We start from the raw sequence: 52,651 nt of genomic DNA on the forward strand, positions 1-52,651 counted from the left end.
ACCGCTGATAATGCAGGCAACGCAGGTTACTACCTGTTTGATAACCTGACACCAGGCGACTACAGCGTTGAGTTCGTAGCACCAAACGGCTACAACTTCACACAGCAGGATCAGGGCAACGATGCGTCTGACTCTGATGCCAACGTGACGACTGGTCGTACCGTGACAACGACACTGACCTCTGGCGAGAACGATCTAAGCTGGGATGCAGGGCTCGTTGCTGAAGTGCAGAATGCTTCTTTGGGCGATAAGGTATGGCTCGATAAAAATTGTGATGGTATTCAAGATGCAGATGAAGCAGGTGTAGCAGGCGTAGCTGTTAACTTGTTGGATGCATCAGGTGCTACTGTAGCTACAACGTCTACAGACGCTGCTGGTGAATATTTGTTCACTGATTTAGTGCCAGGCACTTACAGTGTTTCCTTTACTGCACCGAGTGGTTACATTTTCACAGACCAGGATGCAGCGGCTGATGATGTTGACTCAGATGCAAACTCAAGCGGTGTAACTGGGCAGTACGTTTTAGCAGCAGGTGATAATAACCTAACTGTTGATGCGGGCTTAGTTGAGTACACCACTACGGATGTTTCTTTTAACTTTAACGGTAGTTCTTCTGGTTCTGGTACTTATGGAAACATTCGTAGCTATACAGAGAATGGCGTGACTGTTAATGCGAGTGCTTTCAGTCGATGTGATGCAACTAATACTTGGGATACTGCATACCTTGGTGCATTCTCTGGTGGTTTAGGTGTTACTAACCGTGGAGAGAGCGGTTCTGGTAGAAGTCATACAGTTGATAACAGTGGTAATGATGATTACGTACTGTTCGAGTTTAGCGATATTGTAACTATCGATAGTGCTTTCTTGGGCTATGTTTACAACGACAGTGACATGAGTGTTTGGGTTGGCACCGTTGATGGCGCATTTGATAACCATTTAACACTAAGCGACTCTGTTCTAGCTGATATGGGCTTTAGTGAAGTTAGCAACGGTAGCAGCAGCACACGCTTAGCTGACCTTAATGCTGGCGAACTTGCGGGTAATGTACTGATTATTGCAGCTAAAACTACTAGCTCTAATGACTACTTTAAAATCGAGCATTTGAACGTACAGGTGAAAGAAGCTGCTTGTGATACAGGTGCTTGCGCCCCTATCGTTATCGAAGCGGAAGATATGCAGCGCTGTGACTATAGAATTGAGTCTAATAGTGATGCATCTGGCGGGGCTGTTGTTAAATTGACTGACTACGACGGCTATGTGAAAACTACCTTCGATGGCCCAAGTGGTAACTATGACTTCACGTTGAACTATATCGACGAGAATGATGGTTGTGGCATGCTGAAGATTAAGATTAACGGCACGACTGTTAAGACGATCAACCTTGATCAGCAAGTGGGTGATCATACGAATGGCTTCACATCAGTGACAATTGATGACCTCCAATTGAATAAAGGTGATGTGATTAAAGTTGTTGGTTGGAAAGAAGGAAGTGAGTATGCACGTATCGATAGTATTGTATTGGAGAACTGCGATACAGCACCTACTAATGAAGCTCCAGTAGACGGCGACGAGTGTGTGACTGTTTCTGAAAGTGATGGTCGTCAGACATTAGCAACTAACGCGCTGGCAAATGCTACGGATGCTGATGGTGATTCTGTCTTTGTTAAATCTCTGGAAGGTGAAGACTTAACAAACGGTGGTGATGATTGGGCTGTGGCTGTTGGTGACAATGGTGGACTACTTTACATCTATGCTGATGGTACGGTTGAATTTGATACAAACGGCGAGTTTGACGCGCTAAATGCGGGTGAAACAGCGGCTACTTCTTTCACATATGTAGTAAGTGACGGAAAAGGCGGTGAGAACGAATCGACGTATAAAGTTATCGTGAACGGTGAAAGTGTACCGGGTGCTTCTTTGGGCGATAAAGTATGGCTCGATAAAGATTGTGATGGTGTTCAAGATGCAGATGAAGCCGGTGTAGCCGGTGTAGCTGTTAACTTGTTGGATGCATCAGGTGCTACTGTAGCGACAACGTCTACTGACGCTGCTGGTGAATACTTGTTTACTGATTTAGTGCCAGGAACTTACAGTGTTTCCTTCACAGCACCGAGTGGTTACATTTTCACAGACCAAGACGCAGCGGCTGATGATGTCGACTCTGATGCAAACTCAAGTGGTGTAACGGGTCAGTACGTATTAGCAGCAGGTGATAATAACCTAACTGTTGATGCTGGTTTAGTTGAGTACACCACTACGGATGTTTCGTTTAACTTTAACGGTAGCTCTTCTGGTTCAGGTACTTACGGAAACATCCGTAGCTACACAGAAAATGGCGTGACTGTTAATGCCAGTGCGTTCAGTCGCAGCGATGAAACTAATACATGGGAAACAGCATATCTAGGAACTTTCTCTGGCGGTTTAGGTGTTACTAACCGTGGTGAAAGCGGTTCTGGCAGCAGTCACACGGTTGATAATAATGGTCGTGATGATTACGTACTGTTTGAGTTTAGCGACACAGTAACTATCGATAGTGCTTTCTTGGGCTATGTTTACAACGATAGCGACATGAGTGTTTGGGTTGGAACCGTTGATGGTGCATTTGATAGTCACCTGACACTGAGTGACTCTGTTCTTGCTGATATGGGCTTTAGCGAAGTAAGTAACGGTAGCAGCAGCACACGCTTAGCTGATCTTAACTCTGATGAGCTTGCGGGTAATGTGCTGATCATTGCTGCTAAGACTACAAGCTCTAATGACTACTTTAAAATTCAGCATTTAAACGTGCAGGTTAAAGAGTCTGTTTGTGAAAGCGGCGAATGTGCACCAATCATCATCGAAGCAGAAGACATGCAGCGTGTTGATTACACGATTGAATCCAACTCAGCAGCGTCAGGCGGCGCAGTGGTTAAGCTTTCTGATCATGATGGCTATGTTAAAACCACCTTTAACGGCGACAGCGGTAGCTATGACTTCACGTTGAACTACATCGACGAGAATGATGGTGCCGGTATGCTGAAAATTAAGATAAATGGTACAACCGTTAAGACGATCAACCTTGATCAGCAAGTGGGAGACCATACCAATGGGTTCACATCGGTTACTATTGATGACTTACAGCTGAACACTGGCGACACCATTAAAATTGTGGGTTGGTGTGAAGGATCTGAATACGCTCGTATTGACAGCATCGTACTGAAAAACTGTGATACGGCTCCTCTGAACGTAGCTCCAGAAGACGGTGATGAATGCGTTACTGTTTCTGAAAGTGATGGTCGCCAGACATTGGCAACCAACGCGCTGACAAACGCAACGGATGCTGACGGTGACTCTGTCTTCGTTAAATCGTTGGAAGGTGAAGACCTTACCAATGGTGGCGATGATTGGCATGTAGCTGCGGGCGACAATGGTGGACTACTCTATATCTACGCTGATGGTACGGTTGAGTTTGATACAAACGGTGAGTTTGACGCTCTGAACACTGGCGAAACTGCGGCGACTTCTTTCACATATGTAGTAAGTGACGGGAACGGCGGTGAGAACCAATCAACGTATAAAGTTGTAGTAAATGGTGAAGGAGCTCAGAAAGCATCATTAGGCGATCGTGTTTGGCATGATAAAGACCAAGATGGCTATCAAGATTCTTCTGAAAGTGGGATTGATGATGTTCGTTTAGATCTTTATAAGTGGACTGGAAGCACAACAGTTTGGGCTGCTAAAACTTATACCGATGCTAATGGTGATTACTCATTCAACAATCTAGATGAAGGTTACTATTATATTCGCGCTGATAAGAGCACATTGCCGTATGGCTATGAGTTTACCGGCAAGGATAGAGCAAGCGATAGTTCTGACTCTGATGTGAATAACAGCGGTAATACTTCTTGGATCTGGTTGGATGAAGGCGAACAGGATAACAACTGGGATGTTGGTGCTTATTACTGTCCTATCGTAGTTGACTTGGATGGTAACGGTGTACAAACACTGAGTGTTGAAGCCGGTACTCGTTTCGATATGGATAATGATGGGTCAGCTGATAGCACGGGTTGGATTTCTGGTTCGGATGCTTTCATTGTTCATGATGTAAACGGTAACGGTGTAGTAGATAACCGTAGTGAGATGTTTGGTGGCGATAATACCGGTGACGGATTCCGTAAGTTAGCTGGATTTGATACTAACGGTGATGGTGTCATTGACCTTTCGGATGATGCGTTTGCTCAACTACAAGTTTGGCAGGATGCAAACGAGAACGGTATTACTGATGCGGGTGAATTAAGCTCACTGACTGATGCTGGTTTAGCTGAATTGGATGTGCAGTTTGAAACACGTACTGAAGGTGCTGAAACAGAGCAAAATGGTAACCGTTTGCTAGATTGGTCTACTGCTGAGCAGACTGATGGTTCGAAAGTTGATCTTGTTGATGTGTACTTCGCTAAAGGCGATGGCATTGATTTGAGCAATGTAGAAAGCCTTGAGTCTTCTGTTACAAGTCAGACTAGCCTAAGCTCGCTGGATCTTGGAATGGATCAGAATGATTTTGCCTATGACGGTGCTGTATCGAATGCATTTGATGCCCTGGATATTCCAGATATGGCTATCTTAGGCACTGCTGATGAGCATCAAATAGTGTAATTATCGACGAGTAAGTTAAAAAGGCTCAGCGTTCTCGCTGAGCCTTTTTTGTTTCTGGGGCTGAAAATTTAGATTTGGTAGCGCAGGCTTTTGGTTGTTCGCCGCTAAGTCGGTGGAGTTACTGACGAGAGTTGTTTGATTTGTTGTAACAACATACGGTTTTCAGGCGCATGGCACTCAAATTTATCCGCTTGTTGGCATAAAAATCCGGTAATTTGTTCAATCTCTGTCGGTCTGTTCTGTTTAATGTCCTGCAACATAGAAGAGTAGTTTTCTGCGGTTGTGCTGGCTATTAACCTAGCCATTTCATATAAAGGTTTATCAAATAAATCTTGTCCACAGGCGGCAGCGATTTTTTCGACCTCCTCACATATTTTCTGCATTTTATTAGCAAGGGTAGTGTCTGACACTAGTATTCCATTTTTGCAGTTATTTAATGCAGTCAAAGGATTAATCGCCGCGTTAATAGCAACCTTACACCACAGCTTGTGTTCTATATTTTCGCTAGTAGTTATCTTTAAATCGCCGCAAGGAGTGGGGATTATATTATCCAAAGATGGCTGCGCTTTCATTGAAATAGCTCCAATGAGCGTTTCTCCATGGCCAGCTCTTACAACATGATAAGGGGCACTGAGGTAGGCACCGTCGGTTGTTGTTGCTGCCCAGATAGACAACTCTGGGAAAAGCTTAACGGCTTCCTGTTGAGGCCCTAGACCGTTTTGCAGTAATACCACATTAGTATCACTGCTTAGTCGATCTGCGACTGACTGTAATGCGCTAATGGTGGAGTAGGCTTTGGTGCAGATCAGCAAGTTTTTGATGGGGGTATTGTTTTCCGCAAGCTCTGCACCAACATTGAATGTACTGGTTTCGCCATTAGTAGACTGATAAATGATGCCTTGGCTTTCACTTAATTGCTGGAGGCGTTCTTTACTGCGAAGAATTAAAGTAACATCGTGTTCGGATTTATAAAGCTGTGCAGCCCAGATACAGCCGATGGCGCCAGCGCCTAGAATATGCCAATGCATAAATATCCATTAAGTAGCGCATCATAATAACGAGAATTGCTTTTCAGCTTGATGCATAAGGTGAAAAGCCTCGCTTGCTTGGTTAAAATAACGCAGCTAATACTGTAATAAAAGTCATTGAGGAAAACGAGTATGCCATCATTCGATATTGTTTCTGAGCTGGATAAACACGAAGTCACCAATGCGGTGGATCAAGCTAGCCGAGAACTACAGACACGTTTTGATTTTAAAGGTGTTGCCGCCAGATTTGAATTGAATGGTGACAATGTAAACATGGAAGCAGAAGTCGATTTTCAGCTTCACCAAATGCTGGACATGTTACGCTCTAAGCTGATAGCTCGTGGAATTGATACTAAATGCTTGGAAGTAAAAGACCCTGATACATCGGGTGTTAAAGCACGCCAAGAGTTAGCGATTAAGCAGGGGCTTGACCAGCCAGTAGCTAAGAAAATTATTAAAGTAATAAAAGACGCTAAATTGAAAGTTCAAACGCAGATTCAAGGAGAGAAGGTGCGTGTGACGGGGAAGAAACGAGATGATCTTCAGCAAGCGATGGCATTATTGAAGGACTCAGATATTGAGATGCCGCTACAGTACAATAATTTTCGAGACTAGTAGTCAGTACACAAGGGGTCGGCATTAGAATAAGCCGCCCCTTGAGCAGTCGCTAAAAAGCAGTATTACTTGCTTTTTTTAAGCTGCTTTTTCAGCTTCTTGATTTTGCCTTCTTGCTTCTCGATTTTTGCTGCACGTGCTTTGATTTCGCTTTTAACTTCTTTTGTAGTTACTTTAGACATTTGAACTTCTCCATTTAATTTCCATGAGTATTGCTTTGCTGGTTAAACAGCCTTAGTTTTTAGGCTCTTGTCCTTGCTCCGCAATAAAACTACGTATAAACCGGCGTAACTCTCGAGCTGCACTCGTATCCAGTTCATCACATAATGATACAAAATCATTACGCTCATCTTCATTGATACGAATCACAAGCTGGCTATTTTTTGGTTTCTTTTTTGTACCCATCTCCTAGGACCTCAGTAGGTAATGTGAGAAAAATACATCAGAAAAGCGTGCTTGTATGCATATTTAAAGTACATCTTATGTATATACGTTGTGATGCATAATCTAGTTTAAGTGACATGAAGTCAACAATGTCATAAAAAGTTCATATTGCGTTGTCTTCAACTAGGAACGATAAAAGAAATAGCTCTTTAATAAGTTCTTGTTCATTCGTTCTTGGATCAGAGAAGTCGGCAGGGCAAAGAGATCCAGTGGCTATCATCTCTTTTACTTGATCACCATTCCATTGAATGACCGGTATCTTACGAGCTTTATGGATAACTTTGATGTATGGATCAGCTCGTTCCAACCAGGCGTTTATTTGATAGGTCATGATTTATCCTCCGTGTGGTATAGAGGAAGAATAGAGTAATCATTCAGTAATGTAAATAGAAATCATTATCATTCGTGTTTGGTGTTAATGTATTTGATTTGTCACAACTTGGTGTTAATAGGAGTAACGCGTGCCGCCATCCATACCAGAATTAATACAGGAAGCCCAAGTATGGCTGTCCCGGTAAAAAACCAGGTGTAATCGAAACTATCAACAATACCACCTGAAAAACCACCTAAAAATTTAGGGAAAAGCAGCATGACAGAACTAAATAGTGCATATTGAGTTGCTGAATACTGGATATTAGTAAGGCTTGATAGGTAAGCAACAAAAGCGGCTGTTGCAATACCTCCGCTGAGGTTATCTAAGGAGATGACGATAGTTAGCATCGTAGTGTTGTGGCCTACCATGGCTAACCAAGCAAACAGAAAGTTCGTGCCGGCTGCCAGTAATGCCCCTGCGAAAAGAATCTTCATTACGCCAAAACGGCTGACTAAAATTCCACCTAAGCCAGCGCCAACAATTGTCATAATAACGCCATAAATCTTAATAATTTTAGCCACTTCTTGCTTACTGAATCCCATGTCGACATAGAATACATTAGCGATAATTCCAAGAATGACATCTGATATACGGTAAGTTCCGATGAGGGCCAAAATGATAATGGCTTGTTTTCCGTAACGCTTAATGAAATCTGAAAATGGGCAAAGTATGGCAATATAGCTCCAACCCAAAAAGCGTGATAACCACAAAGGTAAATGCGCCATTTTTTCCGCTTTCTCAGTGATGTCTCGTTGCTGTTGTAGTGTTTCTCGGTCCATCTCAACTGCAGGAGGTTCAGCAATCACTAGAGTAGTAATTAGCCCTGTTCCCATGAGCGCCGCCATGCAAAGGTAGGCTACTTGCCAAGAATGTTGAGAGTAGATGCTAGGGTCTATCTCTATCCATGCTGCGAGTGCTAAGACGCCGGCTCCAGCAACGATCATAGCTAATCGGTAACCTGCCATATAGGTCGCTGCCATTGCCGCTTGCAAGCGCTCACCGGCTGATTCAATGCGGTATGCGTCAATGACAATATCTTGAGTAGCTGAACTAAAAGCAACCGCGATAGCCAGTAGTGCCATGTATTCCAAGTGCAGTAGTGGGTCAGAGAAGGCCAGTCCTGACAAGCTAGCAATTAATAAGCACTGTGAAAGGAGTAGCCAGCTTCTACGCCTGCCTAGCCAGTGAGAAAGAAAGGGAAGGGATAGACGGTCAATAAGGGGAGCCCAGAGCCATTTAAATCCATAAGCAAGCCCAACCCAAGAGAAGTAGGTTATAACACTGCGCTCAACCCCTGCTTCTCGTAACCAGAAAGACAGTGTTCCAAAAACCAGTAATATTGGTAACCCTGAAGAAAAACCAAGAAACAATAACGCAATAGCACGCGGGTGAAGGTAAATTTTTAGTGAGTCTAGCCAGGTATTGGGTAGCGAATCTACTGATGACATGGAGAAAACCTTGGTAATCGATGCGCGCTATTGTGTCCGGCTTAGGGGAATATGTAAACGCCATCAAAAAAGCCGACATGAAGTCGGCTTTTTTAAAACAATGGCTGGCATTAGATGCGCAGTGCACCATCTACTTCGATGCAACGACCGTTAACATAGTCATTCTCAAGAATGAATGTCACTGTTTTTGCGATCTCTTCTGGTGTTCCCAGACGTTTTGCAGGGATACCTGCAGCAATTTTTTCTAGCGCTTCTGGCTTCATGCTAAGTACCATCTCAGTACCGATGTAACCTGGAGCAATAGACGCTGCACGTACGCCGTAACGTGCTAGTTCTTTGGCCCATGTAACAGCCATGGCTTGAACACCTGCTTTGGTAGCAGTGTAGTTAGTCTGGCCCATGTTGCCTGAACGTGAAACAGAAGAGATGTTAACGATACATCCTTGTGAGCCTGTTTCGATCATTTTAATAGCAGCTTCACGGCCACAAAGGAAAGTACCTGTTAGGTTTACATCCATAACCAAGTTCCATTGGTCCATAGACATTTTCTTAACGACTTTGCCGTCTTTTACTTTAATAAACAGGCCGTCACGTGTGATACCTGCATTATTCACTAATCCGTGCAGTGTACCAAAGTCAGCTACGACGTCATCGAAAAGCTTTTCAACGCTTGCTTCGTCAGCAACGTTAGCGATGTATCCGCGAGCTTCAACGCCTTTTTCCATGCAAAGACCAACAGTAACATCCAAGTCTTCTGCGTTTAGGTCGGCCAGTGCTAATTTAGCACCGTGTCCTGCTAGTTCTAAAGCCATTGAACGACCTAGTCCGCGGCCGCCACCAGTAATAACGATAACTTTATCTTTCAATTCCATCGTAGGGTGCCCTGTTCTATGATTGCTACTTATCTAATTTGTTATTGTGCACTGCAAAATATTGCAGTGCAACAAACATAGTGGGTGGTTTCTAAAAAGTCTATCAGTAATTTGTCGTTGATACGGGAATGTATGTATTTGGTATGAAAGTTTTAAGACAGGTAATACCTTATAAGTATTTGATTATTAAGTTTTTAAAAAAATTATGTAATAAACTCTTTGCTATAAAAAACAATATTCTTAGACTATGGTCTAATTATTGAATATTTTTCTATCATCTGGTCTGATAAACGAAATTATGTAGGTTCTTACTATGCCAGTTCTTTTTTTGCTTTTTATTTTGATACCCATTGTAGAAATTACAGTTCTCATTAATGTCGGACAAACCATTGGTACCTGGTACACCGTTGGTTTAGTTTTATTGTCGGCTTTTATTGGTGTCAATATGTTGAGGTACCAAGGCTTGTCTACCTTAGCCCGTGCACAGCAACGGATTAGCTCTGGTGAAATGCCTGCGCAAGAAATGGTTGAAGGGCTGGTGCTTGCAGTTGGTGGTGCATTATTAATAACGCCAGGCTTTGTTACTGATTTCATAGGCTTTTGCTGTTTAATACCTATTACTCGGCAGGCATTTGTTAAAGGGTTGATGAAGCGCTTTAAGGTCGTGTCTATGTCAAAGCAACAGCCGTTTGGTCAAAACGATGCATTTGATGAGTCTAAGTTTGATCAGAAACCTCCCTTTAAAGATCCTTCAAAGCCGCCTCGTCAAGGCGATATCATCGATGGTGAATTTCGTCGTGATGATTAATCTGTAAATTTATCTAAAAATATTCCTGGCGGGTGTTGAAATGTACCCGTGTGCCCCCACTTAAGATAACAACCGGTAACCAGATGGTTACGGTCTTTGACTTATCAATAGCCTTATCGCGTTTTGATTAAACCATCAGGAGAGAAATTAGATGAAAATTCGTCCGCTTCACGATCGTGTAGTAGTTCGTCGCAGTGAAGAAGAAAAAACAACAGCTGGCGGTATCTTGCTACCAGGTTCTGCTGCAGAAAAGCCGAATGAAGGTGAAGTTCTTGCTGTTGGTGAAGGTCGTGTACTTAAGAATGGTGAAGTACAGCCTTTGTCTGTAAAAGTAGGTGACAAGATCCTATTTGGACAGTATGCAGGTTCTAACATGGTTAAGATCGACGGTGAAGAGCTGTTGATTATGAACGAAAGCGAAATTTACGGTGTTTTGGAAAACTAATTCCAACACTTTTACTGCTATCGTCATTTTATTATTAACGAATTAATAAGAAACAGGATTTAGAAACAATGGCTGCTAAAGACGTACGTTTTGGTAATGATGCTCGCCAGCGAATGCTGGAAGGTGTAAATGTTCTAGCTAACGCTGTTAAAACAACACTGGGCCCTAAAGGTCGTAATGTTGTATTGGATAAAGCGTTTGGCGCACCTACTGTCACTAAAGATGGTGTATCTGTAGCTAAAGAGATCGAACTAGAAGATAAGTTCGAGAACATGGGCGCGCAGATGGTTAAAGAAGTTGCTTCACAAGCTAACGACGTAGCGGGTGACGGAACAACGACTGCAACTGTACTAGCTCAGGCTATCGTATGTGAAGGTCTAAAATCAGTTGCTGCGGGTATGAACCCAATGGATCTGAAACGCGGTATTGATAAAGCTTCAGCAGCCGTTGTTGCACAGCTTAAAGAAATGGCTGTTCCTTGCGCTGATACTAAAGCGATTGCTCAAGTAGGTACTATCTCTGCAAACTCTGATGACGTTGTTGGTCAGCTAATTGCTGAAGCAATGGAAAAGGTAGGCAAAGAAGGCGTTATTACTGTTGAAGAAGGCACTGGCTTAGACAATGAGCTAAATGTTGTTGAAGGTATGCAGTTTGACCGTGGTTACCTGTCTCCTTACTTCATTAATAACCAAGAGAGCATGACGGTTGAACTAGAACAGCCTTATATCCTATTGGTTGATAAGAAAATCTCTAGCATCCGTGATCTACTTCCTACACTAGAGCAAGTAGCTAAGTCTTCACGCCCATTGTTGATCGTTTCAGAAGATGTTGAAGGCGAAGCGTTAGCAACTTTGGTTGTTAACAACATGCGCGGAATCGTTAAAGTAGCTGCTGTTAAAGCTCCTGGTTTTGGTGATCGTCGTAAAGCAATGCTTGAAGATATCGCTGTATTGACTGGCGGTACTGTTATTTCTGAAGAAGTAGGTCTGAGCCTGGAAACAGCGACTCTAGAGCACTTGGGTCAGGCTAAGCGCGTTACTGTTACTAAAGAAAATACTATTGTTGTTGATGGTGCAGGTAATGCTGACGCTATCGAAGCACGTGTTAACCAGATTCGTGCTCAGATCGAAGATACTTCTTCAGATTACGACCGTGAAAAGCTGCAAGAGCGTGTTGCTAAGCTAGCTGGCGGTGTTGCTGTTATTAAGGTAGGCGCAGCAACTGAAGTTGAAATGAAAGAGAAAAAAGCGCGTGTTGAAGATGCATTGAATGCAACACGTGCAGCTGTAGAAGAAGGCGTTGTTCCTGGCGGTGGTGTTGCCTTGGTTCGTGCTCTACAGGCTATCGAAGGTATGGAAGGTGAGAATCACGACCAGACTATCGGTATTCAGTTGGCTTGTCGTGCAATGGAAGCTCCTTTGCGCCAAATCGTTAGCAATGCTGGCGGTGAAGGTTCAGTTGTTGTTTCTAAAGTACGTGAAGGTAAAGGTTCTTTCGGTTATAACGCGGGTAACGATACTTACGGCGATATGCTTGAAATGGGTATCCTTGACCCAGCTAAAGTTACACGTTCTGCTTTGCAGGCCGCCTCTTCTGTTGCGGGTCTAATGATCACAACTGAAGCAATGGTTGCTGATAAGCCTCAGGAAGCTGGCGCAGCTGCTGGCATGCCTGACATGGGCGGCATGGGTGGAATGGGAGGCATGGGCGGAATGATGTGATTTAGCTCATAGCTTTTAAAAAAACCCGACCTTTGGTCGGGTTTTTTGTTTTTATCTTATTGTAAAATAAGCACTTATTTTGTTATTTAGATTCTGTATAGGCTCACTCGTAATCTCGATTGGTATGTTGGCAGCGTTCCGGTAGTCTGGTTTTAGTCCTCATGACTACAAAATACCCTAACAAAAAAATTAAAAAGGGATACCGAGATGAAAAAGACCGCTTTGCTATTCGCAGGTGCAGCACTTGCGTTGAATATAGCCAGTGCACAAGCTGCCACCTTAAGAATGGCTTATGACGCCGACCCTGTTTCTCTTGACCCATATGAGCAGCTTTCCGGCGGTACATTGCAGTTATCTCATATGACCTATGACCCACTAGTTCGATGGGATAGGAATTTAGGTTTTGAGCCCCGTTTGGCTGAAAAGTGGGAACGTATTGACGATAACACTATGCGTTTTCATTTGCGCAAAGGCGTAAAGTTCCACAGTGGTAATGAACTCTCTACAAAAGATGTTGCTTTTACCTTTAAGCGCTTGCAGGACTCGCCTGACTTTAAAGGTGTATTTGCTCCGTTCAAGGCATTAAATGTTATCGATGATCACACTTTTGATTTAGTCACGGCTGAGCCGTTTCCTCTGATCCTTAATAACATGACTTACCTTTTCCCGATGGATAGCGCTTTCTTTTCAGGAGAAGACGCGAACGGTAAGCCAAAAGACATGCTAGTAAAGCATGGTGATTCTTTTGCATCACGTACCATTTCTGGTACAGGACCTTACACTGTTTCTTATCGTGAGCAGGGCGTTAAAGTTGAGTTTTCTCGTAACGCGGACTACTGGGATAAAAATTCTCCAGGTAATGTTGATAAGATCGTTTTCACACCGATCAAAGAAGCACCTACGCGTGTAGCGGCATTGTTGGCAGGTGATGTGGACTTTATTGCTCCGGTTCCACCAACGGATCATAAGCGTATTAAAAGCAGTGATAATGTTGAATTGGTAACCATGAGTGGTACCCGCATTATTACATTCCAGATGAACCAGGAACGTAATGAAGCCTTTAAAGATGCGCGCGTACGTACAGCGATTAACTATGCGATAAACCAAGAAGGTATCGTTAAGAAAATCATGAAAGGCTTTGCGACACCTGGTGCTCAGTTCTCACCAAAAGGCTATTTAGGCCATAACCCAGCATTAACACCACGTTATGACCTGAAAAAAGCTAAAGAGCTAATGAAAGAAGCTGGGTACAGCGAAGGTTTCACCGTCACAATGATGGCGCCTAATAACCGTTATGTGAATGATGAAAAAATTGCTCAGGCAGTTGTTTCTATGTTGGCAAAAATCAAAATTAAAGTTGATTTGAAAACTATGCCAAAAGCTCAATACTGGCCTGCATTTGATGAGCGTGCGGCTGATATGATGATGATTGGTTGGCATTCAGATACTGAAGATACCAACAACTTCTTCGAGTTTTTATCAGCATGCGCCAATAAAGATACCGGTGCCGGGCAATACAACAGTGGTAACTACTGTAACCCTACGGTTGATGCCATGATGATCGAAGCAAATTCAACGACTGATCCTGAAAAGCGTGCCAGCATTATGCAGGCGATGGAAAAAACTGTGTATGACGATGCTGGGTTTGTCCCACTTCACTGGCAGAACCTAAGCTGGGGAGCACGTAAAGGTGTTGAAATTGCACCGATTGTTAACGGTATGAACTTCCCATATATCGGTGACCTTATTATCAAAGAGTAGACCTCTTTGAATTAAGCCTCGCGTTTTGTAATGCCTGGATACGCCATTATGTATTCAGGTGTTACACATAGCCTTTGGGGAGTATTGCTCCCCACCTAGAATAAAAAGCAGATAACCCCTGGCTTTGTGAATCACATCGCCAAACCCTAAGGCTGATAATCATGATTGCGTTTTTTGTAAAACGATTTTTTCAAGCGGTTGTAGTGATGTTTGTCATCAGCCTTATTAGCTTCTCTATTCAGGATAACTTAGGTGATCCTCTAAGAGAGCTAGTAGGGCAAGCAGTGTCAGAAGAGGAGCGTCAGGCATTACGTGAAGAGATGGGATTAAATGACCCGTTTCTTGTGCAATATGTGCGCTTTGCCAAAAAAGCAGTGCAGGGTGATCTTGGTGACTCCTATTTTTTCAAAAAACCTGCTTTTGAAGTTATTATGAAAAAATTGCCAGCAACATTGGAACTGGTGTTTGGCGCTACCATTATTATCATTCTTTTTTCAGTACCTATCGGTGTTTACTCCGCGATTAATCCTCAGAGTTGGTTTTCAAAAACCGTAATGGGATTAAGTATTGTCGGAATATCTATCCCCGTATTTTTGACGGCGATAGGGCTTATTTACCTATTCGCGATTGAGTTGAACTGGCTGCCTTCTTATGGCCGCGGAGAAACCTCTAATGTGATGGGCTTCTGGGAGACAGGCTTGCTGTCGGCAGATGGGTTGAAACATCTAATATTACCTAGCTTTACACTCGCATCTATTATGTTGCCGTTGTTTATTCGACTGATTCGGGCTGAAATGATGGAAGTACTGCAGTCTGAGTATGTGAAGTTCGCTTGGGCAAAAGGTATCTCCCCACGACGTATTTACTTTGTACACGCACTCAAAAATACCATGTTGCCAGTGATTACCGTGGGCGGTGTGCAGATAGGCACCATGGTGGCTTACACCATTTTGACAGAAACCGTTTTCCAATGGCCTGGTATGGGTTTTCTGTTTCTTGAAGCTGTGAATCGAGTCGATACGCCATTGATTGTGGCTTACCTGATTGTGGTGGGTGCAATCTTTGTTGTTACCAATACCTTAGTTGATCTGATCTATGGTTTGGTTAATCCGACAGTAAATCTGGCAGGTAAAAAATAATGTCTGAACCTACTCTAAATATGGAACAGCCCCCTACGGCTTTACAGCGTTTTAAAGCATCACACTTTTGGCATAGCTTTAAAATTGATCGTGTCGCACAACTTAGTTTTTTGATTTTTTTGACATATGCAGTGCTGGCTATATCGGCTTCATTTATCGCACCGTTTGATCCGTACGATGCATCACAAATTGATATTATGAACTCTGAAATCCCCCCTAGCTGGCAGGAGGAGGGTGAAGAAGGATTTCTATTGGGCACTGATGCACAAGGTCGCGATATGCTGTCGACGATCCTCTATGGCACGCGAGTATCTTTGATGATCGGTCTGTGTGCAGTGGCTTTACAGGCGCTGCTGGGTATCGTCATTGGTTTAACGGCGGGCTATATCGGTGGGCGAGTCGATAGCTTTTTGATGCGTATAGCGGATATTCAGTTGTCTTTCTCGACGCTAATGGTCGCTATTATTGTGTTGGCTGTGTTTCAAGCAACCTTTGGAACCGAACTGTATCAACAGCTTGCCATGATTATGTTGATTCTGGTGATTGGAATCGCTGAATGGCCACAATATGCACGTACTATTCGTGCCTCAGTGTTGGCTGAAAAAAAGAAAGAGTATGTTGATGCTGCTAGGGTTATGGGCTTTGGGCGATTAAGAATCATGTTCCGCCATATCTTACCTAATACGCTGTCACCCATTCTTGTTATCTCTACGGTACAGATCGCGAATGCGATTATATCTGAAGCGTCCTTGTCCTTTTTGGGGCTAGGTATGCCGGTTTCACAACCATCGCTTGGGTCACTGATTTCTAGTGGATTTGAGTATATTTTTTCTGGCGCATGGTGGATTACGGTTATACCTGGCGTTGTTCTTATCGTACTGGTCCTTGTGATGAATTTACTCGGTGACTGGATGCGCGATGTTCTTAACCCAAAACTGTATAAGGGGTAATGCATGCCTTTGTTAGAAGTTAACAACTTAGAAGTGTGCTTTGGCCTTCGCAGTGGCGCGGTTAAAGCATTACGAGATGTCAGTTTTACATTGGAACGCGGTGAGCGCCTTGGCGTTGTTGGTGAATCAGGTGCAGGTAAGTCAGTATTAGGTTTCTCGATTATTAATCTATTATCACGCCCCGGCCAGATTTCATCAGGGAGTGTTCATTTTGAAGGGAATGATCTGGCAAGCTTAGCGCCTGGTGAGCTGCGCTCGATTCGCGGTAATCGTATTTCGATGATTTTCCAAGACCCGATGATGACTTTGAATCCTGTGCTAACGATCGGCGTACAGATGGTGGAATGTCTATTGGCGCATCGCAAGATTTCTAAAGCAGATGCAAAACGTATTTCCTTGAAAAAATTGCAGCAAGTACAGATCCCATCGCCTGAGAAACGTTTGGATCAATATCCGCATGAGCTCTCTGGTGGTATGCGCCAGCGTATTGTTATTGCTATCGGCCTGCTACTTGACCCGGACATCATTATTGCAGATGAGCCAACAACGGCACTGGATGTGACCATTCAAGCTGAAATCATGGATTTAATGCTCAATCTTTGTGAACAAAATAATGTGGCATTGATCCTGATTACCCACGATTTAGGGGTTGTTTCACAGGTAACGCAGCGTATGTTGGTGATGTATGCAGGGCGTATTATTGAGCAAGGGCCGACTAAGGAGGTCATTAATGATGCTCAGCACCCGTATACCCAAGGGTTAATGAATGCCTTGCCGCAGATGGCAATTCCAGGCCAGAAACTGAATCAAATTAAAGGCACTATGCCGCCTTTACAGCGCATTCCTAAGGGTTGTTCGTTTAACCCGCGTTGTGAATATGTCATGGATGTATGTAAACAGAAACTGCCGTCTTTCACTGAGTCGGGTAACTGTCAGGTTGCTTGTCATATGGTGGCTGAATCAAAGCAAGATAAATTGCTGGTCAAAGAGGTGTAAGATGGCAGAGCAAAATAATTCACTGGTACAAGTGAGAGACTTGTATAAACGTTTTTCTATCTCCGGCGATTTGCTAGATCAGCTGCAGTTTAAAGGCGGAAAACTAACGCGCCATCAAGAGTATGTGCACGCCATTAATGGTGTATCTCTGGATGTGAAGAAGGGAGAGGCGCTGTGCGTGGTAGGTGAGTCTGGTTGTGGTAAATCAACCGTGGCTAGAACAGTGATGGGGTTATTAACTCCAACCGCTGGGCAAATCTCTTATCGTGGTGAGCGAATTGATAATTTGAGCGATAAGCAGATGCTGCCTTATCGTAAAAAAATGCAGATGATTTTTCAGAACCCCTATGCATCATTAAATCCACGTATGACCATTATGGAAACGTTGAAAGAACCCATTCGTTTTCATAACCCGTCGATGGCATCGGCGGAGGTAAACGACATAATAGCAGAGGTCATGTTGTCGGTAGGTGTTGATCCCAGTTGGGGGGAGCGCTACTCGCATGAGTTTTCTGGTGGGCAGAGGCAGCGTATTAGTATTGCGCGTGCACTAGCGGTTGATCCTGAGTTCATCGTGGCCGATGAGCCTATCTCAGCGCTAGATGTGTCAATTCAGGCGCAAGTGCTGAATTTAATGATGGATGCGCAAGAGCAGCGTAATTTGACTTACCTGTTTATTACACACGACCTTTCTGTTGTTGAACACTTTGGTACACGTGTCGCTGTTATGTACTTGGGTACCTTGTGCGAATTGGCGCCAACTAAGCAGCTGTTTTCTAGTCCTCGCCATCCTTATACACAGGCGCTGATGTCGGCTATTCCTCGTTTAGAAGATGATCGACCCGACTACATCAAGCTTAGCGGTGAAGTACCCACACCCGTTAACCTGCCTTCTGGTTGTGTGTTTCATGGCCGTTGCCCTCATGCTAACGAGCGTTGTAAGCAAGAGATCCCTGTGCTGACTCTTCTCGATGATGGTACTCAGGTTGCTTGTCACGGTGTTGAAGAGAATCGCCTGTAATTTAGATTGATAGCTTAGGTCTATGGCTTGGGTCTATAGTTTAGGCCTACAGCTTAGACGCAGTGATGTCTAAATTTATATAGCTACTTTTACATAGCGCTTTTTATATGGGTACTAGCATGCTTAAGATTAGCAGTCAGTTTGATGCTGGCAATATCGAGGTTGTTGAATCTTCCTCGGTACAAGATATTCAGTTAAAGATTCGTAAAGACCAAAGTTCAGATTTTTTTCAATGGTTCTACTTTCGTGTTCAAGGTGGTGCTGGCGAAGCACTGCGTATGCGTTTGCTTAATGCAGAGGATGCGGCTTACCCTGATGGTTGGGATAATTATAAGGCTGTTGCCTCTTATGACCGACAAGAGTGGTTTAGAGTACCGACATGCTATGAAAATGGAGAGTTGATTGTTGAGCATACGCCTGATCAAGGCAGCATTTATTATGCTTATTTTGCGCCGTATAGCTTTGAGCAACATCTGGACTTAGTTGCCTCTGTTCAGCAGTCTGAGCTATGTGAGGTTCAAGATGTTGGTAGCTCATTAGATGGCCGAGATATTAACCTCTTGCGTATTGCTTCTGATGAGGCGGATGTTGCAGGCAGAATTAATGTGTGGGTAACGGCGCGCCAGCATCCGGGAGAAACCATGGCAGAATGGTTTGTTGAAGGAATGTTAGAGCGCTTGCTTGATGAAGAAGATGCATTAGCTAGTTCGCTTTTAGAACGTTGCGTGTTTTGGATCGTACCTAATATGAACCCTGATGGTTCAGTCCGTGGGCATCTTCGTACCAATGCTGTTGGCACTAATCTTAATCGTGAATGGCAAACACCGACATTAGAAAAAAGTCCTGAAGTTTTATATGTTAGAGATCAGATGATAGCTAATGGTGTTGATCTGTTCCTTGATATCCATGGAGATGAAGCGTTACCGTGTAATTTCATTGCCGGGCAAGCGGGCGCGCCAGATGTTACCGATAAGATTCTGGCTGAAGAAGCGCAGTTTGAAGAAGACCTTCGCCGTGTTAATCCTGACTTTCAGCTGGAAAGAGGGTATGAACCCGGTAAATTTGGGCCAGAGACCCTAACCGTAGGTTCGTTTTGGGTGGGTGATCATTTTAAGTGCCCCGCAATGACCTTAGAGATGCCGTTTAAGGATCATGATGAACGTCCTGATCCTGTTTATGGTTGGTCGCCAGAGCGCTCCCGAAAACTTGGGGCGTCTATTCTGAATCCAATCAAAGATTGGTTGTCGACTCGCTAATTTTCAGTTTTGAGGCTTGTATGGAGCTTATAACATGCGGAGCATATAGCGTATGGAGTTGAGGTGGTTAGATGATTTTATCGCCTTGGCTGGTACTCGTCATTTCTCTCGAGCAGCGGAAGAGCGTAATGTTACTCAGCCTACGTTGAGTCGTCGCATTAAATTACTCGAAGATGAGATGGGGGTGACGCTGATTGACCGAAATACTCTGCCGTTGAGCTTAACCCCCGCCGGAGAGATTTTTCTTTCTGGGGCAGAGAACATGTCGCGCATCGCTCGTGATACAAAATCTCAATGTCGTGAGATACGTAAGCAAGTAGAAAGTCGTTTACGTTTTGCCACCACGCAAACACTTTACTTGTTGTTTTATAGGAACTGGTTGATGCCAGCTTCTGAGCGACATAATATTCCAATTGACTTAAATCTGAACTCAACATCGTGGGCTGCCAGCGACTTTGTTGCCGCGTTAACACAAGGGCAGTGCGACCTAGTGCTGTGTTATTGGCATCCCTTGATAAATTTCATACAAGAGCTTGAAGGCCCCGAGTTTGAATACTTAGTGGTATGCGATGAAGAGCTAGTTCCCGTTACGGCGTTAGGGGAAGATAACCAGCCTCTCTTTCAGCTTCCTGGGAGTCCTCGTAACCCTCTTCCTTATATTAGCTATCACGCGAGCTCATTCTTAAGGCCGTTGGTTGATCATTCCCTACTTAAAGTAGCTCAGCCCCCAGATCTGGTTACTATCAATGAAAATATGCACTCGGTAAGTGTGAAGGCCATGATTAAAGAGGGTTTTGGTGTAGGTTGGTTACCAAAGCGTTTGGTGAGCGAAAGCCTTACATATAACAGCCTTTCGCTGGCGGGGAATGAGCAATGGAATATTCCACTACAAATTCGTTTATACCGTTTGAAAGATAGCCACCGTGCAACGCTTGATCCTTTTTGGGAAAAAATGCGTGAAGAACTACAAACAGACGGACTCATAGAGGTGCAGACTTAATTATGGAAGCTCTATTTAGAGATCACCTAGCTATCCTTGTGCAACGCTGCGCTGCTTTGTTTGAGCAAGAGCAATTGGATGCCATGTTAATTCACTCCGGAAGTACTAAAAATTACTTTCTTGATGACTATGCACCGGCATTTAAGCCCAATCCACACTTTGTACAATGGATGCCGTTTCTAACAGAGCACCCAGAATGCTGGGTACTTATCAAGCCTGGCTGTAAACCGAGCTTATATATCTACTCGCCTGATGATTTTTGGCATATGACAGCGACAGAGCCCGCTGATTTTTGGAGTGAACTATTTGATGTTCACTTATACACAGATCAAGCAGCTCAGCTAAAACAGATCAGTATTAATGGTGATGTAGCATTGATATCTGAAAATAATATTGAGCTCTCGCATTTAAAACTGAAGCATAATCCAGAGTCGTTGATGCATGCTTTGCATTACCAGCGTGCAGAAAAAACGGCATGGGAGCAACGCTGCATTCGTGAAGCTAACCGCATTGCGATTAAAGGCCATCGCTTTACACGACGTGGGTTTTTTGAAGGCTTAAGTGAGTTTGAATTACATCAAGGTTACCTGAGTGCCACGACTCATCTTGAACGTGAATTGCCTTACAGCAATATTGTTGGCCTTAATGAGCATGCCGCTGTACTGCATTACCAGTATAAAGATCGTATTGCTCCTTCGCAGCACCATACTTTACTGGTGGATGCTGGGGCTGTATGCCATGGCTATGTAGCGGATATTACACGTACGGTAAGCCAAGGTAGTCAGGATTTTCAGGCCTTGTTGACTGCGATGGACCAAGCGCAACTAGCACTGGTTGAAACAATTAAACCGGGCACCTCTTTTATTACTCTTCATGAAGAGATGCACCAGAAATTGTTTTCTATATTGTCCAATGCAGGAATCATTGAGCGTGCAGCACTGCTCGATCCTTTAGATAAATTATCGATTACACGCACTTTTTACCCGCATGGGCTAGGGCATTTATTGGGAATACAGGTACATGATATTGGTGGTTGGCAGCAAGACAGCGAAGGGCTAATACAAGCGCCACCGGTGCAGCATCCATTTTTACGTTTAACACGTACGTTGACAGAAAATATGGTGGTTACTATTGAGCCAGGTTTGTATTTTATTCCGTTACTACTGGATCAATTGAAGTCTACACCACTTGCTCGCCATATTAACTGGGAGTTAGTGAACGAACTAACACCATGGGGAGGCATTCGTATTGAAGATAATGTGTGTGTTACCTCTACAGGTGTTCAGAACTATACTCGCGATGCACTTAATGGATTGAATTAGCAGACAATCTACAGAGCAGGACTTTTGTTGCTTGTTTAAAGCTGGTAATTTGTGGACAGTGTTTTTAAATAAGGCAAAAAGTCCTGATGAGTCATGATAATAACGATCTACAGGTGCCAAATTTAGGGCCTGCAGATCGAAGCCCCGCACCTCTTAACGTCGATCAATCTGGCAAGAAAGTACATTCTGAACACCCTGCTGCTGCCGGAAACAATAATGGCGGTTGGACGACGACATTAATTCTGGTGTTATTGACGGCTGCGTGCAGTGGTTTAGGTTATGTCGGGTTTGGTATACAGCAAGCGATGGTTCAGCAACAGCAATCATTAAATAGTGCATCGGATCGTATTAATGAACTCGAAAAGCTGCTCAATGTTGCTAATGATAGTGCCGTGCAGACAGGTGAAACTTTAGAGCAGAAACTAGTCGCGGTGAATCAAGATGCTATAGAAAAATATACCCACTACGATACTGAAATAGCTAAGTTATGGGATGTTGCTAATAAACGCAATAAAGCGAGTTTAGATGCATTAACGGCTGACCTGAAAAGCTTGTCCACTCGTGTTGATAAGTCAGAGAAGTCTGGTAGTAAATTAACTAAAAGCCAGGCAGAGCAAGCAAAACAAGTCAGCGGTCTTGCTAAAGAGATTGCTCAAGCTAGCTTGTTAACGACGAAAGTGACGGCTGTTGATAAGCAGTTAAATGAGTTAGTAAAAATAAATGGCCAATTATCTAAAGACCAAGAGTCAGTAGGTAAAGAACAAACAAAATTAAGTGCCAGCACTGCTCAAACTCTTGCCGCATCAAAGAAGAATCTTGTCTCGCTGAAGCAGAGCCTGGCAACGTTACAGACACACATTGCTATTGTTGAAGAAACATTAGGTGACGAGCAATCACGCCAACTATCCTCTCTTAAAAAGCTAACCAGTCGATTAAGTACGCTAGAAAAACGACCTCGCAGCTCTGCAGGAAATGTTGCATCGAGGGTGCGCGTAAATGAGCAGGCAATTAGCGCCATTGATGGCACGCGTCGTCAAATGAACAGAGATATGATGTCGTTACAGCGAAAAGTAAACGCGTTGAGTGTGCGTATTAATAAGCTTTAAAGGCTTGTATGTTTTAAAGCGAATTTAATGTTCTTTTTATGAAAACAGCTTGGTTAGGAAGTTCTCTATGTTGAAAGTATATGGCAGTGCGTTATCTCGGGCGGGCATGGTTATGGTCACACTTGAGACGCTAGGGTTAGAGTATGAGCTTATTAACATAGGTACACGTAGTGAGGCTTCCCAGTCACCTGAGTATCGACAGATAAACCCAACAGGTAAGGTGCCTACCTTGCAGGATGGGGACTTTGTCTTATTCGAGACACAGGCTATCTTGTATTACTTAGTCAGGAAGCATGGCAAAGGGCGTTTATGGGCTGACTCGCCAGAAGCTGAAGCAAATATTTTGCGTTGGTCATTGTTTATCAGCAATCAATTGGAAGCTTCGGCACTGGATATGCTGTTGCAGTTCAAAGGTGTACTACAGGATTCTAGTGGGCTTGATAAAGCGAATGCCACTTTAGAGCGCTTCTTGCCTGTTTTAGAAGAGCAGCTTGTAGGGAAAGACTATTTAGTCGGGAATAAAACCATCGCTGATATTCATGGGGCTATGGTCCTTAGTTGGCCAAAGCTTGCTGGCTTTGATTATGCTCCTTACCCTAATGTTGCGGCTTGGATTCGCAGGATTCTTTCATCACCTGAAAATAAAAAAGTAGCTACTGCTGCAAAAACTTAAACACGAATATGAATGAGTCGTTTTAGCGATAACTCTAAATGAGAGTTGTCGCAATGGCGCTTAATAACCGTTCTAAAACATAGCGCTTATTTAGAGTGTAAAAAATTTGCGCAATCTAGAGTAGCAAGGCAAAATACTCGCTCTTAAAATAGCAAAGGTTGTAAACACGAACCGATGAGGATTCGAACGTTTTTTGCCCTACGGCTGCATGACTCCGTTGTAAGGCAGTTGGCTGATCATGCCGATGGCTTGTGTGAATATGACCGCAAGCTCGAAGTGGACTGGGTTGATTCTGACCAATACCATTTAACCCTTTGCTTTCTTGGTGACACGGCTCTTGATCAAGTTGAATTGCTTGAACAACTAGCAAAGCAACAATTGAAAGATGAGCTGTCATTCCAAGTTTGTTTAGAAAAAGTTAATTATTACGAAATTAGTAAAAAACTATCATTAATAGCGGCACTGCCTTCAGAGAATAAAGCGTTACGTTCTTTGCAACAAAGTGTGGCTAACATGGTTAAAGAAGCCGGCATAAAGAGTGATTTGGCTGATTTCAAACCGCATATCACATTAGGGAAGCTGCCTAACCAAAATAAGCTTAAACACCCTAAACAGTGGCCAGAGTTAAACTTATACAGCTTAGCTGACTCAGTGGTTTTACTGCAGAGTAAGCCCGGTGAACACGGTTCTGTTTATACGCCATTGTTTGAAATCGACCTGCAAGACCTTGCCTAACGCTTATGTAAATCAAATGTTAGGTAAGAAGCTCAATAACCCTCAAGCATGAAAACGAGTAAGTATTAAGTATGCGAAGCCCAGAATTATTGTCTCCTGCGGGGACATTAAAAAACATGAAATATGCATTTGCCTATGGCGCAGATGCTGTTTATGCCGGACAGCCTCGATATAGTCTGCGGGTGCGTAATAACGACTTTACTATGGCGAATCTTGCAGAGGGTATTGATTACGCTCATCAGCTAAATAAAAAGTTTTTTCTGGCCAGTAATATCTTGCCACATAACAGCAAGTTGACGACTTATATCGATGACCTTCGCCCAGTTATTGCGATGGGGCCCGATGCAATTATTATGTCGGACCCAGGTTTAATCATGCTGGTGAAAGAAAACTTCCCAGATATACCTATTCACTTGTCAGTACAAGCGAACACGATGAACTGGGCTGCCGTTAAATTCTGGCATCAGGCAGGTATTGAGCGAGTTATATTGTCACGTGAGTTGTCGTTAGACGAAATTGCTGAGATTCGTCAGCGTTGTCCAGAAATGGAAATCGAAGTTTTCGTCCACGGCGCTTTGTGTATCGCTTATTCTGGCCGTTGCTTGCTTTCTGGCTATATTAATAAGCGCGATCCTAATCAGGGTACTTGCACTAATACATGCCGTTGGAAGTACGATGCACACGAGGCTAAACAGGATGATTCGGGTGATATCATTCCAGTGCAGTCTTTTGATCCTGCACAAGAAAAAAATGCGCCAGCTTTAGGTGAAGGTGAGCATACCGATAAGATTTTCCTGCTTCAGGAAGAGACTCGCCCGGGTGAATATATGCCAGCTTTTGAAGATGAGCACGGTACATATATTATGAACTCAAAAGACCTGCGCGCTATTCAGCACGTACATAAATTAGCAGAGATGGGCGTAGACTCGCTAAAAATTGAAGGGCGTACTAAGTCGCACTATTATGCAGCACGCACCGCGCAAACTTATCGTAAGGCGATTGATGATGCTGTCGCTGGGCGACCGTTTGATATGGGTCTAATGGATGAGTTGGAAAACTTAGCAAGCCGTGGTTTTACGGAAGGCTTTTATCGTCGTCATGTTCATGATGAATATCAAAATTATGAAACTGGGCACTCTATCGGCGTGCATCAGCAGTTTGTTGGTGAAGTTTCGAACTACGATGCAGAAGCGGGCATGATGACCATTGAAGTGAAAAACCACTTTAAGAAAGGTGATACGCTTGAGCTGATGACACCAACAGGTAACCGAAAATTCACATTGGATACCATGATCAACAAACGTGGTGAATCTGTGGATGTTGCGCCAGGCTCTGGTCATGTCATGCAGATACCCATGGATTTCGAAGCGGGTATTGATATGAGCTATGCTTTATTGATGCGCGATTTGCCTAATGCACCAGGTGCAGCGTAAGCGCTAACAACCACTGATCTATTAAAAGGTGCTCAAGGGCGCCTTTTTTAACGGCTTATGAATCATATTAGAAAAGATAAATATAAATTCAGCCAGGCACTAAGGCCTTTTTCATTTGCTGTAGCATTAATTGCTTGTGGTGCAGGTGTGTCACTTGCGTGGGCTGATGGCGCGCAGAGCTTATTCAGCACCTTATTAGTGCTATTGGGTGGGGTTTTGTTGCAAGCTGGCGTTAACTTGATTAATGACTATTCGGATATCAGTGACCACTATAATTTGGGCATTGATCAGGTAGCGGCGATACAACAAAATTTTCGAATAGGCTTGTGCTGCTTTGGGTTAGCGACCTTGATTGGCTTATGGTTTGTTTACCAGATAGGTTTGGATTTCTTATATTTATGCCTCGTTGGCTTAGTGGGCGCTCTGGGCTACACATTACGACCCGTTAACTATAAAAGTAGAGGGCTGGGAGTCGTCTTGGTGTTTTGGTTGATGGGAGTATTAATGGTGGTTGGCAGCTATCTAGCTGTTATGGGGCAATGGAGCTCTTCCATTATTCTTTTCAGTATTCCTATTAGCTTGTTGGTGTCTCTATTGTTGCTCAGCAATGAGCTAAGAGATTTCGAGGCCGATAAACAAGCTAACATACAAACATTGGTTGTGCGTATTGGTTACTCAGCAGGTAGCATCATTTACAAGGTGATCATTGCTTGTGTGGCGTTAAGCGTAGTATTGCTAGCGTGGTGGTTTGATCATGCTTGGTTATTATCTGGGCTAATGGCATTCATTTTTTTACCGAGGCTACTTGTCTTACTTAAAGCCAATGCCCCAGAGAGAGTGGCATTGACTAAGGGGAGTGGGCGCTTTTTGATGGCCTTTGGCGTGCTTTATAATATCTCTTTGCTCTTTGTTGCTTTTCCGCTGGTTTGAATCAACATATGAACGGTGGTTGTAGCAATGGCTTCTAGGTCTTCGCGATTTACATAGATACCATCGTTAAATAGCCGACATAGTCCGTGCAATGCGGCCCAGCTGGCTTGTGCTATACGAAGCGTTGGCTCTTCCTGATTAAATAAATTCTTTTCTTTGAGTTCTTCGATCCATTCTACCCAAATTCTAAAGCTGCTTTTTGAGATCACCTTTAGTGATTCAGTGGGTGTGCCTGTTTTCCATATTTCACGACCGAACATGAGATCGTAAGTTTCTGGCTGCTCATTGGCAAAGCGAATATAGGCGAGTACGTATTGCTCAAATAGAGCCGCAGGTAGCAACGTTGGGTATTGGGCAGGTATTTTCTTTACCGCTTGATCTTGCTGTAAAAAACCTTGTTCAGCGATAGCGCATAGCAGTTCGTTTTTATCTTTAAAATGATGATAAGGGGCGGTTCTAGAGACGCCGACTTGGTCTGCAAGCTTTCGTATAGAAAGGGATTCAACGCCACCTTCACGAATAATCGCCGTAGCTGTGTCTAGTAGAGTTTTGCGCAGGTCACCGTGGTGGTAAGTCTTTTTATCTTTAGTCATGGGGCGAAATTTATCAAGCTATCTTGACACTGTCAAAATAGAATATTATCTTGACGGTGTCTAGATTAATAAAATGATAATAAGATAAGGGAATTCAGATGAGCTACCAAACCTTTGATCTGGTGGTAAATGATAAAATTGCACACCTGCAGTTGAATCGACCAGAGGCATATAACTCCATGAGTCGGGAGTTTTGGCGCGAGTTTCCAGAGGCTATAAGAGCTCTGGATATAACGGCAGAAGCACGTGTATTGGTGATTTCTTCAACGGGTAAGCATTTTTGTGCAGGAATGGATCTAGAAGTTTTTACTCAACCAGATCCTGACATGTTTCAAGGAGAAGCGGGGCGACGCGCAGAAGCGATGCGCCGTTTAGTGCAGCAATTACAAGCCTGCTTTTCTGTGCTGGAAGATGTACGTATGCCAGTGCTCACAGCCATACAAGGCGGTTGCATAGGTGGTGCCTTAGATCTGGTGTGTGCGAGTGATATGCGTTATTGCACCAAAGATGCCTTCTTCACGGTAAAAGAGACTGAGCTGGGGATGACAGCCGATTTAGGCACGTTACAACGTTTGCCGCAGCTCGTTGCTCCGGGTTTAGCGCGTGAGCTTGCCTATACAGGCCGGAAAATGTTGGCAGAAGAAGCGGTTACCTCAGGCTTTGTAAATGAAGTGTTTGACGATCAAGACCAAATGCTCAGTGGTGTTAAGAAAATAGCTGAGTTGATTTCACAAAGGTCACCGTTAGCGGTCACCGGTTGTAAGCAGATGATCAATTATGCGCGTGATCACAGCACGGCTGATAGTCTGAGCTATATGGCGACGTGGCAGGCCGGTATGTTTCAGCCCGCGGATATGATGCAAACATTTGCGGCGAAGATGTCAGGTAAACAACCTGATTTTGAAGGGCTAAGACCCATAAAATCTGCCTTCACAGAGTAAGAAAACAAAAATAAAATGACAGAATCTACAGAGAGAGCCGACATGAGCCATTCACACTATCCGAATTTGTTAGCACCGCTGGACCTAGGGTTTACCACATTAAAGAACCGCGTATTGATGGGGTCTATGCACTTAGGGCTGGAAGAAGCGCCCAATGGTTTTGAGCGTATGGCTGCATTTTATGCAGAGCGTGCGCGTGGTGGGGTAGCCATGATAGTGACAGGAGGCATCGGCCCTAATTCTGAAGGTGCTGTGCATTCAGCTGCCGCGTTAATGGCGACGCCAGAAGATGTCGCGCATCACCGTACTGTGACGGATGCCGTGCATGCAGAAGATAGCAAAATTTGTATGCAAATCCTGCACACCGGGCGTTATGCCTACAACCCTAAGCTGGTGGCCCCATCGGCTGTACAAGCGCCGATTAATCCGTTTCCGCCGAATCCGCTGACGCAAGATGAGATCGAACAACAAATCCAGGATTTTGTGAACTGTGCCTCGCTCGCTAAAGAGGCGGGCTATGATGGTGTCGAGATCATGGGCTCAGAAGGTTACCTGCTTAACCAATTTATTGTGACGCGTACTAATAAACGTGATGACGAATGGGGCGGTGAATATGAGCAGCGCATTCGCTTTCCGGTAGAGGTTGTTCGCCGTGTACGTGAAGCAGTAGGGACAGATTTTATTATTATTTACCGCTTATCTATGCTCGACCTAGTTGAAGGCGGAAGCTCGCAAGAAGAAGTGGTGCAGTTGGGTAAAGCGATAGAAAAAGCCGGTGTCACTATCATCAATACAGGTGTTGGTTGGCATGAAGCGCGCATCCCGACGATTGCCACTAAGGTGCCGCGAGCAGCGTTTACTTGGGTCACGGCTGAAATACGTAAAGCCTTGTCAGTCCCTGTGATTACCTCTAACCGTATTAATACACCCGATGTAGCTGAAGATGTGTTGGCTCGTGGTGATGCCGATATGGTCTCGATGGCACGGCCGTTCTTGGCTGACCCCGAGTTTGTACTAAAATCAGCTGAAAACCGTGCAGATGAAATCAATACCTGTATTGGTTGTAACCAAGCCTGTTTAGACCATATTTTTGTAGGCAAGCTAACAAGCTGTTTGGTTAACCCGCGAGCGTGCCACGAAACAGAATTAGTGATCGAGATGGCTGCCCAGAGTAAAAAGGTAGCCGTTGTCGGCGCGGGCCCAGCAGGTTTAGCATTTGCTACCACTGCCGCTAAAAGAGGCCACCAAGTCACATTGTTTGATGCAGCCTGTGAAGTGGGCGGGCAATTCAATATTGCTAAGCGAATTCCGGGTAAAGAAGAGTTTTACGAAACCATCCGTTACTTTGCTAAGCAGATAGAACTGAGCGGTGTGAATTTACAGCTAAACACACGCGTGACAGCTGGGATGCTCGATAATAGCGACTTTGATGAAGTCGTTATTGCAACCGGTATTACACCGCGCTTACCCGAGATTGACGGCATCACTCACCCCAAAGTGCTGAACTATTTAGATGTAATGAATGGCAAAGATGTCGGCCATAAAGTCGCTGTGATTGGTGCCGGTGGTATCGGCTTTGATATCAGTGAAGCCTTGGTGCATCAAGGTGTAGCGACCAGCCAGAATATCCCTGCTTTTATGAAGCAGTGGGGTGTAGATATGAGCATGTCTGCACGTGGTGGCGTGGAGCAGGTCGAGCAAAACTTTGCACCGGCCGCACGTGAAGTCACTTTATTGCAGCGTAAAAAGACCAAAGTAGGCGCAGGCCTAGGGAAAACCACCGGTTGGATTCACCGTGCAGATTTGGTGAACAAAGGCGTGAAAATGCTCAACAACTGCGAATACCAAAAAGTTGACGATCAAGGCCTCCACATATTAGTGAAAGGTGAGGCGCAACTGCTGGCTGTGGATAACGTTATTATCTGTGCAGGCCAAGATCCATGCCGTGAGCTGGCAGACCAGATTAAAACCAAAGCTGTTCATTTGATTGGTGGTGCTGATGTCGCAGCTGAACTGGACGCAAAGCGTGCCATTGATCAAGGAACAAGATTAGCGGCTAAAATGTAGAAATCGATATCCGCTATTACGAAACAAAAAAATGCCGTTTCATTAATGTGAAGCGGCTTTTATTGTGAGCTAACTTTCCTGTTGATAAGTAAGCTCTATTTTATGTGCGTCTATACAGTATATTTTTATTTTCTCAGGTTACGTGCGCGTTTTGCCACAAATGGATTGCCCATTGTGCACGGTTTGTTCTGGTATTTGATTAGAAAGTTATGCATTATCAAGTAGATAAGGAAAAGCGCAGTAAAATACCGTGCCAATCTGAGCGATTAAAACGCGCATGCTTATTTTCAACGGAGGAAAATAACAGATGCAGTCAAAAAATCTATATTTATCAATCCTCTTCAAATCAATGCACTCTTAGCAGTCTGCGCGTAAACGCGCATGCGCAGTATTAAAATGTTACATGCACAACTACGTAGGAAGTTATGAAGAAATTTTTTAAATATTTAGGGTTCGGGGTTTTAAGTGTTGTTGTATTCTTTGTCGCTATCATTGTTATTACAAGCGTCGGTGGCATCGATAAAGAGGAGACATTCCCGCCATATATCGAGGAGGCTATCCCAAAGCTTACAACCTGGGAAATCGAGCAATACAAATTACTAATGTCTAAAGAAGGCATGGAGGCAGCTACGCCAGAACAATGGCAGTTATACCTTAATATGTTTAAAAAGCTTGGTACTCTTCAAAAAGTGGGTACGCCCGAACTTCAAAATTCTAGAGTAGCTTCAATGACATCATCAGGTACAACAACATATGCGACATATTTGGTTCCGCTTACCTTTGATACCGGTGAAGCCCATGTTCAACTTGGATTACAACACAATAGCGAAACAATAGAGATAAATAATGTTCGTTTTCTATCAGATTTATTGCTCAAGTAAAGCATGTAACAAAGCCATCAAATCGACCGCTTTACGCTGCGCTTCAAGCGGCAATTTATGGCGGCGTTAGCAGTCAAGGAGTCTCATGTCGGAGCAGAGTAATAAAAATAATGGATTTGTTCGCACACTAATTGTGCTTTTTTGCTTGATGTTAGTTGCAATGGTTTTTTACAACTACTTTTGTGTTGCACCTAAAGGTGAGATAAATACTGGAATAATTAGCCTAATTTCTATTTTATTGGTATTAGTACTTTCAGAGTCTTTTGATAACTTTTCGATTGGAAAGCTAATATCCGTAACTAGAGAAGTTAAGAAAAAAGAGGGAGCGGTAAAAGAGCTAGAACAAAAAAATACTGCCTTATTAAATCAACTAATCACAATATCTAACAGTCAAAAACAGGAACAAAACCATACTAACGTTTATGGTGATTATCATGAAACACCACAGCAACAAAAAGCGAACAACCAGAAAACGGAGTTAAGAGAAAACGAGGATGAAGTTAAAAAGTTACTGGATAGAATCGGAGATTCTATCGTAATTAATGAATATGAAGATCATATAAAAAGAGATTTAGAAGCTCGAGATCTTGATTGTGATAGTGATACTGCCAAAATTTTGATTAAGCACCTTGCAGGTACTCAAATATCGCTTAATTTTGAGGCTTTAAACCAAGATATTTTCACAAGCCAAATCGAATTACTTCGTATACTAAATGATGCAATACCTGATGGTAAACCTCCTGCTTTCGTAGATGAGTTCGCACAAAATATAATTATAAAAAATTCTGATGTATTGAAAGAATGGACACCAGAAAGCTATTTAGAATATTTATACGCAAAGCAACTCATTGTTAATGAAGAAAATAATATTCGAATTACAAATATAGGCGTAGAGTACTTGTCGTGGTTAGTAAAGAGTGGTCGTAGTCGAAGCAATAGCTTATAAAACTGCTAACACATATGAGCCTTCTCAAGTAAATAGGCCAAAGTAACTCTTATCGGCCGCGTCAGCGGCCAATTATAAAACCATTAGCAAGACCGTTTACTTCATCTGTCTTTGTCGGCTGTTAAGTGTACTTACAGCAAACATACCACTAGCACTTATTCGGGCGCGTAGAGGCTCTCTTATTGCGATGTTATAGGGTTCGATCAACTGATAGACTGCTTCTGGATTGGCGAGTACTTCTTTATGGAGCAGTGTATTAGCATCTTGATCGATGATACCGGCGTAAAGAGAGCGGGCATGAAAATCGATTCCGCAATAAGTATCAAGTCAAAGCACACGAACGCAGTAAGCTGCACCGGTGTTTGAGACGTCAGCTGTATTTCCAAAATTGTTTTTGTAGTGATACTCTAGTGATACTATTTTGTGTGGGGTTTTTATGAGAGTAGAATTAGTAACAACATTGAAGCGTCAAGCAACGAAAATCTTATCTGAGCTTCATTCTTCTAAAGAGCCTGTATTAATTACCGAGCATGGACAACCCTCTGCATACCTTGTCGATGTTGATGATTTCGAATTTATGCAAAAACGTATGCAAATTCTTGAGGCTTTAGCTAAAGGCGAACAGGCAATTAGCCGAGGGGAAACCACATCAAATATTGAAGCTAAAGAAAAAATGAATAAATGGCTGAAATAATTTGGACGAATCCTGCTCTGGGTGATCTAAACGATATAGCTGAATACATTGCTCTGAGTAATCTTCTGTCAGCTAAAAAATTGGTAACAAAAATCTTTGATAAAACTGATCGTCTTGAGGCGTTTCCGGAATCAGGAAAGAAGCCAATTGAGTTAAGTAATCTAAATTACCGAGAAGTCGTCGTGAATCCTTGTCGTATATTTTACAAAATAGACAACGATAAGGTTTATATTTTGCATGTTATGAGGCAAGAACGTGACTTGCGAAAGCTCTTGTTGTTAACGTAACAAACAGCTCACAAGCTGCTTAAGCGGAATATAACAGTTCTATCGCTTTGCGATTACATCCAACTAATAAAAGTGAGCCCAATAACTCAGGCCCACTTTAGGTAAATGCTTAATGCGGAGTATGAGTTCTGATGAATTTTTATCACGCAGGTTCTAAATGTTAGTCCCCGTATGCCTCTCCCTCTCTGCGTGGGTCGGCTGCTCCTGTAAGTTTATTATCTTTCAATAAAATAGCGTGAATGCCCGAGTTTAAGTCCCGTACATTAACTTTATAGCCCATCGTTTCTAGTGGTGTTTTGAACTGCTCGGCACTGGTGCCTTTTTCTAGGTCGTAGGTGCCAAAGCGGTTTACAAGGTGGGGTAGGTTGATGGCTTCTTGAATCGGCATATCCCAATCAAAGTGGGCTATTAAGGTGTTAGCCACGTAACCGATAATGCGTGAGCCACCGGGTGAGCCGATAGCCATATAGGGTGCGTTATCTTTCATCACAATGCTGGGCGACATAGATGAGCGTGGGCGCTTGCCGGGTTCTAGGCGGTTGGCGATTGGGTAGCCATTTTTATGTGAAGCAAATGAGAAGTCAGTTAACTCGTTGTTGAGTAAAAAACCGTTACTCATTAAGCGTGAGCCAAAGCCGTTTTCGATAGTGGTTGTCATTGAGACAATATTGCCCTCTTTATCCGCTATTACAAAGTGGCTGGTTGATGGAAGCTCAATTGACTCGTCATCTGCAAGTGCAACTTTTTGCATGCTCCTCCATGCAGGTTCTCCTGCTGTTACTTGTTCTTTGCTAAGGGCCGTTCCTAGTGTTATCAGTTTGGCGCGTTCTGCTAAGTAGCTTGGATCAAGCAGCCCTTGGGGCATCGGCACATAATCACTATCAGCCATGTAGCGTCCTCGATCAGCAAAGGCTAAACGTGATGCGTCGCCGATTACTTGCCAAGATTGTGGGCTGTCTTTTCCTAAGCTTCTTAAATCAAAGTTACTTGAGATGCCAAGAATTTGCCCAACGGTTAGGGCGCCTGAGCTTGGTGGCCCCATGCCACATACATCATATTGATGATAAGGCGCACAGGTAGCAGGGCGCTCTTTTACTTGGTAGGCCGCAAAATCACGGGCGGATAAAACGCCGGGGTTGCCATCTGCTGAACGTACTCTAGAGACAATATCCTGCGCTATTTTTCCATTGTAGAAAGCATCGGCGCCATTACCAGCTAATGTTGTTAGCGTGTCAGCATATTTTTGGTTTTTGAGGCGTTGCCCTGCAGAGAGCGGCGAGCCATCTTCATTGAAAAAATATGCCTTAGTATCTGGATAGCGGCTTAGGCGCTCAGCGTCAGCGGCAATTGAGCTCGCTAAACGTGGTGAAACAATAAAGCCCTGCTGTGCTTGGCTAATGGCAGGTTTTAGTAAAGACTCCCATGATTGTTTCCCGTAGCGTTTATGGACGCTTTCTAATAGCTTTACGGTACCGGGCGTACCTACAGAGCGCCCGCCAACTACCGCATCATAAAACTTCATGGTGCTGCCGTCAGCGTTTTGGAATAGCTCAGGTGTTGCTGCTAGCGGTGCTGTTTCACGCCCATCAAAGGTAGTGACCTGCTTCGTTTTAGCGTCGTAATAAACGAGAAATGCACCACCACCGAGCCCTGATGATTGTGGCTCAACAAGGCCAAGCATGACTTGCACGGCGACCAGCGCATCAGCAGCGGAACCTCCTGCTTTTAGTACCTCATAACCAGCCTTTGCCGCCAGTGGGTTTGCTGCAGCAACCATATAGTCTTTAGCGGATACGCTAGTTTTGGTGCTAGTGCCACTTGCAACTTCCGGAGCCACGGAGTCCGCCACTTGAGAGGTGGCCAGGGCAGGTGTTGAGACAAGCGCCGCACTGATTAAAATAGCGAGAGTGTTATGTTTTAACATTGTCAGCATCCTTTAATTTTTTATTGTTAGAGCCGTTGTTCAGTCTATGCATCAGTGTATAAAGTGAAGTGCGCATTGGTGCACTTTCCTGTGCCATTATTACCTCCTTTTGTGCCATAAATTTTGATTCTTTTATTTGATGTGCGAAAGAGGCAAGGCCGTTCTATTTAATACCTGGCGCATCACAAAGCTCGTTCGGATACTCGAGACGCCTTCTATTTGGTTGAGCTCTTTCAATAAAAACTTTTCGTAATAAGACATATCGGGCATGACTACTTTTAACAGGTAGTCGGCATCGCTGCCAGTGATCAATGAGCACTCTAATACTTCGTTATAAGTTGAAATGCTCCGCTCGAAGTTATCCAGTGTTTTAGGTAGCTGTTTTTCAAGGCTTACATGGATAAAGATGGTTAAGGGTAATCCCAGCTCACTTTGGTTAAGAAGTGTGACTTGCTTGTCGATAATACCGGCATCTTCTAGTTGTCGAACTCGCCTAGAGCAAGGGGAGGGAGATAGCCCAACTTTGTCTGCCAACTCAAGATTACTGATATTGCCGTCACGTTGAATTTCATCAAGAATTTTGCGGTCAATTCGGTCTAATTTTTTAATTGGCATAATTAATCAAATTTTGTCTATTTTTTAGATTTGTGTGCCAATTTAAGTGTTATGTGGGTCGAATAAGACCAGATTGGCTACGCTATGATAGCTATTCTAACCACTTAGTTTTTTTAGAATCAAGCGTGTCTAAGTGGAGATTATGATGAACAATAATAAGAGCCTGTCTTTTTCAACCCGTGCAATCCATTCCGGTTACGATGCGTCTGAAAATGAAGGCGCATTAAATCCGCCTGTTTATATGACATCCACCTTCTGCTTTGACAATGTAGAACAAGGCGCAGCACGCTTTGCTGGTGAAGAGCAGGGGCATTTTTATAGCCGTATTTCTAACCCGACGCAGGCACTACTAGAGACGCGTTTAGCTGATTTGGAGGATGGCGAAGCCGCTTTAGCTACCGCCTCAGGTATGGGGGCGATTACCGCCGCCTTATGGACACTGGTTGCGCCGGGAGACAGAGTCATAGCCGATAAAACCCTGTATGGCTGCACCTTTGCTTATCTTCAGCATGGCTTACGCAAGTTTGGTGTCGATGTTGAGTTTATTGATTGTACCGATATTGAAGCAGTCGCTTCAGCCTTAACTGAAAACACTAAGGTTGTGTATTTTGAAAGCCCAGTGAACCCGAATATGCGTGTGATGGATATCACAGCGATTAGCCAGTTAGTACATGACTATGACCCTAGTATCAAAGTGATGGTTGATAATACTTATTGTACGCCGGCGTTACAGCGGCCTCTTAACTTAGGTGCGGATTTGGTAGTGCATTCAGCGACTAAATACTTGGGTGGTCACGGTGATTTGATAGCAGGGGCTGTGATTGGTAAGCAGTCGGTTATTGATCAGATTCGTATTTTTGGATTAAAAGATATGACGGGTGCAGTGATTGCACCATTAACGGCGTTTTTGATTCTCCGCGGATTAAAAACACTCGAACTGCGCATGGAACGCCATTGCAATAGTGCACAAGAAATAGCAACACGCTTGCAACAGCATAATACGGTTGAGAGTGTTTATTATCCTGGGCTTGTGGATAATCCTTATCATGCGCTAGCTAAAGCTCAGATGACACGCAACGGTGGCATGATAGCAATGGAGCTAAAAGGGGGCTTTGCTTCGGGTGTGCAGTTTATGAATGAGCTTAAAATGATCAAAAGAGCAGTGAGCTTGGGTGATGCTGAAACACTATGCCAGCACCCTGCGAGCATGACTCACGCGACTTACACCCCAGAAGAAAGGGCTAAATACGGCATTAGTGAAGGTCTTGTTAGAATCTCTGTTGGTTTAGAAGATATCGAAGATATCTATGCCGATATAGCACAAGCATTACAGCGTGTCTGATCTGTTTTACGTGGCCTTAGGGCCACGTTCTATCTTGTTCTTTAGGCAGGCTTGATCCCGTACTTTTTTAACTTTAACGCTATGGTGTTGTGAGATACCTGTAAGCGTTGCGCGAGCTTTCGCGAAGAGGGGTATTGTGGGTACAGCTCACTCAGTAAGGATTTTTCAAAGTTTTCTTGGGCCGCTTCCCAACTTCCAAATGTACCTAGGCTTCCGTTATCTGAGTTCTGTATTAGTTTTGAATCTACTAAGATGTCATGATCTTCAAGCATGTCGTCGTCTGACATAGCGACTGCTCTAAATAAGACGTTCTGTAGCTCTCGAATATTACCTGGCCAGTGGTAGCTCATTAATAGATCTAAACCGCTTTCACCAATGTGAGGTGGCGTTCTATCAGTTTGCTCAGCAGCACGCATAATGAAGTGCTTACTGAGAGCTGGGATATCAGCTCGGCGATTACGCAGTGGTGGCACTTGGAGGTTTAACACATTGAGTCGATAGAATAGATCTTCACGGAAAGTGTTGTCATCAGCCATGCTTAGTAAATCTCTATGCGTTGCACTGATGATACGGACATTTACCGAGATCTCCTTCTCTCCGCCAATACGCCTAAAAGAATACTCCTGCAAAAAGCGAAGTAGTTTAGCTTGCAGATAAGCAGACATTTCGCCTATTTCATCAAGAAATACAGAGCCGCCATCGGCAATTTCAAAAAGGCCGGGTTTTCCGTTTTTATTGGCCCCTGAAAAGGCCCCTGGCGCGTATCCGAATAACTCACTTTCGAGCAAATTTTCAGGTAGTGCCGCACAGTTTATCGCCATAAAAGGCGCATCTTTACGTGTGCCTTTCTCATGCAGCATGTGAGCTAGTAGCTCTTTCCCCGTCCCTGTTTCCCCTTGAATGAGCACTGGCATATCTAAGCGAGAAAAGCGCTGTGTGTTTTTGATGAGTGTTTGGGTTGCTTCAGAGCTGCCAATGAGTGAAGTAATGCTGTCACTAGGTGTGTGGCTAACAGCAGATATTTGCTGCCCAATACGGCGTAAGCTTTGCAAAAGCAGTACGGCACCAGAGACTTGAGTTTCACTTTGGTTATAAGAGAAAACAGGCGTGATATCGACGATAAATGCATGTCCTCCCACGTTGATATCCAGTGTTTTAGCTGTGCTTGATAAAATGGAGGAGAGGGGCCTGTCAATAAATTCGGCTAGTGACACTCCTTGTAATGAAGCCTTATCCATTTTGAGTAGGACTGCAGCTGCGGTGTTAGCTAATAAAATGCGGCCTTCAATATCGATATCTAAAATAGGGTCTTGCAGCTTAGATAACACCGCATCTAAGTGTTGGCTACGTCGCTCGCCTGGTAGTAGGTCTACTTCAACTATTTCAGTAATGCCTTCTATATTTTGTAAGCACTTTTTTAATTCATCAAGGGTGGCGTTATCGTCCAGCTCAACAAAGGTGTGATGTAAGTGCATCTCGACGGTTGCAAGGTTCCAATTTTGCTGAGAAAACACGGCGAGTATCTCTTGCGTGATGCCTATTCTGTCTTTTGATCGTATATCGAATCGCATCGGGCTTTATCCGTATTATTTTTATTACAGTGTAATTTTATTATTACATTAATTCTACTTCTTTGTTTTTGTTAGATATTAATGAATTTCAAATACACTTTGTGAGTGTTTTTGTAATAAAAATGTGACAGTTTTTCTAAATAAATAATGCGTTTATTTGCTTAACTTATTGATATTAAAGATATTTAAATAGTTGGTTTGGTCCTTGCTATTACCCCTCTATAAGAAAACATATAACAGGGCGTAAGAATGACAAAAGTTCAAGGATCTACTGTATCAGAATCGATTAAAGGCGATTCCCTTGGTCAAAGTGCTCTTTCAGAAGGAGTTCACTGGACTTCAGAGCTAATGCGTAAGCGCCACACAGGGCCCGCACAAGTTCATAAAGACTGGTCGAGCGCAGGGGCTTCTACTGCTGCTGTTCATGCCGGGACATTGGATGATCAAGCTTCTGGTGCTGTTGGTACGCCAATCTATCAGACATCAACCTTCCTTTTAGGCGATGAACAGTACCGCTCTGTGGAAGAAGGGTATGCAAGAGATCGCTTTATTTATACGCGATACGGCAACCCTAATCAGTGGGCAGTGCAAACTAAACTAGCTGCGCTAGAGGGGGCTGAGTCGGCTTTGGTTTTTAGCTCTGGCATGGCGGCCATTACGGCAACCGTGATGGCAATGGTAGATAAAGGTGCGCATATTGTTGCCTCTAATGAGCTATATGGCGGGACCTATAACCTCTTTAATCAGGAGCTGCCTACTTTCAATATGACGGTTAGCTATGTAGACCCGCGTGACTATGCAGCGATTGAAGCGGCTATCAAACCGAATACACAGATTCTTTATTTTGAAGCGTTAACCAACCCTTTGCTCAAGCTGGTGGATGTTAAGCGCTTATCTGAAATTGCTAAGCGCCATCAATTACGTTTGATTATCGACGGGACGTTCCTTACGCCTATTAGCTGTCGAATGATTGAGCTAGGTGCTGATGTGGTTATTCATTCAGCTTCTAAATACTTGAATGGCCATAGTGACTTGATTGCTGGTGCGGTGATGGGCAGCCGTAAGCTAGTGGATATGATTTGGCCTCGTTTGCTGACTTACGGAGGGTGTTTGGACCCACATGCCTGTTTCATGTTTGAGCGTGGCTTAAAAACGTTAGCGATACGCATGCAAGCACATGAAAAGTCGGCGTATCAGTTGGCTGAATTTCTTGAGCAGAAAAGTGTCATTAAGCGCGTTTTTTATCCTTTGCTCAATAGTCATCCAGATTACGAGCTAGCCGCGAATGTTCTCAATAATGGTGGCGGCATGATCGCCTTTGAAATCGAGGGGGGGGATAACGCAGCGCTCGATTTATTAGCCCGTTTACGCATACCTAAGCAGGCAACCAGTTTGGGAGGCGTGGAGTCACTTATCAGCCTTCCATATAACACTTCTCATGCGGGATTCACCGCAAAACAGCGTTCAGATATGGGCATTAACCCTGGTTGTGTCCGTTTATCTGTGGGCATTGAAGATGCCACAGATCTCATCAATGACTTCGAGCAGGCTCTTAACTCAATTTTACTGGAGAACAAATAATGCGTAATGGAATTGCAGTTTCTGCACTAAGTGAATTTGTTAATGAAATTAAAAATGACCCGCGTGAAGCGATTGCCAAATACGGCGTTGAACTTAATTGGCAAAGTGGCACTCGCTCAAGAGTTACCGCCTTACCTATGAGTGTTGGTCCACACACAGTGAGCCGTGATTTTACGTGGGAGATTGATGAGCCTAGGCAGCTACTGGGCTGCAATCATGCGCCAAATCCGCAGGAGTATCTGTTGTCAGGTGTTGGCGCCTGCATTTTAGTGGGTTTTGCGGTTGGAGCTTCGGTTATGGAGATTCAGCTAGAAAGCCTCAAGGTCACCGTGCGGGGACAGCTTGATTTAGCAGGTTTTTTGGATATCAATCCTGAATCACCTGTGCCGTTTACTGAGCTGGATTATTGCATCGAGGTGGCAGGTGATGGCACGCCTGAGCAATTTGAAAAACTGCGTCAAACCGCTCTACAGCAGAGCCCAAATGCAATGACCATTATGAAAGGAGCAGCTGTTGATGGCGAGTTAATCATCAATAGGCATGTGTAATAGGAGCAGGAAGCACAGGGATGTGAATTAGCACAATGTGAAAATAATTTATCAATAATAAATATAAAAGGCAGCAAAAATGAAAAAGATAAATAGAGTCTCGGCTTTTCTTGCGATGATGGCCGTTAGTTCGGTTGCGTTCTCTGGTTCATCAGAATTATGGAAGGAGTCAACGCTTAATAAAGTAATAGAGGCAGATGAATTAAGAGTGTGTTTTGAAGCGGGTTATATGCCGTTTGAAATGAAAGCAAAAAATGGTAGTTACATTGGCTTTGATATTGATATGGCGAAGTTACTTGCTAAATCTATAGGTGTTAAACATACACCTGTTAATACTGCTTGGGATGGCATTATTCCTGCGTTGCTAACGAATAAATGCGACATTCTTATTGGTGGAATGACGATTACCTCGCAACGTAACCTCAAGGTTAATTTCTCAGATCCTTACATTGTCGTAGGACAGTCTCTTCTTATTAAGCCCTCTCTTGCCACAGAGATAAAAAGCTATAAAGACTTAAATAACCCTAAATATACCATTGCTGCCAAGTTAGGAACCACAGGTGAAATTGCGGCTAAAAAGCTTATCCCTAAAGCTAATATTCGTTTGTTTGAATCCGAGGCCGAAGGTGCTCTTGAAGTGGCTAACGGTAATGCCGATGCCTTAGTTTATGATTTAGCTTCAAACGCAATTTTCTCAGCGCAAAATAAAGCGCGTGTAACTCATATTGATGAAGCGTTTACTTATGAGCCATTGGGTTGGGCTATTCGTAAAGGTGATCCTGACTTCACTAACTACCTGAACACATTTCTACGCCAAGTCAAAGGCGACGGTACTTACGATCGTATTTATAACAAGTGGTTCAACAGTGACTCCTGGTTAAAGCACGTTCAGTAATTACACAGTAACTAATTGACAGGGGTTGAGTGAAGATGGAAAAAACACCAAACAAACTATTATGGCATGGTGTGCTGTTAGCTATATTACTGGGTGTTGGCTACTCGGTTTTGTTGGCTAGCCAGAGTATTCAATATACTTGGCGTTGGGAGCGTGTTGTTCCTTATCTGGTTAATACAGAACCTAGGCCTGTTATGTCACCTTTTGATGGAGTGGCCAGCATCAGTACAGATGGTTTGTCTGTATCGATTGAATCAGATAACAGTGCTGAGCCTGCACAGGTGTTTAACGAGTTCTCACAGCTAGTGGTTGGGGATGGTGACATGATATTTGAGGGGGATGTCGTTGCAACCACTAATGATTGGCGCTTAGGCCCCATTATGAATGGTTTGGTGATGACCTTAAAAATCTCCATTGTTTCGCTCATCTTCGCTGTCATTATCGGGTTGTTTGTAGGTTTGGCGAGAGTCTCATCCAACCCGGCGCTTAAATATCTCTCGCTAATTTATGTGGAGATCGTACGTGGGACACCTTTGCTGGTGCAGATCTTCATCTTCTATTTTTTCATTGGAACTGTATTGGGGCTTGATAGATTTACCGCAGGTGCTGCTGCGTTGTCTATTTTTGCTGCAGCCTATGTCGCAGAAATTATTCGGTCAGGAATTCAATCAATACCTGCTGGCCAAATGGAAGCCGCCAGAAGCTTGGGAATGAATTATGCCCAAGCCATGATCTATATCGTTCTACCTCAAGCATTTAAACGTACTTTACCGCCTATGGCCGGACAATTTATTAATCTCATTAAGGACTCCTCTTTGGTGTCAGTTATCTCGATTACTGACTTAACAAAAGCCGGTCGTGAGGTTGTTAGTGGTACGTTTGCGCCCTTTGAAGTGTGGTTTACGGTAGCGCTGCTTTACCTCGTTCTGACCGGAAGCCTGTCATGGATGGTGAAACTACTAGAGAAGAGGTTAGCTAACAGTGATTAAAGAATATACAGGCGACGACATGATCGTAGCCACCGGCATAGATAAGTTTTATCCCAATGGTTGCCATGCTTTGAAAAATGTTTCGGCAACGGTTCACCGAGGTGAAGTACTGGTTGTAATTGGGCCGTCCGGATCAGGTAAGTCAACATTCTTACGTACGTTGAATCAACTGGAAACTATTAGTAGCGGTGCTATTAGTATTGATGCCACTGATATGTACGCCAAAGATACTGATATCAATAAATTGCGTGAAGAAGTCGGCATGGTGTTTCAAGGGTTTAATCTTTTTCCACATATGAGCGTGCTGGAAAATGTGATGCTAGCGCCATTGAAAGTGTCTAAAAGAGATCGCCGCGAAGTGGAGGAACACGCTCGTTCGCTGTTATGCAAAGTGGGTTTGGAGTCTCGTATGACAAACTATCCATCACAGCTATCAGGTGGGCAGATGCAGCGTGTGGCTATTGCTCGTGCCTTGGCCATGAAGCCCAATATTATGTTGTTTGATGAGCCAACCTCTGCGCTGGATCCAGAAATGGTGGGTGAAGTGCTGGATGTCATGAAAAGTTTAGCCAAAGAAGGGATGACCATGGTTGTGGTGACCCATGAAATGGGCTTTGCCAGAGAAGTGGCTGACCGTGTGTTGTTTATGGAGGAGGGGGAGTTGCTGGTGGATGATACCCCTACATTATTTTTTGATAACCCTGAACATCCTCGCTTAGCAAAATTTCTGTCACAGGTGTTGTGAGAGTGCGTTTGATATGGATTTTGCTGTTTTGAAATTTTGTGAGGTTTCTGTGCTAATTACTGTTCATAAATTGGTATGTATCACCATGAAATTGGTTTTTTATAGATGACTTCGCAATTTAAAGCTAACACGCAAATGCTAAATTAATTTAAGAATCGGCGAAGATAATTACCCATTTCTCCCGGTCCATATCAGTTCACAAGGCTGATTGCTTTTGTCCTTATAAGGGGCGCCATTAAGGGACTCTATTCGAGTCCCATTATTACTCTGTCGTTTATGTCCTTTGGGAAAAATAATATGAATACAATTAATCCTATAACTGAGTCATTTAGTAATGATGAGATGACTCAAGAGAATAAAGAGTGGATTGAGGCTCTAAATGATATTTTGAGCGCCCAGGGAGAAAACCGTGGTCGCGATATTTTGCGCCTATTACAAAATTATATGTTGAGTAAAAATATTAACTTAACGGAAGCAACGCTTAATACGCCTTATCGAAATAGTATCTCTACCAATGATCAGCCGGCTTATCCAGGTAATCCTGAGTTAGAGCAGCAATTAGAAAATATTATCCGCTGGAACGCGGCGGCTATGGTCCTTAAAGCAAATGATCAAGGTACTGGTGTTGGTGGGCATATTGCGACATACCAGTCTGCCGCGACGATGCTGGAAGTGGGTTTTAATCACTTTTTCAAAAATAAAACGGGTCAATACGGCGGTGACCAGCTGTTAGTTCAAGCACATGCTGCTCCGGGTTTATATGCCAGAGCTTATGTTGAAGGGCGTTTGTCTGACCAACAGATGCAGAACTTTCGCCGCGAATTACAAGACGGCGGTGGGTTAAGTTCGTATCCACACCCACGGCGTATGCCAGATTTTTGGCAAGGGCCTACCGCATCGATGGGTTTATCAACGCCTTCTGCGATTTATCAAGCTAGGTTCATGAAGTATTTAGAAAATCGCGGCTTGAAAAACCAAGATGGCGGGAAAATTTGGTGCTTTATTGGCGATGGTGAATCAGATGAGCCGGAAGTACTAGGCACCATCAATATGGCGACACGCGATAATCTAGATAACTTGGTGATGGTGGTTAACTGTAACTTGCAGCGCTTAGATGGGCCGGTACGCGGCAATGGAAAAATCATCCAAGAGTTAGAGCGTAATTATCGTGGTGCTGGTTGGAATGTTATCAAGGTAATCTGGGGAAGTGAGTGGGACGAGCTCTTTTCACGTGATCACGATGGGATTTTACAAGCACGTATGGATCGCGCTGTTGATGGTGATTATCAATTTTATACTGTCTCAGATGGCCCAACGGTCCGTGATCACTGGACAGAAGGTGATCCAAAGCTTGATGCGTTAATGAAAACACTCAGCAATGAGCAAATACGTTGCATAAAACGTGGTGGGCAGGACCGTCGTAAGATCTTCGGTGCGTTTGATTTGGCACTGCGTAGTGATGGTAAGCCGACTGTAATTTTGATGAAAACGGTGAAAGGTGATGGTATGGGGGCGTCTGCTGAAGGGCAGAATACTTCGCACCAAAAGAAACAATTTACGGCTACTGAGCGAATTGATATTGGGCGTCGTTTCGATATCCCATTAAATGATGATGCTCTAGCGGCTGCTGAGCTTTATAAGCCAAAAGATGATAGTGCCGTTATGCAGTATATGCATGAAAAACGCCAAAATTTAGGTGGTTACTTACCTTCGCGAAAAGTCGATTTTGTGCCTGTTGTTGCGCCTGAGTTGAGCTTGTTTAAAGAAGCGCTAGAAGGCACAAAGCGTGAGCAATCTACAACGATGTCATTCGTTAAAATGTTGTCACGTATGCTTAAAGATAAAACATTAGGTAAATACATTGTCCCTATTGTGCCTGATGAAGCACGTACTTTTGGTATGGAGTCCTTATTTAATCAATTTGGTATTTACTCCTGTGAGGGGCAAAAATACAAACCTGTCGATTCCAGTAGTTTGCTACCGTATAAAGAAGCAAAAGATGGACAGCTATTGCAGGAAGGTATTTGTGAAACTGGTGCTATGGCTTCTTTCTTGGCAGCAGGTACGGCGTATGCCAATTATGGTGTGCCGACTATTCCGTTCTACATTTTTTATTCTATCTTCGGCTTTCAGCGTGTTGGCGACATGATCTGGGCATGTGCAGACAGTTTAGCAAAAGGCTTTTTGCTAGGTGGCACCGCCGGACGAACGACTCTGAATGGTGAAGGTTTGCAGCATCAAGATGGCCACTCTCATGCAGTAGCAGCGACTGTCCCTAATATGTACAGCTATGATCCCTCTTTTGCCTATGAGTTGGCTGTTATTGTGAGGGATGGTATCAAGCGTATGTATGAGCAGGGAGAGAATATCTTCTACTACCTAACTTTGTATAACGAAAACTACTCGATGCCAGCGATGCCTGACAATGTTGAAGATGGCATTTTACAGGGCATGTACCGCTTTAAAGAAGGTACTAGTGATGGTCACAAAGTACATTTGATGGGCAGCGGTAGTTTGATGCAGGAAGTGCTAAAGGCTGCTGATATCTTGGCGGAATATGGCTGTAGTACAGATATTTGGAGCGTGACTAGTTACAACCAACTTACTCGCCAAGCTCAATCTATCGAACGGCATAATTTACTAAACCCTGAGAATCCGTCTCTGAATTATGTTGAGCAACTGCTTGAAAGTGAGAGCGGCCCTTTTGTTGCTGTATCTGATTTCATGAAGTCATTACCGAACGGCATTGCGCGTTGGTTCCCAGAAGGACTGACTGCGTTAGGGACTGATGGTTTTGGCTTGAGTGAAAGTCGCCCGACGCTACGTGACCACTTTGAAGTTGATGCTCGCTATATTGCGTGGGCGGCATTAACTAGCCTATATCGCAAAGGCTCAGTCACTGCCGGTGAGTTGCTAGGTGCACGTGAAGCACTGGATATCCCACATGAAAAAGCTGATCCCGCTCTATTTTAAGGGCTGACTGTGTCGAGATTTTTTAAACATTCGTAACCACTTTGGGTTTTTAGCCCAGAGTGCCCACTTTTATGGGAGTGATTTATGGCTACGGAAATAATATTAATGCCCGATGCTGATGGCAGCGGTGATGTAATTGAGTTTTGTGTTGAGATTGGCGGCCAGATTGTTGCTGGTGAATCGTTAATTGTTATTGAGTCAGATAAAGCCTCTATGGAGGTACCTTCTTCAATAGAGGGAACGGTGGTTGAGTGGCTAGTTGAGATGGGAGACGGCATTGAAAAAGGTCGCCCACTTGCTAAGGTTGAAACATCAGGTGTTATAACCAGTGATATTGACGCCGGGGTTGTTGAAGTAGTTGAAAATTCTGTACCTGAGAGTGCTGAAGTAGCCTCAGTTGCATCGGCGCAGATGGTTTTAATGCCAGATGCCGGTGGAAAAGGTGATGTTATAGAGTTTTTTGTTCAACCTGGCGATAGCTTTGAAGAGGGAGATATGCTGCTGTTAGTTGAGTCTGATAAAGCTGCTATGGAAATTCCTGCACCTTTCTCAGGTAGTGTTATCGAGCTTGTGGCTGAAGTGGGCCAAACGGTTGAAGAAGGGGTTGTCTTAATTAAGGCCTTGGGAGCTGTAAAGTCGAGCTCTGTTGAAGATGCCGCACCTTTGGCTGTTACTCTGGTCGATAGCAACGCTAGTAAGCTTGCGAGCGCTTCGAAAACCCTCGCTTCTTCTTCAACAATTGCCGCAGCATCGACCGTTGCAGTCAGTAGCACAGTTACTGCATCGTTATCTGCAGTAGGCACTAGCCAGGTTTATGCTGGCCCAGCAACTCGAAAACTAGCACGAGAGTTAGGCGTTGATTTAGCGAAAGTGAAAGGTGCTGGCAAGCGAGCGCGTATCTTAAAAGAAGATGTGAAGCAGTTTGTGAAACAGCAAATGTCTCCAGCGAATAACGCTAATGTAGAGGTTCAATCTGGAATACCCGCTATACCGAGTATAGATTTTAGTCAGTTTGGTGAAATCGATACTCAGAGCCTTTCGGGTATCGCTAAAGCAACATCTGCACATATGACGCGCTGTTGGTTAAATATACCTCACGTTACCTTGTTTGATGAGGTGGATATTACTGACCTAGATGCATTTCGTGCAGCGATTAATCCTGAGCTTTATGGCTTGCTGAAGAAGCCAACCATACTGCCGTTTATCATCATGATTGTTGCTAAAGCATTGCGCAAACACCCGCAGTTTAATGCTTCGTTGCATGCAGATGGTGAGCAGATTATCTATAAAGACTATGTGCATATCGGTGTGGCTGTTGATACACCCGCGGGATTAGTTGTTCCTGTTATCAGGGATGCTGATAAAAAGTCAATCAGTGAATTAACGCTAGAGCTTGCTGAATTAGCGACAAAAGCGAATGAGCGAAAGCTGAAGGTTGACGATATGCAAGGTGGCTGTTTCACCGTCTCGAGTCTCGGGGCGAGTGGTGGTGTTGGTTTTACTCCTATTATTAATGGGCCAGAAGTGGCTATTTTAGGGGTAGCAAGGGCTGATATTAAACCCTCTTGGGATGGAGAAGCTTTTATACCGAGAAAACAGTTGCCGTTATGCTTATCTTTTGATCACCGAGTGGTCAATGGAGCGGATGCCGGGCGCTTTATGGCCATGATTCATCAATGCTTATCAAAGATAGGAAACACCCTCCTGTAGTGAGCGCTTGCTCTTTAGAGTGGCCCTTGTTGGCCACTCTTTTTTTTGCCCATCAAAGTGCATGCTATGTTAATGAAAGGAGCGCATGAACCAGTTTTTCAGCACTGTAGTAGGGGGCACTGTCTGGTGTTACAAGAGGAGTATCAATGATCTGAATGTTGTAAGACGCTAGGTACTGTTGAGTCTCTGCATCGACCTCAGTAAAGCGAGAGTCTATCAAAATAATATTTAAGAATTGTTCGTTTTCTTTTTTTAAGCTCTCCGCCTTTAGATATTTTAATAACTGCTGGATAGCTTGCGATATTGTCGTTCCATAAAGCTCAGGGTCTTTTCCAAGACTCGGTATATATACTTTTGGGCAGGTATTTTCTTGAATGGATTCTGAAACGCCAACGGGCAATAGATTGGTAAGAATACTGCTGTAGAAGCTACCAGGAGGGTAGCAAATTAAATCGGCTTCTTTAATTAACGTACTGAGTGGAGCACTTAACTGGCATTGTGTTTTTTGATAATAATCGGGGTCACTGCTTAAACTGATATCTTTAATGCGGGACTCTAATGGCGGTGCTTCTTTTCCTGTGATTCTATGTTGTCCGACAATGCGCTGCCCATCTTCTAAATGGGCGGTTAGATGAAGGCTTTCTTCCGTGATAGCGTGCACTTTACCTAACGTATTAATAAGTTTACTGAGCAGAAATATGACTGGCTCAAGCTGTCGGTTATGCGTTAAGTAACCACCTGAAATTAATAAATTACCAATGCTTGCTCCACGCAAGTTGAAATTTTCAGGCATGACGTTGATAAAGAAAGAGAGTAAGTTTCTCACTAAGTCCCGCATAGGCTGTTGGATAGCAACTATTAACGGGTCTGTACCCTCTGCAATGCTAGATAACTGCGCTGTTAGTTCGGCATCTGTGGAAGATTCGGGTAAACGATAATTGAAGAGTGCATAAGTAGCTGGGCTGCCCGTGATTGTTTCATCGGCCAACGCCAGTAAGCGGCTACGTAAATCACCAATAGCAGGCATGTCAAATGCACTGCGTAATTTGGCGGAACTACCACCAGAGTCAAATGCAGTCACAAGGTGCACAGAGTTATGCGTATAGTGTTTGAGTATTCTACTGGTTTGTTTAAGTGCGCTGCCACCTGAGAAAAACAATATTCTTGGGCCTAGTTCTGGGCTTTTATAGTAACGGCTGATCCTCATTGGATCCGGCAATGATACTTGGCGTTGAATGAGGATTTTATTCATATATTTAACCTTATAAAGAGCTTCAGGGTCTTGTTAAATGAAAAAGGATAAGTATCTATATGATAGGCTAACACTGGTTAATTCTCAGTAGGTTTTCACATAAAGGCCATAAGTGCTGTGGGTAAGAAAACTTATTCTTAGTATAGTACTGAGCAATAGGCTGTATTCAAGTTTGGTATAATAGCTAACCGAGTCATTGTGTTTGTCGGATCTATAGTTAGGGTGTTTTACTTTCGGTAGGTGTACAACTATCTTAATACTATTAGCTATTTTACATGAGTGAACCACATCGGTATCTACAAGTATAAGGATGTAATTTGAGAAATTTCGCGAATTACCTCACTCTTTCAGGACGCCCTTCCTGTATTGAAGAAAAAGACTTTCGACGATTCGTGATCATCACAGTTATAGGGATGTTTGCAGGTTTGGTTCACTTGGCACTGATCCCTGTTTTTTTCAGTATAGGTGCCGTTGAAATGGCATTAATTAATATCGCTAGCGTTATTACATGGGGATATGGTTTATTTCTCAACGGCAAGGGAAGGCAAGCTGATGCAATACTAGTGATATGCACTGAGGTGTGGATTCACTCGGTATGTGCTGTTATTTTTCTTGGATTAGATGTCGGTTTTCAGCATTATTTATGGGCGATTTCTGCATTAGGTATTTTGAATACGCGACTCAATTATTTATATGTTTCGTTTTACAGCCTGTCGTTTATTTTTACGTTTGCGCTTCTTTACCTGTTCTGCGCTGATGTGTCTTATCAGTATAAATACAGTGAATATGTTGAGGCAGTTCATTTTATAAATATTATGGTAGCAGGTATTCCTTTTATCATATCCATGATGGTTATTCGTTTCATTACTGTCACCCAAGAAGATGCCATGGCTAAGCTTGCATCGTTAGATAGTTTGACTGGGCTCTATAATCGAAGAATGGCGACAGAAATATCGCTTAAAATACTGCAGCAAGCTTCAAGAAACGGTGAGCCTGTCAGCATGGCATTAGGTGATATTGATTACTTCAAGAGAATTAATGATAGCTTTGGTCATGCTGAAGGTGATCATGTTTTATGTGAAGTAGCATTGTTTTTTAGATCCAGGTTGCGTGAAGCAGATATTATTTCTCGCTGGGGAGGAGAAGAGTTTCTTATTGTTTTACCCGGTGTTGATGGGGAATCTGCTTATTCAAAAATCGATAAAATTCGCCAGTTTTTCGAAAAAGAAGTGCGAGTCGAAAGCGATGCTAACTATGTTACTCAAATGAGTTTTGGAGTAGTTGAGTGTACCCCGGGTGTTACGTTTGGAGAATGTCTCAAGCGTGCAGATGAGGCATTGTATTTAAGTAAAGAGCAGGGCCGGAATAAAGTTACGTTGTCAGAAAAATCAGATCATTAACCTCCTAATATTAACGTGGATATGAGTTCCTACTTATCCTAAGTTAAGACTAACGCCCAACCCCGCATAGCAATTGATTTGGTGTATAATCCTGCCACAGATAGGCTCATTAGAGCCATACCATGATAAGAACCAGAGCAGTGGAGAGCCTCGAATGAGCGTTATTCGCCAAGACGATTTCGTCGATAGCATCGCAGATGCGTTACAGTTTATCTCCTATTATCACCCACTTGATTTTATTAAAGGGGTGCACGAAGCATACTTGAAAGAAGAGAACCAAGCGTCTAAGGATGCGATGGCTCAGATTTTGATTAATTCACGTATGTGTGCAGAAGGGCACCGTCCTATTTGTCAGGATACGGGTATTGTTACCGTGTTTCTGAAAATCGGTATGGATGTTCAGTGGGATGCCAAAATCGGTGTCACCGAGATGGTCAATGAAGGCGTACGTCGCGCTTATATGCACCCAGATAACGTATTGCGTGCTTCTATTTTGGCTGATCCTGCTGGGAAGCGTCAAAATACTAAAGATAATACGCCTGCTGTTATCCACTATGAAATAGTGGATGGAGGAGAGGTTGAAGTTCATATCGCAGCGAAAGGCGGCGGTTCTGAGAACAAATCTAAAATGGTGATGTTAAACCCATCTGACAGCATTGTTGATTGGGTTGTTAAAACGGTCCCTACTATGGGTGCTGGCTGGTGTCCTCCTGGTATGTTGGGTATAGGTATTGGTGGTACGGCTGAAAAAGCGGCTGTGTTAGCTAAAGAGTCATTGATGGGCTCTATCGATATTCATGAACTGCGTGAACGTGGGCCTCAGAATCGTATAGAAGAGTTGCGTCTTGAAATTATGGATGCAGTTAACGCGTTGGGTATTGGTGCTCAGGGTCTAGGTGGTCTTACTACAATCCTTGATGTGAAAATCATGGATTACCCAACTCATGCTGCTTCTTTACCGGTTGCTATGATTCCTAACTGTGCAGCAACGCGTCATACTCACTTTACGCTTGATGGAAATGGTCCTGCGGTTCTTACACCACCGAACTTGGATGATTGGCCAGAAGTTACTTTTGAAGTAGGTGCTAGTACGCGTCGTGTGAATTTGGATGAAATCACGCCAGAAGACGTCAAAGACTGGAAAGTTGGCGAGACTGTTTTACTTAACGGTAAAATGCTTACCGGTCGTGATGCAGCTCATAAACGCATGATTGAAATGCTGAATAACGGTGAAGAGCTTCCTGTTGATCTTAAGGGCCGGTTTATTTACTACGTTGGCCCTGTTGATCCAGTGGGTGATGAAGTCGTTGGTCCTGCGGGTCCTACAACGTCAACACGTATGGATAAATTCACTCGTCAGATTTTAGAAAGTACTGGGCTACTAGGTATGATCGGTAAATCTGAACGTGGCCCTACGGCGATAGAAGCGATTAAGGATAATCAAGCTGTTTATCTAATGGCTGTAGGTGGCGCCGCTTACCTGGTCTCTAAGGCTATTGTTGGTTCTAAGGTGTTAGCATTCCCAGAAATGGGGATGGAAGCTATCTATGAGTTTGAAGTGAAAGATATGCCAGTAACGGTAGCCGTTGATGTAAACGGGGAGTCTGTCCACAATACCGGCCCTGCCAAATGGAAAGACATTATTGCTACGCAAGTATAGTGTTTGTCCCGTCCTAAAATACGTTGACGGTTTTTGATAGAAGCGGTTGCCCTAGGCAGCCGCTTTTTTTATGCACCTCTTCTGGCGTTTTCATGCCAAGGCTCAAGTGCGGCCTCATTTGGTTATAGATAGCGATTGACTCAGCCACCAACACTTTCAATTCAATAAACGTTTTACATCGATACAGTAGAAACTCCTGCTTGAGTATCCCGTTAACTCTCTCTGCCAGTGCATTCTGATAGCAATCATAACCATCTGTCATCGACGGCACCATACCGTTATCCTCCAATGCCTTCTGATAGACTACTGAACAGTATTGAAGCCCTCTA

45 protein-coding genes are annotated in these 52,651 nt (G+C 43.7%); 34 read left to right on the forward strand and 11 right to left on the reverse strand.

From position 1 onward, the window contains the following. Positions 1-4,632: SdrD B-like domain-containing protein (locus G511_RS0115700; protein WP_028470482.1), on the forward strand; the 4,632-nt coding region annotated here is incomplete at its 5' end. Between the two features lie 104 nt (positions 4,633-4,736). On the opposite strand, the gene G511_RS0115705 is transcribed toward G511_RS0115700, so the two are convergent. Next, on the reverse strand, positions 4,737-5,660 hold the full coding sequence (locus tag G511_RS0115705; protein WP_028470483.1) for a ketopantoate reductase family protein: 924 nt from the start codon (positions 5,658-5,660) through the stop codon (positions 4,737-4,739). Between the two features lie 132 nt (positions 5,661-5,792). Between G511_RS0115705 and G511_RS0115710 the strand changes: the two genes are divergently transcribed. Then, positions 5,793-6,275: a YajQ family cyclic di-GMP-binding protein gene (locus G511_RS0115710; protein WP_028470484.1), complete on the forward strand. Its 483-nt coding sequence runs from the start codon at positions 5,793-5,795 to the stop codon at positions 6,273-6,275. 234 nt (positions 6,276-6,509) lie between these two features. Here G511_RS0115710 and G511_RS24555 read toward each other — a convergent pair whose 3' ends face one another. From G511_RS24555 to G511_RS0115735, 4 genes are all read right to left on the reverse strand, one after another. Then, positions 6,510-6,680 carry a hypothetical protein gene (locus G511_RS24555; RefSeq protein WP_169565790.1) on the reverse strand — a complete coding sequence of 57 codons (171 nt, stop codon included), beginning with the start codon at positions 6,678-6,680 and terminating at the stop codon, positions 6,510-6,512. A 142-nt stretch (positions 6,681-6,822) separates the two neighbouring features. Continuing rightward, positions 6,823-7,050 carry a hypothetical protein gene (locus tag G511_RS0115725; RefSeq protein ID WP_028470485.1) on the reverse strand — a complete coding sequence of 76 codons (228 nt, stop codon included), beginning with the start codon at positions 7,048-7,050 and terminating at the stop codon, positions 6,823-6,825. Between the two features lie 101 nt (positions 7,051-7,151). Next, positions 7,152-8,540 (reverse strand): AmpG family muropeptide MFS transporter, encoded by a 1,389-nt coding sequence (locus tag G511_RS0115730; protein WP_028470486.1) that lies wholly within the window; start codon positions 8,538-8,540, stop codon positions 7,152-7,154. A gap of 110 nt (positions 8,541-8,650) precedes the next feature. Beyond that, a complete protein-coding gene (locus tag G511_RS0115735; RefSeq protein ID WP_028470487.1) occupies positions 8,651-9,412 on the reverse strand; it encodes an SDR family oxidoreductase in 762 nt (253 codons plus the stop codon). Between the two features lie 313 nt (positions 9,413-9,725). Between G511_RS0115735 and G511_RS0115740 the strand changes: the two genes are divergently transcribed. The 16 genes from G511_RS0115740 (at position 9,726) to G511_RS0115815 (ending at position 26,708) form a co-directional block, all read left to right on the forward strand. Then, positions 9,726-10,220 (forward strand): FxsA family protein, encoded by a 495-nt coding sequence (locus tag G511_RS0115740; RefSeq protein ID WP_028470488.1) that lies wholly within the window; start codon positions 9,726-9,728, stop codon positions 10,218-10,220. 151 nt (positions 10,221-10,371) lie between these two features. After that, positions 10,372-10,665, forward strand: coding sequence for a co-chaperone GroES (locus G511_RS0115745; protein ID WP_028470489.1), 294 nt, complete (start codon positions 10,372-10,374; stop codon positions 10,663-10,665). 68 nt (positions 10,666-10,733) lie between these two features. After that, complete coding sequence (gene groL / locus G511_RS0115750) at positions 10,734-12,386, forward strand: chaperonin GroEL (RefSeq protein ID WP_028470490.1); 1,653 nt, start codon at positions 10,734-10,736, stop codon at positions 12,384-12,386. 207 nt (positions 12,387-12,593) lie between these two features. Beyond that, the gene (locus G511_RS0115755; RefSeq protein WP_028470491.1) at positions 12,594-14,147 is read left to right on the forward strand and encodes an ABC transporter substrate-binding protein; all 1,554 of its coding nucleotides are present in this window, start codon (positions 12,594-12,596) and stop codon (positions 14,145-14,147) included. Between the two features lie 161 nt (positions 14,148-14,308). Next, on the forward strand, positions 14,309-15,286 hold the full coding sequence (locus G511_RS0115760; RefSeq protein ID WP_028470492.1) for an ABC transporter permease: 978 nt from the start codon (positions 14,309-14,311) through the stop codon (positions 15,284-15,286). Continuing rightward, positions 15,286-16,236, forward strand: coding sequence for an ABC transporter permease (locus G511_RS0115765; RefSeq protein WP_028470493.1), 951 nt, complete (start codon positions 15,286-15,288; stop codon positions 16,234-16,236). The genes G511_RS0115760 and G511_RS0115765 overlap by 1 nt, the downstream gene beginning before the upstream one ends. Before the next feature lie 3 nt (positions 16,237-16,239). Further along, entirely contained in the window at positions 16,240-17,232 is a 993-nt protein-coding gene (locus G511_RS0115770) for an ABC transporter ATP-binding protein (protein ID WP_028470494.1), read from the forward strand. Between the two features lies 1 nt (position 17,233). Then, positions 17,234-18,253 (forward strand): ABC transporter ATP-binding protein, encoded by a 1,020-nt coding sequence (locus G511_RS0115775; protein WP_051222149.1) that lies wholly within the window; start codon positions 17,234-17,236, stop codon positions 18,251-18,253. Between the two features lie 119 nt (positions 18,254-18,372). After that, positions 18,373-19,509, forward strand: coding sequence for a M14 family metallopeptidase (locus G511_RS0115780; protein ID WP_036552259.1), 1,137 nt, complete (start codon positions 18,373-18,375; stop codon positions 19,507-19,509). Positions 19,510-19,561: 52 nt separating this feature from the next. Next, entirely contained in the window at positions 19,562-20,509 is a 948-nt protein-coding gene (locus tag G511_RS0115785) for a LysR family transcriptional regulator (protein ID WP_028470497.1), read from the forward strand. Positions 20,510-20,511: 2 nt separating this feature from the next. After that, positions 20,512-21,831, forward strand: a complete 1,320-nt coding sequence (gene pepQ / locus G511_RS0115790) for a Xaa-Pro dipeptidase (RefSeq protein WP_028470498.1) — start codon at positions 20,512-20,514, stop codon at positions 21,829-21,831. A gap of 86 nt (positions 21,832-21,917) precedes the next feature. Beyond that, a complete protein-coding gene (locus G511_RS0115795; protein ID WP_028470499.1) occupies positions 21,918-22,937 on the forward strand; it encodes a hypothetical protein in 1,020 nt (339 codons plus the stop codon). Positions 22,938-23,004: 67 nt separating this feature from the next. Then, the gene (locus tag G511_RS0115800) at positions 23,005-23,610 is read left to right on the forward strand and encodes a glutathione S-transferase family protein (RefSeq protein ID WP_028470500.1); all 606 of its coding nucleotides are present in this window, start codon (positions 23,005-23,007) and stop codon (positions 23,608-23,610) included. A gap of 174 nt (positions 23,611-23,784) precedes the next feature. Further along, positions 23,785-24,345: an RNA 2',3'-cyclic phosphodiesterase gene (thpR, locus tag G511_RS0115805; protein ID WP_028470501.1), complete on the forward strand. Its 561-nt coding sequence runs from the start codon at positions 23,785-23,787 to the stop codon at positions 24,343-24,345. 71 nt (positions 24,346-24,416) lie between these two features. After that, on the forward strand, positions 24,417-25,778 hold the full coding sequence (trhP, locus tag G511_RS0115810) for a prephenate-dependent tRNA uridine(34) hydroxylase TrhP (RefSeq protein ID WP_028470502.1): 1,362 nt from the start codon (positions 24,417-24,419) through the stop codon (positions 25,776-25,778). A 57-nt stretch (positions 25,779-25,835) separates the two neighbouring features. Further along, positions 25,836-26,708, forward strand: coding sequence for a prenyltransferase (locus tag G511_RS0115815; protein ID WP_028470503.1), 873 nt, complete (start codon positions 25,836-25,838; stop codon positions 26,706-26,708). Here the strand turns inward: G511_RS0115815 and G511_RS0115820 are convergent. Beyond that, entirely contained in the window at positions 26,666-27,301 is a 636-nt protein-coding gene (locus G511_RS0115820) for a TetR/AcrR family transcriptional regulator (protein WP_028470504.1), read from the reverse strand. The two genes, G511_RS0115815 and G511_RS0115820, sit on opposite strands and share 43 nt — an antisense overlap. A 98-nt stretch (positions 27,302-27,399) precedes the next feature. Here G511_RS0115820 and G511_RS0115825 point away from each other — a divergent pair, with 98 nt between their 5' ends. The 6 genes from G511_RS0115825 (at position 27,400) to G511_RS0115850 (ending at position 33,117) form a co-directional block, all read left to right on the forward strand. After that, complete coding sequence (locus tag G511_RS0115825; protein WP_028470505.1) at positions 27,400-28,242, forward strand: crotonase/enoyl-CoA hydratase family protein; 843 nt, start codon at positions 27,400-27,402, stop codon at positions 28,240-28,242. Positions 28,243-28,284: 42 nt separating this feature from the next. Next, positions 28,285-30,309, forward strand: coding sequence for an oxidoreductase (locus tag G511_RS0115830; RefSeq protein WP_156905233.1), 2,025 nt, complete (start codon positions 28,285-28,287; stop codon positions 30,307-30,309). A 425-nt stretch (positions 30,310-30,734) separates the two neighbouring features. Next, a complete protein-coding gene (locus G511_RS24645; RefSeq protein WP_211224925.1) occupies positions 30,735-31,190 on the forward strand; it encodes a hypothetical protein in 456 nt (151 codons plus the stop codon). 85 nt (positions 31,191-31,275) lie between these two features. Beyond that, positions 31,276-32,136, forward strand: coding sequence for a hypothetical protein (locus G511_RS0115840; RefSeq protein ID WP_028470508.1), 861 nt, complete (start codon positions 31,276-31,278; stop codon positions 32,134-32,136). Positions 32,137-32,572: 436 nt separating this feature from the next. After that, entirely contained in the window at positions 32,573-32,830 is a 258-nt protein-coding gene (locus G511_RS0115845) for a type II toxin-antitoxin system Phd/YefM family antitoxin (protein ID WP_028470509.1), read from the forward strand. Further along, positions 32,818-33,117, forward strand: coding sequence for a type II toxin-antitoxin system RelE/ParE family toxin (locus G511_RS0115850; protein ID WP_028470510.1), 300 nt, complete (start codon positions 32,818-32,820; stop codon positions 33,115-33,117). The genes G511_RS0115845 and G511_RS0115850 overlap by 13 nt, the downstream gene beginning before the upstream one ends. Positions 33,118-33,277: 160 nt before the next feature. Here the strand turns inward: G511_RS0115850 and ggt are convergent, their stop codons facing one another. Both ggt and G511_RS0115865 read right to left on the reverse strand, forming a co-directional pair. Continuing rightward, positions 33,278-35,041: a gamma-glutamyltransferase gene (ggt, locus tag G511_RS0115855; RefSeq protein WP_028470511.1), complete on the reverse strand. Its 1,764-nt coding sequence runs from the start codon at positions 35,039-35,041 to the stop codon at positions 33,278-33,280. A 132-nt stretch (positions 35,042-35,173) separates the two neighbouring features. Then, positions 35,174-35,656, reverse strand: coding sequence for an Lrp/AsnC family transcriptional regulator (locus G511_RS0115865; RefSeq protein WP_156905234.1), 483 nt, complete (start codon positions 35,654-35,656; stop codon positions 35,174-35,176). Positions 35,657-35,798: 142 nt separating this feature from the next. On the opposite strand from G511_RS0115865, the gene megL reads away from it, so the two are divergent. Beyond that, positions 35,799-36,998: a methionine gamma-lyase gene (gene megL / locus G511_RS0115870; RefSeq protein WP_245574101.1), complete on the forward strand. Its 1,200-nt coding sequence runs from the start codon at positions 35,799-35,801 to the stop codon at positions 36,996-36,998. A gap of 41 nt (positions 36,999-37,039) precedes the next feature. Here the strand turns inward: megL and G511_RS0115875 are convergent, their stop codons facing one another. Beyond that, entirely contained in the window at positions 37,040-38,569 is a 1,530-nt protein-coding gene (locus tag G511_RS0115875; protein ID WP_028470514.1) for a sigma 54-interacting transcriptional regulator, read from the reverse strand. Positions 38,570-38,818: 249 nt separating this feature from the next. On the opposite strand from G511_RS0115875, the gene G511_RS0115880 reads away from it, so the two are divergent. From G511_RS0115880 to G511_RS0115910, 7 genes are all read left to right on the forward strand, one after another. Beyond that, positions 38,819-40,150 (forward strand): trans-sulfuration enzyme family protein, encoded by a 1,332-nt coding sequence (locus tag G511_RS0115880; protein ID WP_036552256.1) that lies wholly within the window; start codon positions 38,819-38,821, stop codon positions 40,148-40,150. Next, entirely contained in the window at positions 40,150-40,698 is a 549-nt protein-coding gene (locus G511_RS0115885; RefSeq protein WP_028470516.1) for an OsmC family protein, read from the forward strand. Before G511_RS0115880 ends, G511_RS0115885 begins: the two co-directional genes overlap by 1 nt. A gap of 79 nt (positions 40,699-40,777) precedes the next feature. Then, on the forward strand, positions 40,778-41,593 hold the full coding sequence (locus tag G511_RS0115890) for a transporter substrate-binding domain-containing protein (RefSeq protein WP_028470517.1): 816 nt from the start codon (positions 40,778-40,780) through the stop codon (positions 41,591-41,593). Between the two features lie 35 nt (positions 41,594-41,628). After that, positions 41,629-42,582, forward strand: coding sequence for an amino acid ABC transporter permease (locus G511_RS0115895; protein ID WP_028470518.1), 954 nt, complete (start codon positions 41,629-41,631; stop codon positions 42,580-42,582). Continuing rightward, on the forward strand, positions 42,578-43,327 hold the full coding sequence (locus G511_RS0115900) for an amino acid ABC transporter ATP-binding protein (RefSeq protein WP_425411407.1): 750 nt from the start codon (positions 42,578-42,580) through the stop codon (positions 43,325-43,327). Before G511_RS0115895 ends, G511_RS0115900 begins: the two co-directional genes overlap by 5 nt. Positions 43,328-43,624: 297 nt before the next feature. Beyond that, positions 43,625-46,300: a pyruvate dehydrogenase (acetyl-transferring), homodimeric type gene (gene aceE / locus G511_RS0115905; protein ID WP_084629133.1), complete on the forward strand. Its 2,676-nt coding sequence runs from the start codon at positions 43,625-43,627 to the stop codon at positions 46,298-46,300. A gap of 84 nt (positions 46,301-46,384) precedes the next feature. Further along, positions 46,385-48,010, forward strand: coding sequence for a 2-oxo acid dehydrogenase subunit E2 (locus G511_RS0115910; protein ID WP_028470521.1), 1,626 nt, complete (start codon positions 46,385-46,387; stop codon positions 48,008-48,010). Between the two features lie 64 nt (positions 48,011-48,074). Here G511_RS0115910 and G511_RS0115915 read toward each other — a convergent pair whose 3' ends face one another. Continuing rightward, positions 48,075-49,262: a GAK system CofD-like protein gene (locus G511_RS0115915; protein ID WP_028470522.1), complete on the reverse strand. Its 1,188-nt coding sequence runs from the start codon at positions 49,260-49,262 to the stop codon at positions 48,075-48,077. A gap of 317 nt (positions 49,263-49,579) precedes the next feature. Here G511_RS0115915 and G511_RS0115920 point away from each other — a divergent pair, with 317 nt between their 5' ends. Together G511_RS0115920 and G511_RS0115925 are read left to right on the forward strand one after the other, a co-directional pair. Next, positions 49,580-50,662 carry a GGDEF domain-containing protein gene (locus G511_RS0115920; RefSeq protein ID WP_156905235.1) on the forward strand — a complete coding sequence of 361 codons (1,083 nt, stop codon included), beginning with the start codon at positions 49,580-49,582 and terminating at the stop codon, positions 50,660-50,662. A 154-nt stretch (positions 50,663-50,816) separates the two neighbouring features. Beyond that, positions 50,817-52,322 (forward strand): fumarate hydratase, encoded by a 1,506-nt coding sequence (locus tag G511_RS0115925; RefSeq protein ID WP_028470524.1) that lies wholly within the window; start codon positions 50,817-50,819, stop codon positions 52,320-52,322. A 13-nt stretch (positions 52,323-52,335) separates the two neighbouring features. On the opposite strand, the gene G511_RS0115930 is transcribed toward G511_RS0115925, so the two are convergent. Continuing rightward, positions 52,336-52,651: integrase core domain-containing protein (locus tag G511_RS0115930; RefSeq protein ID WP_028470525.1), on the reverse strand; the 316-nt coding region annotated here is incomplete at its 5' end.

The organism is Neptunomonas japonica DSM 18939, from assembly GCF_000422765.1.
GTDB classification, from domain to species: Bacteria; Pseudomonadota; Gammaproteobacteria; order Pseudomonadales; family Balneatricaceae; genus Neptunomonas; species Neptunomonas japonica.

Bases quoted from the DNA above. Each gene is read 5' to 3' on its own strand.
- G511_RS0115825 (WP_028470505.1), top strand. From the start codon at position 27,400: ATGAGCTACCAAACCTTTGATCTGGTGGTAAATGATAAAATTGCACAC.
- G511_RS0115705 (WP_028470483.1), bottom strand. From the start codon at position 5,660: ATGCATTGGCATATTCTAGGCGCTGGCGCCATCGGCTGTATCTGGGCT.
- ggt (WP_028470511.1), bottom strand. From the start codon at position 35,041: ATGTTAAAACATAACACTCTCGCTATTTTAATCAGTGCGGCGCTTGTC.
- thpR (WP_028470501.1), top strand. From the start codon at position 23,785: ATGAGGATTCGAACGTTTTTTGCCCTACGGCTGCATGACTCCGTTGTA.
- G511_RS0115885 (WP_028470516.1), top strand. From the start codon at position 40,150: ATGCGTAATGGAATTGCAGTTTCTGCACTAAGTGAATTTGTTAATGAA.
- aceE (WP_084629133.1), top strand. From the start codon at position 43,625: ATGAATACAATTAATCCTATAACTGAGTCATTTAGTAATGATGAGATG.
- G511_RS0115915 (WP_028470522.1), bottom strand. From the start codon at position 49,262: ATGAATAAAATCCTCATTCAACGCCAAGTATCATTGCCGGATCCAATG.
- G511_RS0115735 (WP_028470487.1), bottom strand. From the start codon at position 9,412: ATGGAATTGAAAGATAAAGTTATCGTTATTACTGGTGGCGGCCGCGGA.
- G511_RS0115765 (WP_028470493.1), top strand. From the start codon at position 15,286: ATGTCTGAACCTACTCTAAATATGGAACAGCCCCCTACGGCTTTACAG.
- G511_RS0115780 (WP_036552259.1), top strand. From the start codon at position 18,373: ATGCTTAAGATTAGCAGTCAGTTTGATGCTGGCAATATCGAGGTTGTT.
- G511_RS0115875 (WP_028470514.1), bottom strand. From the start codon at position 38,569: ATGCGATTCGATATACGATCAAAAGACAGAATAGGCATCACGCAAGAG.
- G511_RS0115730 (WP_028470486.1), bottom strand. From the start codon at position 8,540: ATGTCATCAGTAGATTCGCTACCCAATACCTGGCTAGACTCACTAAAA.
- G511_RS0115815 (WP_028470503.1), top strand. From the start codon at position 25,836: ATGAATCATATTAGAAAAGATAAATATAAATTCAGCCAGGCACTAAGG.
- G511_RS0115840 (WP_028470508.1), top strand. From the start codon at position 31,276: ATGTCGGAGCAGAGTAATAAAAATAATGGATTTGTTCGCACACTAATT.
- G511_RS24645 (WP_211224925.1), top strand. From the start codon at position 30,735: ATGAAGAAATTTTTTAAATATTTAGGGTTCGGGGTTTTAAGTGTTGTT.
- G511_RS0115795 (WP_028470499.1), top strand. From the start codon at position 21,918: ATGAGTCATGATAATAACGATCTACAGGTGCCAAATTTAGGGCCTGCA.
- G511_RS0115925 (WP_028470524.1), top strand. From the start codon at position 50,817: ATGAGCGTTATTCGCCAAGACGATTTCGTCGATAGCATCGCAGATGCG.
- G511_RS0115880 (WP_036552256.1), top strand. From the start codon at position 38,819: ATGACAAAAGTTCAAGGATCTACTGTATCAGAATCGATTAAAGGCGAT.
- G511_RS0115865 (WP_156905234.1), bottom strand. From the start codon at position 35,656: ATGCCAATTAAAAAATTAGACCGAATTGACCGCAAAATTCTTGATGAA.
- G511_RS0115910 (WP_028470521.1), top strand. From the start codon at position 46,385: ATGGCTACGGAAATAATATTAATGCCCGATGCTGATGGCAGCGGTGAT.
- G511_RS0115890 (WP_028470517.1), top strand. From the start codon at position 40,778: ATGAAAAAGATAAATAGAGTCTCGGCTTTTCTTGCGATGATGGCCGTT.
- G511_RS0115820 (WP_028470504.1), bottom strand. From the start codon at position 27,301: ATGACTAAAGATAAAAAGACTTACCACCACGGTGACCTGCGCAAAACT.
- G511_RS0115845 (WP_028470509.1), top strand. From the start codon at position 32,573: ATGAGAGTAGAATTAGTAACAACATTGAAGCGTCAAGCAACGAAAATC.
- G511_RS0115800 (WP_028470500.1), top strand. From the start codon at position 23,005: ATGTTGAAAGTATATGGCAGTGCGTTATCTCGGGCGGGCATGGTTATG.
- G511_RS0115830 (WP_156905233.1), top strand. From the start codon at position 28,285: ATGAGCCATTCACACTATCCGAATTTGTTAGCACCGCTGGACCTAGGG.
- G511_RS0115770 (WP_028470494.1), top strand. From the start codon at position 16,240: ATGCCTTTGTTAGAAGTTAACAACTTAGAAGTGTGCTTTGGCCTTCGC.
- G511_RS0115785 (WP_028470497.1), top strand. From the start codon at position 19,562: ATGGAGTTGAGGTGGTTAGATGATTTTATCGCCTTGGCTGGTACTCGT.
- G511_RS0115745 (WP_028470489.1), top strand. From the start codon at position 10,372: ATGAAAATTCGTCCGCTTCACGATCGTGTAGTAGTTCGTCGCAGTGAA.
- G511_RS0115760 (WP_028470492.1), top strand. From the start codon at position 14,309: ATGATTGCGTTTTTTGTAAAACGATTTTTTCAAGCGGTTGTAGTGATG.
- G511_RS0115740 (WP_028470488.1), top strand. From the start codon at position 9,726: ATGCCAGTTCTTTTTTTGCTTTTTATTTTGATACCCATTGTAGAAATT.
- pepQ (WP_028470498.1), top strand. From the start codon at position 20,512: ATGGAAGCTCTATTTAGAGATCACCTAGCTATCCTTGTGCAACGCTGC.
- G511_RS24555 (WP_169565790.1), bottom strand. From the start codon at position 6,680: ATGGGTACAAAAAAGAAACCAAAAAATAGCCAGCTTGTGATTCGTATC.
- G511_RS0115725 (WP_028470485.1), bottom strand. From the start codon at position 7,050: ATGACCTATCAAATAAACGCCTGGTTGGAACGAGCTGATCCATACATC.
- groL (WP_028470490.1), top strand. From the start codon at position 10,734: ATGGCTGCTAAAGACGTACGTTTTGGTAATGATGCTCGCCAGCGAATG.
- G511_RS0115850 (WP_028470510.1), top strand. From the start codon at position 32,818: ATGGCTGAAATAATTTGGACGAATCCTGCTCTGGGTGATCTAAACGAT.
- G511_RS0115755 (WP_028470491.1), top strand. From the start codon at position 12,594: ATGAAAAAGACCGCTTTGCTATTCGCAGGTGCAGCACTTGCGTTGAAT.
- trhP (WP_028470502.1), top strand. From the start codon at position 24,417: ATGCGAAGCCCAGAATTATTGTCTCCTGCGGGGACATTAAAAAACATG.
- G511_RS0115775 (WP_051222149.1), top strand. From the start codon at position 17,234: ATGGCAGAGCAAAATAATTCACTGGTACAAGTGAGAGACTTGTATAAA.
- G511_RS0115895 (WP_028470518.1), top strand. From the start codon at position 41,629: ATGGAAAAAACACCAAACAAACTATTATGGCATGGTGTGCTGTTAGCT.
- G511_RS0115710 (WP_028470484.1), top strand. From the start codon at position 5,793: ATGCCATCATTCGATATTGTTTCTGAGCTGGATAAACACGAAGTCACC.
- megL (WP_245574101.1), top strand. From the start codon at position 35,799: ATGATGAACAATAATAAGAGCCTGTCTTTTTCAACCCGTGCAATCCAT.